Origin of the sequence: Fictibacillus nanhaiensis (assembly GCF_023715445.1) — a bacterium.
GTDB classification, from domain to species: domain Bacteria; phylum Bacillota; class Bacilli; order Bacillales; family Fictibacillaceae; genus Fictibacillus; species Fictibacillus nanhaiensis_D.
Genome location: NZ_JAMBOD010000009.1, coordinates 1 through 57,671, shown reverse-complemented (window position 1 = coordinate 57,671; position 57,671 = coordinate 1). Strand labels below are relative to the sequence as shown.

At 40.0% G+C, this 57,671-nt stretch carries 55 protein-coding genes and 2 pseudogenes (1 of these 57 running past the window's edge); 15 read left to right on the top strand and 42 right to left on the bottom strand.

The genetic code is table 11. The features are described 5' to 3' along the window. Positions 1–630: the 5' portion of a glycosyltransferase family 2 protein gene (locus M3196_RS18480; protein WP_251323817.1), read on the bottom strand. It extends 57 nt beyond the left edge of the window; 630 of the gene's 687 nt are visible here — the first part of the coding sequence; its start codon is at positions 628–630; the stop codon falls past the left edge of the window. A 13-nt stretch (positions 631–643) separates the two neighbouring features. Beyond that, complete coding sequence (locus tag M3196_RS18475) at positions 644–2,002, bottom strand: sugar phosphate nucleotidyltransferase (protein WP_251323816.1); 1,359 nt, start codon at positions 2,000–2,002, stop codon at positions 644–646. 299 nt (positions 2,003–2,301) lie between these two features. Between M3196_RS18475 and M3196_RS18470 the strand changes: the two genes are divergently transcribed. Beyond that, positions 2,302–3,282, top strand: a complete 981-nt coding sequence (locus tag M3196_RS18470; RefSeq protein WP_251323815.1) for an NAD(P)-dependent oxidoreductase — start codon at positions 2,302–2,304, stop codon at positions 3,280–3,282. Positions 3,283–3,300: 18 nt separating this feature from the next. Here the strand turns inward: M3196_RS18470 and M3196_RS18465 are convergent, their stop codons facing one another. From M3196_RS18465 to M3196_RS18450, 4 genes are all read right to left on the bottom strand, one after another. Further along, positions 3,301–4,602 carry an Nramp family divalent metal transporter gene (locus M3196_RS18465; RefSeq protein ID WP_251323814.1) on the bottom strand — a complete coding sequence of 434 codons (1,302 nt, stop codon included), beginning with the start codon at positions 4,600–4,602 and terminating at the stop codon, positions 3,301–3,303. Between the two features lie 161 nt (positions 4,603–4,763). Continuing rightward, positions 4,764–5,399, bottom strand: coding sequence for an FMN-dependent NADH-azoreductase (locus M3196_RS18460; RefSeq protein ID WP_251323813.1), 636 nt, complete (start codon positions 5,397–5,399; stop codon positions 4,764–4,766). Positions 5,400–5,428: 29 nt separating this feature from the next. Continuing rightward, complete coding sequence (locus tag M3196_RS18455; RefSeq protein ID WP_251323921.1) at positions 5,429–5,575, bottom strand: hypothetical protein; 147 nt, start codon at positions 5,573–5,575, stop codon at positions 5,429–5,431. 262 nt (positions 5,576–5,837) lie between these two features. Beyond that, positions 5,838–6,407: a nitroreductase family protein gene (locus tag M3196_RS18450; protein ID WP_251323812.1), complete on the bottom strand. Its 570-nt coding sequence runs from the start codon at positions 6,405–6,407 to the stop codon at positions 5,838–5,840. Positions 6,408–6,560: 153 nt separating this feature from the next. Between M3196_RS18450 and M3196_RS18445 the strand changes: the two genes are divergently transcribed. Next, entirely contained in the window at positions 6,561–6,875 is a 315-nt protein-coding gene (locus tag M3196_RS18445) for a MerR family transcriptional regulator (RefSeq protein WP_251323811.1), read from the top strand. 33 nt (positions 6,876–6,908) lie between these two features. On the opposite strand, the gene M3196_RS18440 is transcribed toward M3196_RS18445, so the two are convergent. Genes M3196_RS18440 through M3196_RS18430 form a run of 3 tightly spaced genes read right to left on the bottom strand, consistent with a single transcriptional unit; the run spans position 6,909 to position 9,941 of the window. Further along, on the bottom strand, positions 6,909–7,637 hold the full coding sequence (locus M3196_RS18440; RefSeq protein WP_251323810.1) for an exonuclease domain-containing protein: 729 nt from the start codon (positions 7,635–7,637) through the stop codon (positions 6,909–6,911). After that, a complete protein-coding gene (locus M3196_RS18435) occupies positions 7,634–8,608 on the bottom strand; it encodes a DUF294 nucleotidyltransferase-like domain-containing protein (RefSeq protein WP_251323809.1) in 975 nt (324 codons plus the stop codon). Before M3196_RS18435 ends, M3196_RS18440 begins: the two co-directional genes overlap by 4 nt. Positions 8,609–8,666: 58 nt before the next feature. Further along, positions 8,667–9,941: an ammonium transporter gene (locus tag M3196_RS18430; protein WP_251323808.1), complete on the bottom strand. Its 1,275-nt coding sequence runs from the start codon at positions 9,939–9,941 to the stop codon at positions 8,667–8,669. 212 nt (positions 9,942–10,153) lie between these two features. On the opposite strand from M3196_RS18430, the gene M3196_RS18425 reads away from it, so the two are divergent. Then, positions 10,154–10,351: a hypothetical protein gene (locus M3196_RS18425; RefSeq protein WP_251323807.1), complete on the top strand. Its 198-nt coding sequence runs from the start codon at positions 10,154–10,156 to the stop codon at positions 10,349–10,351. Positions 10,352–10,665: 314 nt separating this feature from the next. On the opposite strand, the gene M3196_RS18420 is transcribed toward M3196_RS18425, so the two are convergent. Together M3196_RS18420 and abc-f are read right to left on the bottom strand one after the other, a co-directional pair. Then, positions 10,666–11,640 (bottom strand): bile acid:sodium symporter family protein, encoded by a 975-nt coding sequence (locus tag M3196_RS18420; protein ID WP_251323806.1) that lies wholly within the window; start codon positions 11,638–11,640, stop codon positions 10,666–10,668. 374 nt (positions 11,641–12,014) lie between these two features. Beyond that, positions 12,015–13,745: a ribosomal protection-like ABC-F family protein gene (gene abc-f / locus M3196_RS18415; protein WP_251323805.1), complete on the bottom strand. Its 1,731-nt coding sequence runs from the start codon at positions 13,743–13,745 to the stop codon at positions 12,015–12,017. Between the two features lie 397 nt (positions 13,746–14,142). Here abc-f and M3196_RS18410 point away from each other — a divergent pair, with 397 nt between their 5' ends. Next, entirely contained in the window at positions 14,143–15,672 is a 1,530-nt protein-coding gene (locus M3196_RS18410; protein ID WP_251323804.1) for an ATP-binding protein, read from the top strand. Between the two features lie 289 nt (positions 15,673–15,961). Here the strand turns inward: M3196_RS18410 and M3196_RS18405 are convergent, their stop codons facing one another. Next, a complete protein-coding gene (locus M3196_RS18405; protein ID WP_251323803.1) occupies positions 15,962–16,696 on the bottom strand; it encodes a DUF4362 domain-containing protein in 735 nt (244 codons plus the stop codon). Positions 16,697–16,724: 28 nt separating this feature from the next. Beyond that, positions 16,725–17,279 carry a GNAT family protein gene (locus M3196_RS18400; protein ID WP_338082966.1) on the bottom strand — a complete coding sequence of 185 codons (555 nt, stop codon included), beginning with the start codon at positions 17,277–17,279 and terminating at the stop codon, positions 16,725–16,727. A 314-nt stretch (positions 17,280–17,593) separates the two neighbouring features. On the opposite strand from M3196_RS18400, the gene M3196_RS18395 reads away from it, so the two are divergent. Then, positions 17,594–17,965 carry a cupin gene (locus tag M3196_RS18395; RefSeq protein WP_251323801.1) on the top strand — a complete coding sequence of 124 codons (372 nt, stop codon included), beginning with the start codon at positions 17,594–17,596 and terminating at the stop codon, positions 17,963–17,965. A 35-nt stretch (positions 17,966–18,000) separates the two neighbouring features. On the opposite strand, the gene M3196_RS18390 is transcribed toward M3196_RS18395, so the two are convergent. Then, on the bottom strand, positions 18,001–18,912 hold the full coding sequence (locus M3196_RS18390; protein WP_251323800.1) for an SDR family oxidoreductase: 912 nt from the start codon (positions 18,910–18,912) through the stop codon (positions 18,001–18,003). Positions 18,913–18,998: 86 nt separating this feature from the next. Between M3196_RS18390 and M3196_RS18385 the strand changes: the two genes are divergently transcribed. After that, positions 18,999–19,955: a helix-turn-helix transcriptional regulator gene (locus M3196_RS18385; protein ID WP_251323799.1), complete on the top strand. Its 957-nt coding sequence runs from the start codon at positions 18,999–19,001 to the stop codon at positions 19,953–19,955. 32 nt (positions 19,956–19,987) lie between these two features. Here the strand turns inward: M3196_RS18385 and M3196_RS18380 are convergent, their stop codons facing one another. The 10 genes and pseudogenes from M3196_RS18380 to M3196_RS18335 all read right to left on the bottom strand — a co-directional run bounded on the left by M3196_RS18380 (position 19,988) and on the right by M3196_RS18335 (position 28,060). Beyond that, entirely contained in the window at positions 19,988–20,539 is a 552-nt protein-coding gene (locus M3196_RS18380; RefSeq protein WP_251323798.1) for a GNAT family N-acetyltransferase, read from the bottom strand. A gap of 12 nt (positions 20,540–20,551) precedes the next feature. Continuing rightward, positions 20,552–20,788, bottom strand: coding sequence for a GNAT family N-acetyltransferase (locus M3196_RS18375; protein WP_425311031.1), 237 nt, complete (start codon positions 20,786–20,788; stop codon positions 20,552–20,554). Positions 20,789–20,960: 172 nt separating this feature from the next. Next, a pseudogene (locus M3196_RS18370) lies at positions 20,961–21,434 on the bottom strand (GNAT family N-acetyltransferase); the annotation flags it as partial. Between the two features lie 10 nt (positions 21,435–21,444). Continuing rightward, positions 21,445–22,335 carry an alpha/beta fold hydrolase gene (locus tag M3196_RS18365; protein WP_251323797.1) on the bottom strand — a complete coding sequence of 297 codons (891 nt, stop codon included), beginning with the start codon at positions 22,333–22,335 and terminating at the stop codon, positions 21,445–21,447. A gap of 10 nt (positions 22,336–22,345) precedes the next feature. After that, the gene (dnaN, locus tag M3196_RS18360) at positions 22,346–23,461 is read right to left on the bottom strand and encodes a DNA polymerase III subunit beta (protein WP_251323796.1); all 1,116 of its coding nucleotides are present in this window, start codon (positions 23,459–23,461) and stop codon (positions 22,346–22,348) included. Between the two features lie 111 nt (positions 23,462–23,572). Beyond that, positions 23,573–24,463 (bottom strand): AraC family transcriptional regulator, encoded by an 891-nt coding sequence (locus M3196_RS18355; protein ID WP_251323795.1) that lies wholly within the window; start codon positions 24,461–24,463, stop codon positions 23,573–23,575. A gap of 167 nt (positions 24,464–24,630) precedes the next feature. Further along, the gene (locus M3196_RS18350) at positions 24,631–25,305 is read right to left on the bottom strand and encodes an HAD family hydrolase (protein ID WP_251323794.1); all 675 of its coding nucleotides are present in this window, start codon (positions 25,303–25,305) and stop codon (positions 24,631–24,633) included. 15 nt (positions 25,306–25,320) lie between these two features. Next, positions 25,321–25,884, bottom strand: a complete 564-nt coding sequence (locus tag M3196_RS18345) for a GNAT family N-acetyltransferase (RefSeq protein ID WP_251323793.1) — start codon at positions 25,882–25,884, stop codon at positions 25,321–25,323. A gap of 17 nt (positions 25,885–25,901) precedes the next feature. Further along, complete coding sequence (locus M3196_RS18340; RefSeq protein ID WP_251323792.1) at positions 25,902–26,771, bottom strand: RNA polymerase sigma-70 factor; 870 nt, start codon at positions 26,769–26,771, stop codon at positions 25,902–25,904. Then, positions 26,768–28,060 carry a phytoene desaturase family protein gene (locus tag M3196_RS18335; RefSeq protein ID WP_251323791.1) on the bottom strand — a complete coding sequence of 431 codons (1,293 nt, stop codon included), beginning with the start codon at positions 28,058–28,060 and terminating at the stop codon, positions 26,768–26,770. Before M3196_RS18335 ends, M3196_RS18340 begins: the two co-directional genes overlap by 4 nt. A gap of 160 nt (positions 28,061–28,220) precedes the next feature. Between M3196_RS18335 and M3196_RS18330 the strand changes: the two genes are divergently transcribed. After that, complete coding sequence (locus M3196_RS18330; protein ID WP_251323790.1) at positions 28,221–28,673, top strand: universal stress protein; 453 nt, start codon at positions 28,221–28,223, stop codon at positions 28,671–28,673. 50 nt (positions 28,674–28,723) lie between these two features. On the opposite strand, the gene M3196_RS18325 is transcribed toward M3196_RS18330, so the two are convergent. The 3 genes and pseudogenes from M3196_RS18325 to M3196_RS18315 all read right to left on the bottom strand — a co-directional run bounded on the left by M3196_RS18325 (position 28,724) and on the right by M3196_RS18315 (position 30,914). Further along, positions 28,724–29,428, bottom strand: coding sequence for a polysaccharide deacetylase family protein (locus tag M3196_RS18325; RefSeq protein WP_251323789.1), 705 nt, complete (start codon positions 29,426–29,428; stop codon positions 28,724–28,726). 18 nt (positions 29,429–29,446) lie between these two features. Next, positions 29,447–29,913, bottom strand: a pseudogene (locus tag M3196_RS18320) (DinB family protein). 413 nt (positions 29,914–30,326) lie between these two features. Next, positions 30,327–30,914, bottom strand: coding sequence for a SurA N-terminal domain-containing protein (locus M3196_RS18315; RefSeq protein WP_251323788.1), 588 nt, complete (start codon positions 30,912–30,914; stop codon positions 30,327–30,329). 229 nt (positions 30,915–31,143) lie between these two features. Here M3196_RS18315 and M3196_RS18310 point away from each other — a divergent pair, with 229 nt between their 5' ends. Together M3196_RS18310 and M3196_RS18305 are read left to right on the top strand one after the other, a co-directional pair. Further along, a complete protein-coding gene (locus M3196_RS18310) occupies positions 31,144–31,908 on the top strand; it encodes a class I SAM-dependent methyltransferase (protein ID WP_251323787.1) in 765 nt (254 codons plus the stop codon). 453 nt (positions 31,909–32,361) lie between these two features. Beyond that, positions 32,362–33,033, top strand: a complete 672-nt coding sequence (locus M3196_RS18305; RefSeq protein ID WP_251323786.1) for a permease — start codon at positions 32,362–32,364, stop codon at positions 33,031–33,033. 320 nt (positions 33,034–33,353) lie between these two features. Here M3196_RS18305 and M3196_RS18300 read toward each other — a convergent pair whose 3' ends face one another. The 10 genes from M3196_RS18300 to M3196_RS18255 form a co-directional block, all read right to left on the bottom strand. Continuing rightward, a complete protein-coding gene (locus tag M3196_RS18300) occupies positions 33,354–34,001 on the bottom strand; it encodes a YrrS family protein (protein WP_251323785.1) in 648 nt (215 codons plus the stop codon). A gap of 592 nt (positions 34,002–34,593) precedes the next feature. Beyond that, entirely contained in the window at positions 34,594–35,046 is a 453-nt protein-coding gene (locus M3196_RS18295) for a GNAT family N-acetyltransferase (RefSeq protein WP_251323784.1), read from the bottom strand. A gap of 413 nt (positions 35,047–35,459) precedes the next feature. Continuing rightward, positions 35,460–36,713, bottom strand: a complete 1,254-nt coding sequence (locus tag M3196_RS18290; protein WP_251323783.1) for an L-lactate MFS transporter — start codon at positions 36,711–36,713, stop codon at positions 35,460–35,462. A 344-nt stretch (positions 36,714–37,057) separates the two neighbouring features. Further along, positions 37,058–37,315 (bottom strand): phage holin family protein, encoded by a 258-nt coding sequence (locus M3196_RS18285; RefSeq protein ID WP_251323782.1) that lies wholly within the window; start codon positions 37,313–37,315, stop codon positions 37,058–37,060. A 123-nt stretch (positions 37,316–37,438) separates the two neighbouring features. Further along, positions 37,439–38,566 carry a beta-propeller fold lactonase family protein gene (locus M3196_RS18280; RefSeq protein ID WP_251323781.1) on the bottom strand — a complete coding sequence of 376 codons (1,128 nt, stop codon included), beginning with the start codon at positions 38,564–38,566 and terminating at the stop codon, positions 37,439–37,441. A 132-nt stretch (positions 38,567–38,698) separates the two neighbouring features. Next, a complete protein-coding gene (locus tag M3196_RS18275) occupies positions 38,699–39,757 on the bottom strand; it encodes an NAD(P)H-dependent flavin oxidoreductase (protein WP_251323780.1) in 1,059 nt (352 codons plus the stop codon). An 84-nt stretch (positions 39,758–39,841) separates the two neighbouring features. Further along, positions 39,842–41,113, bottom strand: a complete 1,272-nt coding sequence (dctP, locus tag M3196_RS18270) for a C4-dicarboxylate transporter DctP (RefSeq protein WP_251323779.1) — start codon at positions 41,111–41,113, stop codon at positions 39,842–39,844. Between the two features lie 183 nt (positions 41,114–41,296). After that, on the bottom strand, positions 41,297–41,830 hold the full coding sequence (locus M3196_RS18265; protein WP_251323778.1) for a GNAT family N-acetyltransferase: 534 nt from the start codon (positions 41,828–41,830) through the stop codon (positions 41,297–41,299). Positions 41,831–41,917: 87 nt separating this feature from the next. Continuing rightward, positions 41,918–42,604: a response regulator gene (locus M3196_RS18260; RefSeq protein ID WP_338082964.1), complete on the bottom strand. Its 687-nt coding sequence runs from the start codon at positions 42,602–42,604 to the stop codon at positions 41,918–41,920. Beyond that, positions 42,601–44,196 carry an ATP-binding protein gene (locus M3196_RS18255; RefSeq protein ID WP_251323777.1) on the bottom strand — a complete coding sequence of 532 codons (1,596 nt, stop codon included), beginning with the start codon at positions 44,194–44,196 and terminating at the stop codon, positions 42,601–42,603. The genes M3196_RS18260 and M3196_RS18255 overlap by 4 nt, the downstream gene beginning before the upstream one ends. A 96-nt stretch (positions 44,197–44,292) precedes the next feature. Between M3196_RS18255 and M3196_RS18250 the strand changes: the two genes are divergently transcribed. Beyond that, a complete protein-coding gene (locus M3196_RS18250) occupies positions 44,293–45,354 on the top strand; it encodes a DctP family TRAP transporter solute-binding subunit (RefSeq protein WP_251323776.1) in 1,062 nt (353 codons plus the stop codon). 241 nt (positions 45,355–45,595) lie between these two features. Here the strand turns inward: M3196_RS18250 and M3196_RS18245 are convergent, their stop codons facing one another. Then, positions 45,596–45,799, bottom strand: a complete 204-nt coding sequence (locus M3196_RS18245) for a cysteine-rich CWC family protein (RefSeq protein WP_251323775.1) — start codon at positions 45,797–45,799, stop codon at positions 45,596–45,598. 280 nt (positions 45,800–46,079) lie between these two features. On the opposite strand from M3196_RS18245, the gene M3196_RS18240 reads away from it, so the two are divergent. Further along, entirely contained in the window at positions 46,080–47,267 is a 1,188-nt protein-coding gene (locus M3196_RS18240) for an endonuclease (RefSeq protein WP_251323913.1), read from the top strand. A 53-nt stretch (positions 47,268–47,320) separates the two neighbouring features. Here M3196_RS18240 and mraY read toward each other — a convergent pair whose 3' ends face one another. Next, on the bottom strand, positions 47,321–48,271 hold the full coding sequence (gene mraY / locus M3196_RS18235) for a phospho-N-acetylmuramoyl-pentapeptide-transferase (RefSeq protein ID WP_251323774.1): 951 nt from the start codon (positions 48,269–48,271) through the stop codon (positions 47,321–47,323). A gap of 217 nt (positions 48,272–48,488) precedes the next feature. On the opposite strand from mraY, the gene M3196_RS18230 reads away from it, so the two are divergent. Together M3196_RS18230 and M3196_RS18225 are read left to right on the top strand one after the other, a co-directional pair. After that, the gene (locus M3196_RS18230) at positions 48,489–50,150 is read left to right on the top strand and encodes a serine hydrolase (RefSeq protein WP_251323773.1); all 1,662 of its coding nucleotides are present in this window, start codon (positions 48,489–48,491) and stop codon (positions 50,148–50,150) included. A gap of 108 nt (positions 50,151–50,258) precedes the next feature. Next, on the top strand, positions 50,259–50,627 hold the full coding sequence (locus M3196_RS18225; RefSeq protein ID WP_251323772.1) for a VOC family protein: 369 nt from the start codon (positions 50,259–50,261) through the stop codon (positions 50,625–50,627). A gap of 235 nt (positions 50,628–50,862) precedes the next feature. On the opposite strand, the gene fdhD is transcribed toward M3196_RS18225, so the two are convergent. Both fdhD and M3196_RS18215 read right to left on the bottom strand, forming a co-directional pair. Next, positions 50,863–51,654, bottom strand: a complete 792-nt coding sequence (gene fdhD / locus M3196_RS18220) for a formate dehydrogenase accessory sulfurtransferase FdhD (RefSeq protein WP_251323771.1) — start codon at positions 51,652–51,654, stop codon at positions 50,863–50,865. 17 nt (positions 51,655–51,671) lie between these two features. Continuing rightward, complete coding sequence (locus M3196_RS18215) at positions 51,672–52,016, bottom strand: DUF2294 domain-containing protein (protein WP_251323770.1); 345 nt, start codon at positions 52,014–52,016, stop codon at positions 51,672–51,674. A gap of 346 nt (positions 52,017–52,362) precedes the next feature. On the opposite strand from M3196_RS18215, the gene fdhF reads away from it, so the two are divergent. Together fdhF and M3196_RS18205 are read left to right on the top strand one after the other, a co-directional pair. Further along, a complete protein-coding gene (gene fdhF / locus M3196_RS18210; RefSeq protein WP_251323912.1) occupies positions 52,363–55,290 on the top strand; it encodes a formate dehydrogenase subunit alpha in 2,928 nt (975 codons plus the stop codon). Positions 55,291–55,304: 14 nt separating this feature from the next. Then, positions 55,305–55,784, top strand: coding sequence for a DUF1641 domain-containing protein (locus M3196_RS18205; protein WP_251323769.1), 480 nt, complete (start codon positions 55,305–55,307; stop codon positions 55,782–55,784). A gap of 75 nt (positions 55,785–55,859) precedes the next feature. Here the strand turns inward: M3196_RS18205 and lysS are convergent, their stop codons facing one another. Next, positions 55,860–57,410, bottom strand: a complete 1,551-nt coding sequence (gene lysS, locus M3196_RS18200; RefSeq protein ID WP_251323768.1) for a lysine--tRNA ligase — start codon at positions 57,408–57,410, stop codon at positions 55,860–55,862. Between the last annotated feature and the right edge of the window lie 261 nt (positions 57,411–57,671).

Below are 57,671 nucleotides of genomic sequence, written 5' to 3'. Positions count from 1 at the left end.
TTTGAGTGCGGCGTTATCGATATTCCAGGTGTGATGGCCGGATCGCAAAGAGCGTATACAAACGTAATTTCTTTTATCTGAGGAATACAATCTCAACTGATTCTTTACACACTGCCTCAGAAAAACAGTATCCTCCCCAAGGTTTAGTGCAGGAAAATGGATTCTTTCACAGATTTTTTTATTAAAAAATAGAGTAGCGCCCTTAAGGCCTTGTCTTACGAACATTTTCTCTCTACTAGGACTATTTACAGTCAATAACTTCTCATCTTCAAAATACATATAGACCGTTCTTTTCCCGACAACGTCTGCTTTCGTCTCTTGCAAAGTGTCCCATGAGTGCTGAAGATAGTGTGGCGCATAGTAATCGTCGTCATCAAATTTTGCAATATAAGGATAGCTAGCTTTTTGAATTGCAAAATTTAAACATTCACCTAGCGTATACTTACTAGGCATCTTATAAACAAATACATTTTTACACGATACTGATCTTGCTTTCCATTTAGCTAAATGTAAGCTGTCGTGGTTTAAAACAATAATTAGTTCTTTTTCTGCAAAAATTTGATTATCATAATTTCGAAAAACATTCTCCATAAATTGTTCTCTCATTGTGCAGCAGATAATTGAGACCATGAACATCTCCACCTTACATACCTTGTTGAATAGCCTCTTCCCATGAATAAGTAATACGTATAAGATCTTTCTCGGAAACGTTAACCCCAAGCTGTACTTCAATAAATGTAAGCGATGTTACAGCCTTTATGGCATGTTTGACACCTATTGGAATCTGAATAACATCCCCTGCTTTAATGTGGCGTAACTGGTTGTTTATGATCACTTGGCCTGAGCCTGAAATGACCGTCCAAATCTCTTGCCTATCTCGATGCAAATGGAAACTAATATTTCGGTTTGGGAGCACATTTACAATTTTCGTTATGGATTGCAACTCATCAACCGGTGCAGACTTTTCTATAATCTTATAACTGCCCCACCGTTTTTCGACATATCGAGGTTGTTCATCTGTTATCTGCAGCTTTACTCCTGAACATTTCTTTTTGTCAGCAACAAGAATTCCATCAGGTCCTGCGACAATCATGCTGTCTGAAATCCCTATTACATGCAAGGGCTGGGACAATTCGTTGACTACATGTGTATTAGACGAGTCCGCTGACACCTTACATGGACCAATAATACTAGAGTCCATTTGTTCACTGAAGGCCTTCCAGGTACCGATATCTTTCCATTGCCCCTCATAAGGAACGACGATAGAACGTCTGTTATGTTCGGCCACAGCAACATCAAAACTTAATTTTGGGAGTTTATGATAAACGGCTAGCAGCTGTTCGTATTCCTGAGGAAGCCCTTTTTTATCAAGGACTTGCCGCATGAATTTTATCGAGAAACCATAGACTCCGCAGTTCCAAAGTGCTTTTTTCGTTATTAATTCTTCTGCTTTTTTATACTCAGGCTTTTCAATAAAATGAGTGATCGGGTAATAGCCATCGTACTTTTCAGTGATTCTTGGAACGATATATCCAAGTTGATCGGAAGGAAATTTAGGTTCAACACCAATGTGTGCAAGGTCTGCATTGGATTTAGTGAGAATGTCTGGAATTTTTTTAATTAGATGGAAGAAGGAAATATTGGTGAAAGCGTCAACGGGCAGTACACAAACCTTTTCATTAAGCCCTGCATCTTGTTTTGAATGGAGATAAGAAACCGCTAAAGAAATAGCAGCGAATGTACCTTTTTGGCTTGGTTCACTGATAATTTGAACGGAGGTTTCTAGTTGGTTTCGAATCAAATCTTCTTGATCTTGACTAGTAAGGATATGAGTCATTGAAAGAATTCCCACTTCGTCTAATTGTCTGGACACACGCTGCAGCATGGATTCACGTTTATTATCCTCTGTGCTTAGCAGCTTAAGAAATTGCTTTGATCGGACCTTATTTGACAAAGGCCAAAGTCTTCTTCCAGCACCTCCAGATAACAGAAGAATTTTCATACGTTTCCCCCACAGACATATTAGAAAAAAAACTGCGTATTTCCACGCATATCTGAAGCTATATTCCCCAATGTATTTAGCACCATAAGTCCCCCCATCTTCTGCTAATAATCTTTTTCATTTTCTCCACCTTTTTATTGTGCTAATTTTGAGTTAAACCCAAAACAGACCATTTGCAGATATTCATAATCAAAGACCATAGATATTCTATGAAGGTCTGATTCGCGATATGCGATATCCAACAAAAGCTTCAGTATTTTAGAGATGAGTAATAATAAATAAATGAGGGGATGTTCACAGTGAAAGTAGTCATTTTGGATGATTGGGAAGGAAGCTTTGCAGCAAATTCAGACATTGAACGTCTGCGACAACACTTTCAAGTAGAAATCTATGACGATAAACCAGCAGAAGATGAGCTTCTAAAACGCATTGAATATGCAGATGTCATTATCCCAATAAGGGAACGTACCGCATTCTCAAAAGAAGTTTTACATAGTTTAAGAAATATTAAGCTCATTGCTCAAACCGGATCCGGACTTGCCCATATTGATATGGAAGAAGCGAATTGGCTAAAAATCCCTGTAGCTACGACTCCTGGTGGTTCTGCCGCTGTTGTAGAGCTAATTATCGGCGTGATGATTACTCATGCTCGCAGCCTGTTGTCTTTAAACGAACAAATGAAACAAGGAAACTGGATTGAATCGACCGGCTTTGGTTTAGAAAATAAAACAATCGGAATTATCGGTCTTGGTAAAATCGGTTCAGGCGTTGCGAAAGTCGCCAAAGCCTTCAACATGAATGTCATCGCTTGGGGACCACGTTTAACAGAAGAACGTGCACTGTCTTCAGGAGTTGGATACAGAGAACTGGATAACTTGCTGAAAGAATCACATTTTGTAGTCATCGCCGTAAGACTCGTCCCTGAAACTAGACATTTACTTTGTGAGAGGCATTTTGAAAAGATGAGAAACGATGCTTTTCTCATTAACACTTCCAGAGGAGAAGTAATCGATGAATCTGCACTTATCACTGCGTTAGTTAAAAAGCGGATTGCAGGGGCTGGTCTTGACGTTTTCTCTCAAGAACCGGTCGATCCAAACCATCCTTTACTTCGGCTTGACAATGTTATTCTTACTCCGCACATTGGGTGGAAGACAGATAACATGTTTCATCAATTCTTATCAACGAGCATTGATAACATCCTCTCTTATATCATTGAAGGTACTCCGAAGCGAATTGTGAACCTGGAAGAATTGGACAATAAAAAGCCCACCTTTTAGAAAGTGGGCTTTCTCTGGCTAAAACAGCTTTTGCAGTTCGTTAATTCCGAGGTACGCAAACATGAGGAGACATCCGATCAATACAGCGTTTGTTACCCATTTATTTCGATACTCGGCATCCACTTTTTTCGAATTCAATAAAATAATAAGGGAGATTGCCAGAAACGGCATGAACAATGCACCTAACACTCCGTAAATAATAATGAGCTGTACTGGTTTTCCTAAAAAGAAGATCAGCATTGGCGGAAATGTAAGCCAAGCAAGATACGCTCGGTATGATTTATCTTTTTCAGATACCGGCTTCACTTTATGCAGTTCTTCTTTTTTCGTTCGAATCGTTCTTAAGAAGTCAGCAAACAGATATGGCACCCCGTTCCATACCCCAAGAAGTGAAGTAAACGCTGCTGACCAAAAGGCAATTAGAAAGAGCCAGCGCAGAGGTGTTCCGAACTCCTGACCCAATAATCCGGCAAGATCCAACAAACCTTTATCCCCTTCTAGTTTCACATCGGTCCCGAACAAGAACTTAGCTCCGATCACTAATGCTGCCATTGTAAAGATTCCGGTAATGACATAAGCTGCTTTCGTGTCCAGCCTCATGATCGGGATGAAACCTTTGCCTTTCCAGTCCTTCTCTTTTAGCCAATACCCATAGGACGCCATCGTAATCGTTCCTCCGACACCGCCTATTAAACCTAACGCGAGCATGAGAGATCCTTCTGGCATACGTGGCACAAAGCCGCCAGCAAATTCACCGATTGAAGGCAAAAAGAGCAGGGATGTCCCAATAATCGTGATGAACATGACCCCGATTAAAACCGTCATGATTCTTTCAAATAGCAAGTAGCGGCCTGTCCAAACAAGTGCAAATCCAACTAAAGAATGAATGATTGCCCAAGCCCAGATTGGCATGATCGGGAGCATGGCGTGCATGCCTAATCCGCATGTCATCGCCGCAGTTGCTCCATAAATGTAACCCCAAATAACAGAGTAAACTCCGAAATATGTAGTTGCCCATCTGCCAAGTGAATGCCAGCCTTGAAGAATCGTTTGTCCTGTAGCTAGGTACCAGCGTCCAACACCTTCGTTTAAGTAATATTTTAAAATAGCCCCGACTAAAATAGCCCATACGAAGGTCATACCGAACGATGTTCCGATGACGATCGCTGTAATCATATCCGCTGTACCTACTCCAGTTGCAGCAACAACAAACCCAGGTCCTATCATTTTGAGCTTTTGTGATAAAGTTCGAGGTGAAGATGGGCTTGTGCCAGCTGTTGCGTGCTGCCTATCATAGTTCAAATTCGTTTCACTTTTCAAGGTTTTGCTCCTCCTTTTTCTTCGTTTTAGAAAACGTTTTCAAAATAGTATTTATCTATTATGACACAGTTCAGAAAATTTGTTCAACTACTAGTTTATAATTGTAATCAAAATAAAAAGCCCGTGTACCACGGACTTTTAAACATGAATCGAAAATTTTATTAAAAGGTATGTGCCAGATCTTTAGCTCTTGCAATAGCATTCTCTTTTATCTCTTGTGCTTTATCAGGCATTGCTGCATGTCCTTCTACAAAAAGTCCTTCAAAAGAAGGAACTCCGAAAAACTGCATAATGATGTTTAAATAACGGTGCCCCATTTCCATTTCAGCTGCAGGTCCTTCCGAATAAATACCGCCGCGAGCCTGAATATGCAGTGCTTTTTTATCGGTTAAAAGCCCTACTGGACCCTGCTCTGTATATTTAAAGGTCTTTCCAGCTACAGCTACAGAATCAATATAAGCTTTCATGACTGGCGGGAAGGAAAAGTTCCACATTGGGGTTACAAACACGTATTTGTCTGCAGAAATGAATTGATCACATAATTCTGTGAGCCTTCCTACTTTTGCTTTTTCTTCAGACGAAAGTTCCTCAAATCCCTTTCCAGATTGAAGCTTCCCCCAACCGTTAAAAACATCCACATCGATTTGAGGGATATTTTCCTTGTATAGGTCCACATTTATAACCTCATGGGATGAATTTATTTCTTTATAACTTTCGATAAATGCTTTTCCTGCAGCCATACTATAAGATTGAGTGTCATCATGAGGATGTGCTGTTATAAATAAAACTTTTGTCATATTAATACCTGACCTCTCTATATTTCTTATTATTCACCAGTTTCAATAAAGTAAGGGTTGCCGCTGATCTTTTCCCTGACTTCATCTGTTAATGTAAAAGGTTCAATAGTCATTTCGGCTTCCGAACCATCATTGCTATGTAAACTGCCGTCATAGTGATTTGGTTTATTTTCCAAAACATTCACCTCCACATTTTAGTGTGAGCCATTGGTTTACAAATGATTCACTGAAAGTTCAAGAAAATACCGGGTGAAAATTTAACAATAAAAGAGGCTATCTGTTTTACAGATAGCCATAGCCATGTTATTTCATTAATTAGCGAGATTGTCCGCCAAATTGAGATTAAGCTTGTGCAACAAGACGTTTAGTGATTTCATCACGTACAGAATCCGTTAGCACGAGAAGTAGTGTCCGCTCCAAGGTTTACAATAAAAAAATTCAGTTCATCCACACTGTAAAATTTTCAAATCCTGTTTTCTTTACTGGCTTTGGAGCTAAATCAGGATATCCCATATAGATAAAACCCGCCAATTCTCCTTTTTGGGTCAGTCCAAAGAAATCTTTAACCTTTGGGTGGTATGTTATCGCACCTGTTCTCCATATTGCTCCGAGCCCAAGTGCATGTGCTGCAAGCAGCATGTTTTGCACAGCACTGCATACGGCAGCATACTCTTCTTGATGAATGACATTTTTCTTTTCGCTCGGTTCCACTCCAACAGCAATAATGACCGGTGCCCTTAACGGATTGTTCTTTGCTTTCTCTGCTTTCCTGTTTAATTCATCAGCCTCTAAATCCACATTTTCCGTCCGTGTGATTTCTTCCAGGACAGCCCCTAGTTTTCCTCTGCTTTCTCCTCTCATAACAAAAAAGCGCCACGGCTCAGTCCGGTAATGGTTCGGTGCATATGTTCCAGCTTCAAGAATTTTATCAATAAGATCTTCAGGAACTGGCATGTCTTTCACTTTTCCTATGCTTCTCCTCGTTTTAATCGCTTCGAAGATATCCATATAACCCCTCCTCCCTTTAAAAAGTATTCCCTCACCGAGATTATTATCACCAAAGCTGTATCACCGCATAAATTAATGTAAGAAAACCTTACACAAATGTGATACAATAAATAACAATATTCTGAAAACAAATCACGTAGGAGGAAAAACTAAATGCCAAATGATAAAACATCCTACAAGGATAAAAAGGTTATATCCATCGGTATCATTAGTGAACTGACCGGTTTATCGGAACGGAAAATCCGTTATTACGAAGAGAGAAAGCTGATCTTTCCTGAAAGAACCGGACGAGGTACGAGAAAATACTCTTTCTCTGATGTGGAAACGTTGATGGAGATCGCTAATCAGATTGAAGATGGTGTACAAACCTACGAGATAAAAAAAGAGATGTCTAAAAAACAAAAACGAGATGAACGAAACAAAATGATCCGCGGACAGATCAATGCCCAATTCAATATTCGAAAATAAAAACAGCTGGCAACCTGATATCGGCGCCAGCTGTCATTTTGAAAGCTTTTCATATACGTCACTTAACGTTTTAAATCCCAGTTCATGAATTCTTCTTACATAGTTACTCCATAGTTCAGCAGTCATCTTTGCATCTCCCAAGGCGTGATGCCTGTCTTTTACAGGAATCCCACAATGATCACAGCAATCTTCCAGCCGAATTGCGTTTAGGTCTGGTTCTGCTATTTTTATAATAAATGAAGTGTCTACGATTCTGTGTTTAAACCGGCTCCGGAACAGCTTCCAATTGAAGTGCTGAAGAAAACTCTTCTCATGACTTGCATGATGGGCAACGAGAACATCACCTTTAACAAATTCATAAAAATCGATCAGCACTTTTGAAAGCTCTGGTGCTTCTACTAGATCATCTTGCCTTATACCGGTTAACTGTTTGATCTCTGGTGAGAGTTCACGGCTGCAATGTGCAAGTGAATAAAACGTCTCCTCATGCTTTACTTCCCCGCCTTTCACTCTTACCGCACCTATAGAGAGGATTTCGTTGCCTTGATCAGGGAAGAATCCAGTAGTTTCTAAGTCAAACACAACAACATTTAATTCGTCCAGCGGAACGGTTAAACTCTCCTCAATCTTCAGTTCTTTTTCGAGCTGCCGCAAAAAGGCAATATGCTGAGGACTTGATTGTCCTTGGAGTGAAGCATATACGCCAGAATTTATTCTTCCCTGTACTTGTTTCATGAATTGAATGAATGGATTTATTCTCACCTTCTCATCATTCCTTTGATGACTGACTGTGTATAATCCTGAAGTTTTTCCCCGTTCTTCAAGATGTGCTTAAGGTCTTTCTTTTCATACTTACTAAGCTCTTTTACATCCAGGTAGTGAATATCCTCATAATTCTCGGTCATTTTTTTATGATGCATAAGCCGATAGTGAAGCAGCTTGTCGAAATCTTCTTTGCAAGATTTAAGCTCTTGAACATAGGTGGAGTTCCTAGAAAGCTCATCGATTCTCGAAAGGGTCGAAGTCACCTCTACACTTTCTTTCATCGCTAACAAACGAACCGCATTTACATAAGGAAAAAATCCTGACTGTTTTAAATCGATACTCCCTGCATGTGATCCGTGTGTTTCTGGGAGCAGCTGATGGAAAAAGCCGACCGCCTTTTTTACATGCATCGTATTTTCTAAAAACCTTTCCAATAGGTCTGGCTTTTGATTGATAAAGTCATGTATGTGCTGCTTAAGATGGAGAACGTATTCTGCCTCACCAACCAGCGTGCGCGCATCGTAAAAGATCAGGAGAAAACGGATACTCTCAAAACTCTCTTCTTTAAGCCACCCTGCAAGCTGTTTCTTCCAGCTTTGTTTCGATCTGCACCAAACGGGATTAGAACTCATCACATTGCCGTCACAATAAGGGTAACCTGCCTCATGCAAGCCAAAAGCCAATTCTTTCCCGAGCTTTTTAAAGTATCTATTCGTTTCCTCGTTCTCTTCTTCATAAATAAGACCGTGGTCTTGATCACTTATGATTGCCTGTTCATATCTTCCTGCACTTCCCATGACGAACCAGGCATACTGACATGGAGGCAGACCAGATTGCTCGTTTACTTTTTTCAAAGCAGCTTCAAAAACCTTCTTCATTAATGAATCATGAAAGGCATTTAATTCATCCGAGGTTTCTTGTTTCTCGATCTCGTTGTTTCGCCATTTTTTAATTTCTGTATACGGCATAAAAACACATCCTTGTGTAAAAGCATTGAGGATATCCCCCAATGCTGTTTACCTCTTATTAATTTGCGATTCTATTTTTCTCTTCGTTCGCAATAAAAGCCTCCGGATAACCATAGTTTCCGTGTTCACTTACATCCAAGCCGATAATTTCTTCTTCCTCACTGACACGCAATCCTTTCATCACTTTTTTCATCGCATATAAAAGAACAAAAGAAACAACGAAAGCGTAAATTGCGGACACTGTGACTCCCATTGCCTGAACACCCAGCTGTGAGAATCCTCCGCCATAAAATAGACCTGGCTTACCGACAGCAGCGAGTTCCGGTGTTGCAAAAAGTCCTGTTGATAATGTTCCCCACACACCAGCTGCACCATGGACAGACAATGCATAGATCGGATCATCCACTTTTAATCTATCGAAAAATTTCACACTATAGAATACTAATATCCCTGCTACAAACCCGATCACAACCGCAGCCCATGTTTCAACGAAAGCACAAGATGCTGTTATAGCTACGAGTCCTGCCAAAGCACCATTCAAAATCGTGGGTATATCTGATTTCCCAAGAACGATCCATGAAATGATAAGTGCAGCAACCGCCCCAGCACCAGCAGCGATGTTCGTGTTCAACGCTACGAACCCGAAGAATCCATCATCTACTACAAAGGTACTGCCGCCATTGAATCCGAACCAGCCGACCCATAAAACGATAACCCCTAATGCTGTGTACACTTGGTTGTGGCCAAAAATATTGTTAGCTGTCCCATTTTTATTGAACTTCCCAATTCGTGGTTTGAGTAAAATTGTTGCCGCGAACGCAGCCATCGCGCCTGTTAAGTGAACAACTGTAGAACCTGCAAAGTCTTGTTTGCCGTGTTCAGCAAGCCATCCTCCTCCCCAGATCCAATGGGCAACTACTGGATAAACAAGAACGGAGAAAAGAATTGCGAACACGAGATACGCAGATAACTTTGCACGTTCAGCAAAACCGCCGAACGCAATGGTTAAAGAGATACCTGCAAACGCAAGCTGAAAAAGGAAAAAAGCTGCCGTGGAATAAGGCATTCCATCCGCTTGATCACCTGAATAGAAAAAGTTAGACAGACCGATAAAGAAATTTGAGTTTCCGCCAAATATAAAACCATACCCTACTGCCCAGAATACGATGGACGCTAATCCAAACGTAAAGACCGTTTTCCCGGCAATATGACCGGCGTTTTTCATTCTTGTCGAACCTGCTTCAAGTAAAATAAAGCCACCTTGCATTAAAATAACTAACAATGCACCAAGTACTAACCAGACACTGTTTAAAGAAAATAAGATTTCTTCCATTTTGAACGCCCCCTGTATGTGATATTTCTTTCATTCTATACAGTTCTGACGCAGATTCTACTTCCATGTCAGATAATCTAACATGGTTTTTAACATCGAATAACTCTGTTTTGGTTTCTTTACTTTTCTATTACAAATATTTGAAGAATAAAGGGACAACGAACTAGAAAGGAGAATTAATTATTATTCTGAAATATGAAGGGGGTTCCATTTTGAATAAAGATCATTTTGAATTGTTTCTAGTAGAAGCTGCCATTGAAAATAGACTGCATCGAGTGATATATACTGTACCTACTGTACCAGAAGCGTATGAAAAATTTATGGGAGAAATAAAGGGCAACCAAGATATCCAAAAAATTAAATCACTTTCCGTAAAAAAAGGTACAATCCCAATGGACATTTTTAAATAACATTCTATATGAAGGGAAGGGAACTTCCTTTTCGGAAGTTCCCTTTTTTTAGTATTTTTTTGCAAAGAAGATTTTTGTAAACATTGTTGCTTTTGAAAGTAGTTGATTTCCGTTCCAGGTTGCTCGCTTTCCGCGGGGCGTGCGGTGAGCCTCCTGCCGCTCTGCGCCATTAGGAGTCTCACCTGTCACACTCGTCCCGCAGGAGTCTCACACCTTGCACTCCAATCAACTTGTCAATGAAGTGAATGAAAAAGTAATCATTAGCAACAATCTTTTAGAAAAGAGCTCTTAGCCTTTCGCAAACACTATTCGTATTAGAATGTATTGACTTCCGCATCATGTAGCTCGTTTGCCGAGGAGCGTTCTTCAGCTCTTTTTCCCCACCATGTAGCAAGGAGCGGACCTGAAATGTTATGCCAAACACTGAAAATGGCACTTGGTACAGCAGCGAGCGGTGAAAAATGAGCAACCGCCAGTGCCGCACCCAAGCCGGAATTCTGCATACCAACCTCAATGGAAATCGCTTTTTGATCGGCAAAATTAAGCCTTAACGCTTTTGCTAAAAGAAAGCCCATTAAAAGCCCCAGCACATTATGGAGAACAACAATCGAAAAGATCAACAGGCCCGTTTCAGCGATCTTCTCGGCATTCACTGCTACAACAGCAGATGCTACGGCAACGATTCCAACAACTGAAATAAGCGGCAATACGGCAATGCTCTTTTCCACCTGTTTACGAAATAAAACTTTTACAACAATACCTAAAACGATAGGTACGAGAACAATTTGTACGATAGATAAAAGCAGGTCACCCGCTGAAACAGCAAGCCATTTACTCGCAAACACCAGAGTTAGTGCCGGAGTTAGGATGGGTGCTAACAATGTTGATACAGATGTTACCGCAACGGATAACGCTGTATTGCCTTTCGCTAAAAAAGTCATTACATTTGATGCTGTACCACCTGGACAGCACCCTACTAAAATGACACCTACTGCTACTTCTGGCTCCAGACGGAAAAGTACAGCCAGTCCGAAAGCTAATAAAGGCATGATCGTATATTGGGCGAGCACTCCGACAATAACACTTTTAGGCTGTTGAAAAACAGCTTTAAAATCATCAAGCGATAATGTCAGTCCCATTCCGAACATGATAATACCCAGTAACAGGGCAATGTGGGGAGCGATCCATGTGAATCCTCCCGGAATAAAAAATGCTAAAATGGCAAAAAGAATCACCCAAACCGCAAATGTCCTGCCCGCTGCTTTACTCACTTTCTCTAAAAAAACCATGGTTCTCACTCTCCTTTTTAGAGAGTATAAACTAGTTATCAGAAATTTCAATATATATTCAGTTAAAAGTTGAAATAATTATTTTTAAAGCAGCTTTATGAGATCACATTTTTTATTAGGAGTTAACACGAGTTTTGTCGAAAATCGTGTTTATTCAAAATAACGTGGGATTTTTGTGGTTTAACGTGGGATTATTTTGATTAACGTGGGATTATCATCTCGTGCCTTAAAATAGATTAAGAGATGTTCGATTGACGTGAACATTTACCATTAATGTCCCTTCCAAAAATACATCCTCTTTCTTAAATAAATGTTTTGAACAAAAAAAGACTAACACAAAAGGTTTTGTCCTATTGTGTTAGCTTTTTTCTTCTTTATAGCATTAATTTCAGCTGTTTTTTTCTTTCCATGCAGCTTTTCAGGTCCTGATCCACTTGTATATATTCATCCGACCCCGTTTTACAGTAACTGATCTTCCCAAGCAGCTCTGTAATTTTATTCTCAATCAAAGCTAGTTCCTCAGCCAGGTCTTGATCTGCTTTTGTACGTTTCTCTACTGTTCTTTCTTCATATTCTCTTAATCCCATCTCGTACCGCTTAATTTGACTGTTTTCAATGATTAGTAATTTATCGCAAAGCTTCTCAACGAAAAATCTGTCATGTGAGACGATGATGAGGGTACCATTAAATTCAGTAAGTGTTTCTTCAAGCTGCTCCCTGCTCGGCAGGTCCAGATGATTGGTTGGTTCATCAAGGATAAGAACGTCGTAGTCTTGAAGAATCATCTGAACAAGCTTCACACGCGTGCGTTGCCCTAGACTTAAGTGAGAGATTGGTTTGGATAGTTTAGCGTTATCTATCCCCATATTGGCGAAGATGGTTTCTGTCTTTATGATCTGATCCCGTTCAGCTAATTCTAAATATTGATAGACATTCTTTTCTTCAGGAAGATCACTGACGTCCTGCGACAAATAGGCGATTTTCATCGATTCACTTTTCCAGATGGACCCTTTCGTTAACGACTCCTCTCCAAGAAGCATCTTAATAAAGGTCGTCTTACCCGCTCCGTTCGAACCGAGCAGACCGATCCTTTCACCGTGCTTGATGTAAAAGTGGCTTTTCTCGAATAACAGATTGTCGCCAAACTGCTTTGTTAACCCGCGAGCTTCAATCAATCTCTTTCCTCTTTTTCCGGCAGCATCGAAATGAAAAAACACGTCTGTCTCTTCTTTTGGCTTATCAACACCCTTTTTGGCCAACTCCAAGTTCAACCGGTTCAACTTGGATTTCACTTGGTTATCCTTTTTCTTCGCTTTGGCACGTTCAAACTGTTTGAGGCCCATCTGCCTATTTTCAGATAGAGAACCGCCTTTTCCCGCTTGCCTGTGTGCTTTTTCAGCAAAGTTCTTTAGTGTGCTGACCTGTTGTTCGATCATTGCTACCTTTCGCTGCTGTTTTTCATAATCACGTTTCTGCTGTTCATAACGGCGGTGTTTCTCAGCACGATATGCGGAATAGTTTCCCTCATAAATCGTCAGCTTGCCGTCTTCGATCTCAAAAATTTTATCAACCGTTTGATCAAGAAAACGGCGGTCATGAGATATGATCACAGCTGCACCAGCATTGCGGTTAACCTCTTCGGTCAGCCATGTGATTCCCTGAAGGTCCAGATGATTGGTTGGTTCGTCTAAGATTAAAAACTCTGGATGGTTTGCCCAGATTTTCGCTATCGACAGTTTCAGTCTCTCTCCCCCGCTTAGGTAATGGAACTGTTCTCGCTCAATGATTTCTTTTTGAAGACCTAGCCGTTTACTTGTCTGAAACAATTCTTCAGCACAATCTAACAATTCACTCTCAACATCAAGCGAATAATCTGTTGATTGCGGCAGATACCCCATTTTCAGGTGTGCCGGCCACGTTGTTATAGATCCATTGTCAGGCTCGACACTGCCCATCAGCATTTTCACCAGCGTTGTTTTCCCGCTTCCGTTCCAGCCGACAAGCCCGATCTTCTCCCCTTGCCTGATTTCAAAGCTTATATCCTTTAAGATTTCTCGTTCTCCAAATTTCTTCTGCAGGTTCTTTACTTGTAATACGATAGACATGCAGCATCACCTCGTTTTTGTGTTTATATAATTGGAGGCAAAACAAAAAACCTCCCTGGAGATCCCAGAGAGGTTGGTTACCGCATGCGCGCTTATACACCTATCCAAATAAACACAAAAACAAAAATTTTGTGTGAAATCATATTCGGAATGATGGTACTTGTGTACGCAAAATGGGCAGACTGATCCTATTCTCCAGGTCTCACTATTTATGAGTTAGCCTAAGAAAATAAGATTTTTCCACATCAGCGCAGTACCGTTCCTTTCCCGTATGACTTCTTTCATTTAATAGTATATTTTGGAAAAAACAAAATGTCAATTGTAATTGAAATAAAGGGAATTGTTACTAAAATGTCTAATTAAATATTATTCAGATTTTGTCGAGAGGTGAAGGAACGTGAATACAGAGGTAAGTTTGTTCGGTTATATGCTGCAAATGCGCAGTCATCTATTAGCAAATAAAATAACCGAGATACATAAACTAAGAAATCATTCACCTGAACCTGAGAGGATAGAAATGATTGAGTGGCGCAGCAAGCTATTTCAGCATTTGGGTTATGCTTTATGTGAAGACTTCGAGAAGGCTCAAGAATATATTCAGCAGTGGGCAGACTTAAGAGAGCAAGCAGTTCCCCACGAATACTCATTAACTTATTATTTAAACTCAGTTTTTTATTCCCGTAGCATCATTCTAAATGTACTACATAATGAAATTAATGATAGTACACTACCATCCTCTGCACTGCTTGAAATCTTAAAAATTATTGATCCGTTATTAGATCACGCAACAAGTTCTTTAATTAACAACTATACAATAAACTCGTATAATACAGAAACAGATGAAGACTTAATTATTACATTAGAAGAGCTAAAAGATTTTAAATTCGCATTAAATGAGGCAACCATTTTCGCGGTAACTGATTCGAACAACACAATTTCCTATGTGAATGACCATTTCTGTAAAATCTCGAAATACTCGAGAGACGAATTAATAGGAAAAGATCATGGAGAAATCTTCAAGTCCGGCTATCATACTGAAGAGTACCTTGATAACATCTGGCACTTGATCCAGCAGGGAAAAGTGTGGAAGGGTGAAATCTGCAACAAAGCGAAAGACGGGACCTTGTATTGGGTTGATACCACCATTATTCCTTTCTTGAATTTTGATGGGAAGACCTATAAGCATATCTCGATCCAATATGATATTACAGAACAAAAGAAAACAGAAGAGATGCTTCTTAAGTCAGAAAAGCTTTCATTAGTTGGTGAACTTGCAGCAGGACTTGCCCATGAGATTCGAAATCCGCTTACGACCATTAAAGGGTTAGTTCAAGTTCTGCAAGAAACAACTGCGGATAAAAAAGCTCTATATTCAGATATCATTCTTACTGAAATAGATCGGATCAACTACATTGTCAGCGAATTTATGGTATTGGCAAAGCCACATGCGGTTTATTTTAATGAATGCAATTTAACAGATATCCTCAAGAAAGTGATCTACCTGCTTGAAGCAGAAGCAAACCTAAAAAATGTCGTGATCATCAATGATATTGCAAATGAAGATGTGACTTTGCATGGAGAAAAGAATCAACTCACACAGGTTTTTGTGAACTTATTTAAAAATGCGATGGAAGCATTGCCGAACGGCGGGGTTATCCGGGTTTCAACCGCTGTAGTCAACGATAATATCAAAATATCGATTGAAGATAACGGTGTCGGCATGTCTGAAGAACAAGTGAAAAGAATCGGTGAACCGTTCTATACGACAAAAGCGATGGGAACAGGTTTGGGATTAATGGTCAGCTACAAGATAATTCAAAACCATAAAGGCAGTATTTCCGTTAAGAGTGAATTGAACAAAGGAACAACATTTGATATCATGCTCCCTTTAGTAGGGAATAAAGCAAATATACAGCAATTCAAATAAAGCATAAGGAAAAGATGTCCTTTCGATAAGACATCTTTTTGTTTTTTGAGAATTTGTTACCGATATCCTTTGGCTATAGTGCTTTTTCTTTTATTTATTACACGTTCGCCCGGTAGAGGCGAGTTACACCCCAATTCTTTGTCGTTTCACCCCGTAACATTTTAATTTCCAACCCCTAGTAGTCTTTTTTAGCGTGGAAAAAAGAAAAATTAATAAAATAAAAAAACTAACACCAATAGAACAATTAAATCCTCTATTTGTGCCAGCTTTTCATTTAATAACTCTACTATTATTTATGTTCTAGTACTTTTATAATCGTGTCTGCAACCCCTGTTAAGTCTTTCGCGTCTTTGCCTGAATCACATTCAAACCATTTGTAATGTCTTTTGCCTCCATTAATCCAGACAGTCAGCTCATATTGAATGTTTGAATCAGGACAGGATTTCTTCAGCTTTTTATCCTTTAAAAAATCAATGTAAACTAGGTTTTTAAACACGATGTTTTTTTCTTTGTTAGGGAGTTCCGTTTTGTTCGTATCAATCATCTTTTCAAGATTCTCACCATATTTAAGCGCAAAATCGAAACGATCTTCTTTTAAGGTATCGTATCTCAAATAAAAAAGTTCAATACTGCCTCTCTTCTGACATTTCTCTAAAAGTACTGTTGTTTCCGTGTTTGTTTCTATAACCCGAAAATCTTTACATTTATCTTTTGTTACTTCTTTAGTTCCATACGCGTCCTCCCTACTATCGTGTGTATATTGATAGTCTTGACCGTCAAACTGGACATTTTGATAGATTGGATCACCTTCAATAGTTCGCTGCATCATACGTATTTCATCTTTTTCATATTTGGCAATACGCTTCGTAAATTCATGAAAGCGATCTGCATTCTCAATTCCACTATACGAGATTATGATTTCACCAGAGTTAACTTTATCTGCTTTTTTGGTTTGCTGTGGTTCCTCTTGTGAACAAGCAGCTAAACATAATACAGCTGACAAAGCTATTATTAATTTTCTCAACATTTCACCTCTTTCAATTAAATCTTTTCTATACTAACCTCGTAAACTCTTCTTTTAAAATCGAGTACAATTTCAAATCCTGATGTTTCCCTTTTGCAAACATACCTTTCCTAACGATACCTTCAAAAGTCATCCCGAGTTTCTCCATCACGCGTTCTGAACCTGTGTTCTTTATAAAACACCGTGACTGAATCCTCACGAGTTCCATATGATCAAAACCAAACCGGATGAGTTCATTAGCTGCTTCCGTAGTAATACCCATGCCCCAATATGCCCTCGAAAGAACATAGCCGATCTCAGCATTGTTATGATGAGGCGACCAAGAAACAAAATCAACTGTTCCGATTAACTTGCCGGTTTCTTTTAGTTCAATTCCCCAAGGCGCAACCTCGCATTTTTCGTAATTGCTCAATACAAATTCAATAAAATCTTTTGTATCGTTTGTCGTTTTATGCGTATCCCAAGTTACATATCTTGAAACATCTTCATCTGATCCATATTCGAACATGTCCTCCAGATCGTTCAACGTTATTTTTCTAAGAATAAGCCGTTCGGTTTCTATGACCGGAACATCTTTATAGATTTCTTACCCTTCATCAAGTTGGCCTCCACTACTTTTTTCCATTATATATTGCAGCGGTTATACAAAAAAGGAAAATTATGGACTTATGTCGAAATCTGAACCAAGGGATATGTTCTATGAGAAAAATCGGCGAAAAGCTAAGACCTTTTATTATAGTTTTTTTCTGTTTTAACCTATCAAACTTAGTAAAAGAACTTGAGTTGCCAGCAGGAAGTGTTGGAGAGGTCAAACCTGTTTTTTTATGAAGAGTAAGGTCTGCAACATGTTTATGTTCCACTGTTGGTCCCTATATGTTTTAATAATGGAGGTTTACTATGAAAATTTTTAACTTCAACAAAGAGGTCGGTAAACATATAACAAAGTTCGATTCAGATTTTGTAATATCCCGAATCATACAAACGGATAAGCCAGCTCATATTGGATGCATGCATCTTGAGAAAGATGGATTCATCGGGTATCATCAGGCAGTAGTTCCTCAGCTTCTCCTTGTCGTTGGCGGTGAAGGGTTTGTACGCGGTGAAGATGATGCATTCCATCCAATCAAAGCGGGGGAAGCCGCATTTTGGATCAAAGATGAATACCACGAAACCTCAACGAAAACAGGTTTAACTGCTATTGTCATTGAAAGTGAAGAGTTAAATCCTGCGTCATTTATGCAAGAAAAGACAGATGTTATATCAATTTAGATAAAAAAGGCGTATACAAAATACGCCTTTTCTCTTTATCTGTACCCTTCTGTATTTGCTGGTTTCCCTGCCTCCAACACTTCAACCAAATACCGAAAACAATCAGGCTGTGTACCATCTAAATCATTGAAGTTGTATTTCATTGCAAGTTCTCCGCTTGAAAAAGACTGCCCGTTCAGTTCATGTCGGATCTTATCCCCTGCTATTGCTGCAACTGCCCGACCAATAAATCTGGGTGTTTCGGATATAGCAAAATGTGGATCTTTCTTAATACCTTCACGCCAATTTTCTTCCGTTACACCAAAAACCTCAAGCATAATCTCTGAACGCATCCAGCCTGGTGTTAAGGAAACAGCAGTACAATTATAAGGAGATAATTCGTGTGATAAAGCCTTCGCCATTCGGTTTACAGAACTTTTGGCAAGATCATAAAACATTGAAACTCTATAATTGTTATCATTGTATTCTTTTGTACCGTCTGTTATCTCAATCACCAGTCCACCTTCGTTTTTTATTAGCAAGGGAAGCGCGTAATGGCTGGTTATAAGATGCGTATCAACAGCGAGACGGAGCATACGTAAACCTTTTTCAAGTGAATGTTTCCAAACAGGTGTATCCCACTCAATCAAATTTTCTCCACCCCAGATATCGTTAACCAAAATATCTAACCTGCCTTGTTCTCTTTCAATTTTTTCGATCAATACTTTTACTTGCTCTGGCACAAGGTGATCCACCTGAACTGGAATCCCAATACCACCTAGATCGTTTACGAGATCCGCTGTTTCTTCGATTGTTTCAGGTCTTCTGTATTCAGAAACTTCGTTGCGTGTTGTTCTTCCCGTAATATAAACGGTTGCTCCTGCTGCACCTAACTCCATCGCGATACCGCGTCCAGCCCCTCGTGTACCGCCAGCTACAAGTGCTATTTTTCCTTCTAAAGGTTTCATTTGCATCCGCTCCTTTTTTGAATTATCTTTAGTATAATCTTTAAAGTTGACACCTAATGTCATATTAAAAAATCAGGAGTTTTATTATGCGAGCAGATCGATTAATCAGCATCTTATTATTGCTGCAAAATCATGAAAAAATGACAACGAAAGTATTAGCCAAAGAATTAGAAGTAACAGAACGTACCATACATCGTGACATGGAATCATTAAGTGCAGCGGGTATTCCTGTACTAGCTGAACGCGGTAAACATGGCGGGTGGAGACTTGTCGATCAATATAGAACCAGACTAACAGGATTAAAAGAAAGCGAGTTGAAAACGTTGTTTCTTTCACCTTCTTTTCAATTGCTTAGTGATCTCGGTTTTACAAAAGACTGGAAAGAAGCCCGGCAAAAGCTTTTGGCATCCCTTCCGAATGCTCTTCAAACACACGCTGACGATATGTGGAACCGCGTCCATATTGATACCGATACATGGAGGCAATCAAGCCAAGAACTTTCGGCACTAAGCATCTTGCAGCAAGCCATCTGGGAAGAAAGAAAAATAAAGATGAAATACGAAAAAGCAAACAAAGAAACATCCAAACGAATTGTTGAGCCTTTGGGATTGGTTGCAAAAGGACGAACGTGGTATCTGATCGCGATATCAAGCGGCGACATCAGAAACTTTAGAGTATCTCGAATTAAATCTGCGGAATTAACGAGTGATTCATTCAGTAGACCGGCTGAATTTCAGCTTGCAGAATATTGGAATCAATCGAAACAAACTTTTGTTGAAAACTTGCCTGTATTTGAAGTAGACGTGGAGGTATCCCCTTCTATTATGCAACGGTTAACATTTACAGGACGTTTTGTTCAATTGCTGAATACCGGGACCCCAAAAGAAAATGGATGGATTCCTGTAAAGCTCTCCTTTGATACAGAGCAAGAAGCGAAGGCATATATCCTAGGATTTGGTGATCAAATCAGAATCCTTAAACCAATATCCCTAATTGATTCTGTTAAACAAATGGCGGATTCCGTACTATCCTTATACGAGTAAGGACTGACCTCATTAGAAGAGTCAGTCCCCTTTCATCTTATTATTTTTTCCACTAAAAATTCTTCTTTCAAAATGCTCATCCTTAATCTGTCCACATACGTTCCTTTTCTTAATCGATCTTGCCTCAAGATTCCTTCTTCCACGTATCCTGGTCTTTTATAAGAACTAATCGCTTTTTCATTATCCACTTCTACTCTAAGCCAAATCTTGTTAAGACCAACTTCCTGAAATCCAAACTTCAACATTTCATTCATTGCAGCAATGCCGTACCCTTTGCCCCAATAATTTTTATCACCAATCGTGATTCCTAATTCTGCATGTTTATTTAATGAGTCGATATTCTTCAGATCGATCCAGCCAATATGCTTTCCATCCTCTGTAAGAATGGCTTTTTGTTCATATCCATTTGTTTTATTGATACACATCTCAATCCAGATTCTCGTCTCTTCAATTGTAAATGGCGGATATTTATCAGGCATGTTGAGATGTTTAGTTACCTCTTCATCCATACACCACTTAAAACGATCATCTGTGTCTTCTATGATTAAATTTCTCAAACGTACTATCGGTAGTTGTTTTTGCATGATAGTCTCCATTTATTTTTTGCGTTCCTTCTTCTTTTGGAATGATTGAATTCCTTTTGTATATCCCAGCTTTTCAAAGAAAGATTCTTTCCCAGGCTGCGCCCCCAAGAACAATGAAGTCGGACTGGCTTCCCAGGCGAGTTCCATGAGCCGTTTCCCAATCCCCCTTTGTTGAAATTCAGGAAGGACGAGTATCTCTGAAATCGTTCCAAAAAAATAACCATCTGTTAGAATACGAACACAGCCAATTAATCTATCATTTTGTCAGGCTGTTACGTTAATCGTTCTTTGCAATGCTTCATATGTAAATTGTTCATGAAAGTTCCCTGGCCAAACGCTGTTTACTAGCGATAAAAACACTTCTGCTGATTTTATCATCAGTGATGTACTTTATATCACTCCTTATACCGCGGTCTTCACTTAAGCACTTTTGTAAAACAATTTCATCACGTATTGGAATTCCATTATCAGCAGTAAAAGGAATTTCGGGCTTAACTTTTCTAGCTTGATCCACTGCATTAGGGAGTACTTCAATTATTTGATAACCTCTTTTTTGATAGAAGTTTACAGCGTTCAAATTATCGTTAGTTGTGATTACTTTTACACGTGAAGCATCCTTTTCCTGAGCGATTTTCTCCACCTTATTTATCAATAAGGACCCTATTCCTCTTTTCTCTACTAAACTATCTAATGAGATAATCTCACAAATACCACCGTGAATTTTGTATGTAACTAGTCCGATGATTTCTTCTAATTCATTTAAAACGGCAAAGCCCTCTAATTCATTGCATTGAAACGTTCCGCTTGAAATAACCATTTCCGGACTACCCCAATGTTCTATGAAAAAATGATTGATTTTTGTTTTATCTATTTTTGAATTTGGAACGATGTTCATAAAAGACTCCTTAACCATTCGTTTTTAGAAAATCTACTACTTTTTTTACAAACTTCTCTGTCTCCTCCATATCAGGAAAGTGTGCACTATTATTAAAAAGCTCCATCTTACTGTTACTTAACTTATTCTGTATTATTTTTGAAACGCTTAGTCCTGTATTTCTATCATGCACCCCTGTGATTAATAATGTTTCATGTTTTATCTTTTCTAGCTTATTTAAAAGCGGCTCCTTAGGCGGATGTTTATATAAAGCTTTCATCAATAGTCCTGTGTTTCTTAAGCCGCTTTCTTCCCAAAGTTTTCGATTCATCTCTGCAATTCGTTGATCTTCAAACAAAAATCGATCTATAGTTTTTGTATCTACGATTGACCATACTTGATTATATTTTTCTTCTAACGAATTATTTTCTTTTAATATTGTCTCAATTCTTTCCAGCATTGGACTTTCAGCTACAGTCATGAAACCCTGTAGCTGAATTAGCTGCTGAATATTAGAGTACATGAGACTTGGTCCTGAAAGTACCAATCTTCCTATTTCATCTGGATAAGCATAAGCTATTTCAAGTGCTAACTCTCCTCCAAAAGAATACCCTAATAAGTCTGCTTTTTTTATTCCTAGTAAATCTTTCAATAATTTAAAATCACTGATTAACAAATTCATCGAAAATTCTTCTTCAGATTGAGGGGTGTCACTTCTTCCTGAACCTCTTTGTTCGTAATATACAACTGTTCTTCCCTCTGCCAGCATTTGTCCCGCTGTTCGTTCAAAATTGTAGTGGTTGCCACCTGGGCCACCATGAATGAGAATCAAAGGTGTTGTTTTTTTCTCAGCACCGTCAACTTTCACCCAGTGATAAATACCATTTACATTGAGTTTATATTCTCCGTTCACAATGTTCATTGAGCACCCCTTAGTAAGATCGTACAGGTGAAATAAGATGAAGATAAGATGATTCTTCTTCTGCTGATTCAATAACGATCGGTTTCATCGAACCGCTGAATTTTATCTTGATCTCTGAATCCTTAATTGTTTTTAAGGCATCAAGCAAGAAGTAACCGTCGACTGAAATCTTTAACTCTTCTTCCCCATCAATAGACGAAATCTCTTGAAGCTCCTGAATGTTCCCCATTTCGGAAGAACCAGAGGAAATGGACAGTTTTTGCTCATGAATGCTTAAAGAGACGTTATTGTTTTTCCATTCCCCGGCAAACAAGCAGGCACGGTCAATCCCTTTGATTAGCGTCTCTTTGCTTAACACAAGCGTAGTTTTTACTTCTGTTGGAATAAGAGCCGATGTGTTTGGATAATGACCTGCGATCAATCTGGAGTACAGTGCGAATTCATCTGTTTTGAAATGAATGTATCCTTCTGCTGACTGAATCTCTACCATGCCGGAATAATGGTTTACGAGTTTTGCCAGTTCGTCTATGCTCGAGCTAGGAACGACAAAACTTCCTTCACCTGTGCTGTCTATTTCGCTTTTCTTTAAAGCTAACCTTTGAGAATCTGTGGCAACAGAAGTGAGTGAGTTGTCTGTAAAAGTAAGATTAACTCCTGTTAGAACAGGCCTTGTTTCATTTTTAGCTGTGGCAAAAGCTGTTGTTTTGACAGCGTCCTTCAATTCTTCTGCTGGTATGTGTATGGAATCGCCATTAATTATAGGAAGTGAAGGATATTCTTCCGCCTGGAAACCGTTAAACTGTGTGCTTACTGTCCCCGCTTTTATATGTATTTGATTATTAGTAGATTTAATATGGATCTGTTCAGGTAACTTTTTAATAAGTTCCACTAAATATTTGGCAGACACCACCACACTCCCGGTTTTAATCACCTCTACTTTGTCATCATTTACTGAGATTGTTCGTTCAATAATGATATCTGAATTACTGCCAATTAAGGTGATCCCATCTTTGTCTGCTACAATCTTAATACCAGCTAATATGGGTAAAAGCGTTCTTAATGATACAGCTTTTCCAACATCAGAAAGGGCTTTACTGAAAACATTTTGCTTAATGATAAATTCCATGTGCTACTTCCTTCCAATTCTTTCTGTATCTTTAGTCATTCGACAAAACATGGGAAATTCTTTTTTTGAAAAACGAAAAAAGGCAGCCTCGATTTCTGGCTGCCTTCTTTCTTATACTTTCACTTTCTGTTTTTTAACAGGAATATAAATATCAATCTGCTTTTCATTGCCGTAACATCTTTCGTCGTATAACTCAAATTCTACTGAACCATGGTGTTCGTAGCCTGAATCGGGGAACCATTTTGAGAAAATCTCAACCCATGTTGCTTGAATGGTTGAAGGGAAGTTTTCTTCTGTCGCTTTTGGAGTGGTAAACACTGCATACTCCATTTCAGGGAAACTTCTGTAAGACATGCCTTCCGGAACTGGTGTACCTTCCGCGACCTCCATTCCGATCATGTACACGAACTCACCCGTTGTCGTGTTGTAATCTGTACAAAGGCCAAGCTCTTGGTTTTTATGAAGGGGACCTGGAATTTTCGCTCCGAGATTGTTCGTCATATAGTGCTGCCAAAACTTTGGTATTTCACGATTGTTTTCTCCGTCTGTGTTGCTTGTTTTTAAGTCATAACCAATGATGTGGAACGCAGGTTTTGTAATGAGTTTCATTTCCATCTCAATTCCTCCTGTATAACGGTTCATATTCAGGTAAGCTTTTTGATGTAGGGAATCCAGACTGAAATTTGCACGCCGATATTGTCTAGGAGAGATGCCATAAAACTTTTTGAAGGCGCGATTAAATGACTCGTGATATTGAAACCCAAGATCCATTGCGATATTAATCACTTTTTCATCAGAGTTTAGCAATCTTAGAGCTGCGTGTGCGAGCCTTCTCTTCCGGACATAGTCCATGACGGATTCCCCTACGAGAAAATGAAACACCCGATGATAATGAAAAGGTGAGAAGCAAGCGAGCTCTGCAAGCTCCTCTAGTGTGATCCGCTCGTGCAAGTTCTCTTCAATATAATCCAGTGTCCGCTGAATACAAACTTCATAATCCATCCCTATCACCTACCCTGCTTCTATCATATCCACGAACATCCATTCGTTCTTAACCTTTTTTGCTAAATTATTGATAATATTTATTCTACATGAATCAATCCAAAAGTTTTTACAATTATTCCTCGAGTTTAAAATTTGACCACAAAACAAAAAGAACTAGCACGTAATTAGCGTGCTAGTTTATTGGTTAACAGATCTAAAGGCTTTTTTAGTTTTGGAAACTCTCTAATCCTATCACTAATTGTATCCGGTAAAAACCAGGTGGCATGAAAAGCTGTCATACCTGCCTTTGCTGCTCCCACGAGTTCATTCGCCCCTCCATCTCCTATAAAAATGGAATCTTGTGGGATAACCTCAAGTAATTCAACAGCTATTTTATAAATTTGAGGAGTTGGTTTTGCGTATTTTACTTCATAAGAAAATACGACTTCATCAAAGTAGTTTGCCAGTTCACAAGAGCTCCATGCCATAACTTCTTCAGGTGCACAATTAGAGATAAGACCTACTTTTAATCCTCTTTCTTTTAGTTGTTGTAAAAGCTCCTGTATTTCAGGGTTTATCTCTTCAAAAGGAACTTTCTTTGCTCTTACCCTCTCTTGGTGAACACTTTCGATCAAGTCAGAATCAACCGTTCTTCCCTGTGCACTTAATATATCTCTAAGGACACTCTGATGATCAGGAAAAGTACCGTTCATCCGCAGTTCTCTGCGTCTATTCCACTCAGCTTTATAGATTTTCCTATCAAGTCCTAATGGTTCTGTGGAATACACTGATTTTCTCTGATCACCGTCCCACTCCGTTATTAGCGTTTCATAAAGATCAAAAAAAACTGCTCTTATCAAAGAATGCTCCTCCTATTAAAACACCTTCGCATAAATACTCGTATTTCTTAGTCTAGTAGTCGAGCCGATTTCTAACGAGTCGTTCCGAAGTATGCCTTCCAAAGTAAAACCTAATCGTTCAGGAATAGCAGCACTCTTAATATTGCTAGTGTCACAGCGAATTTCCAAACGACGCGCTTTTAACTCGTTCACGGCAAAGTCGGTAATTCCTTGTACCGCTTCTGTCATATAGCCTTTGCCACTGTGTCTGGAGTCAATCCAATAACCAATCTCAAACTTTGGTATGTCCCAGTCAATACGGTGCAAACCAGACGATGCCACTAGCTCACCGGAATCTTTAAGGAATACGAGTAGCCGCAGGTCTTCTCGTTTCAAAAATTTCAAATGTGCCTCGCGTATGTTAACTTCCACATCTTCTTCTGTTTGTTCCATTTGAGCAAAGGGCAGCCATGGCTTTAACTCTTCGATAGAAGCGTTTATTGCCTCATACATAACCTTACCATCACCAGGCATTGGCATGCGGATTAATAGGCGGTCTGTTGTGAATTCTGTTGGGAAATCTAGCAAGATTGGCTTCATGTGTACCTCCGATTAAGTTAATAAATATGTGTAAGTTTGTCGGGATTGACTACCCAGTAAATATTTTGAATGAAGTTATCTTGTATTTGAAGGGAAAGGACTCCAAATACTTTGTTATCCAAATACAAGATGATTCCCGGCTCGTCGTTAACACGAGTATATTTGAAAGAGAAATCTCCCGTTGTTTTTGCAAGGATACCCATATAAAAACGTGAGATGCGTTCTGCCCCCATAATTGGGAATAGGGCTGCTTTCGTTTTTCCTCCACCGTCCGATAGTAGTGTTGCATCAACAGCTAATAAGCTTAATAGTTTGCTAACGTTTCCTGTAATTACTGCAGAAACGAACTGTTCTGTAAGTGCGTTTGCTTTGGCAGGTGTCATGTCCGTTTTATGTGAACGGTTTCCGATCGCTCTTTTTGCTCGATGAAAGATTTGCCTGCAGTTGCTGCTGCTTTTACCCACTATATCTGCGATCGTTTCATAGTCATATTGAAGAACTTCACGAAGCAGGAACACGGCACGTTCTGTTTCTGATAATTGTTCTAATAAAAGAAGGTATGCTGTTGATAAAGACTCTTTCATTACATAGTTTTGTACTGGATCATTTTCATTGTCCGTTATAAGGGGTTCTGGGAGCCATGGACCGACATACGTTTCTCTTTGTTTTCTAGCTGATTTTAATAAGTCAATACAACGGTTAGTAACGATTTTACAAAGATATGCTTTTGGACTTTCAATATGCTCTGTTGAGGTCCCATTAAGTGTGATAAAAGCATCTTGGACAATATCCTCTGCATCTTGCACACTGCCTAACATACGGTAAGCGAGCGAAAATAACAAAGGGCGATGGAACAAGAAAAGTTGTTCTGTTTTGTTCACACTCATGCCTCCCTTTGATACCATTCTTCTGACTCGAACTCTTGAATGATTGCCTGTGCTGCTCTTTTGCTGCTGGCAAATGCTGCGTCCACCAACATTTCTCCATGACCTGATCCATCTCCTGCTATATAGAGTCCTGGAACTTCAGGAATAGAAGGACCAAAATAATGTTTGTCTTCCACTGTGATGGTATCTTGGACAACGGTCATTTGCGGGAGAAATTGTTGAGCAATTACTTTCTCTCTCCACCCTGGCTGCATGAGATCCATGATTTCTTCAAGCTCTTGTTTGTGAAGCTTAGCATTGCTTTCTTTTTCAGTTCCAAGATACTTAATAAGCTGGAGTACCACCGATCCATCATTACTTAACTTTGAAGCTCTGGAGTGGTTCGAAAATAATATGTGCTGATCCACAGCTATTGCAAAGTTATGGTTCGGATTGGGAAGCTTATTTAAAGCTACATCCAGACATGCTGCATAAACGGGTTGAGCCTGTTGCTTCCAATCCTGAAGCAGCGTTTGTTCGGCTCCTTTTACAAGTTTACAAGTTTGTTCTGGCCCAGCTGTCACCATAACGTATGGTACTTCGATCTTTTCTCCATCTGTAAAATGGATATGGTGCATTTCTTTACAGTCTATAGAAGCAGCGGTTTTGTTTGTATGGATATCCACACCTGCTGTTTCAGCTTTCATTCTTAATTTATCTACTATCGTTTGCCAGCCGCCGTCTATATACAGTACACCGTTCATACCGAGCTGTACCTGTTTAATTACTGCACTTGCTACTTGCTGATCTGGGTCGATACAATAGGTGGATGTCCTGCATAATGCATAAAACACATGACGAACCATTGGATCTTTAATTTCTTTTTCTGCCCATGTTCGTAAAGTCATTGGTTTAATGGATGAGGCATCTATTTTCCGAAGTTTCAGCATTAATTTGCCAAGCTCTATTTTTCCAGACCACGATAATAATTTAGTCTTTAACATACTGCCTAACGAATCTGGCAGTTCTAAGAGTTCATTGTTCCATATGGCATATCCTTTAGTATCGGGAACTTTTCCAGAAACGTTTATCTCAAGTTCCTGTAAGATCTTTTCTGCTGCTCCCCCTCTATACAATGCATGACCGCCAAGGTTAAATAGAGCTCCGTTTTTATTAACGGTTTGAGCACGCCCTCCAAGTTCTTTTCCTTTTTCAAAAACAACCACAGAGAGACCAGCTTTGGCCAGGTATACGGCAGCTGTCAATCCTGCAATTCCTCCACCTACGATTGCAACATCATATTTCTTCATGGAATCACCACTTTCTGATTTTACAAACAAGACGAGAAAGGGTTTTGTTTTGTGACAGAAAACCGGAATTTGTTTACATAAAATTTCAAGGGGTAATATTTTTTATAAGGTAACTTTTTTTGAAATTAGTTGCCAAATCTGCATGAAAGGAGATCGCCTGATGTTATATAAAAAAATCCTCGCAGCAGTTGATGGTTCTGAAGGAAGCTTTGTCGCACTGCATAACGGTATTGAAATTGCCAGGAATACGGGTGCTGAGTTAACAATGCTCTATGTGACGAACGAAGTACCTCTTCCACTTTACGGCGGCGTTTATCCAGTAGGCATGGCTAACACGACAGTGGAAGTCAAGGAAGCTGCAATCACGGAACAACGTCATGGAGAAGAAATTCTTAACAGAGCACAAAGAAGAGTAGAGCCTGGGATAAAGACAACAACAGCATTACTGCATGGAGACCCGCATGCTACAATTTGTTCGTATGCGGATAGTCATAACATCGATCTCATCGTCATCGGAAACCGAGGCCATAGCGGATTTAAAAAATTATTTCTAGGCAGCGTCAGTCAAAAAGTTGTATCAGACGCACACCAGCCAGTACTTGTCGCAAAATAATTCCAGCCATATAGGAAAGGAGCCCACTCTGCAAGAGTGCGCTCCCCTTTTTATTCCAGCATTTCAGAGACTGTCTGAAACTTATACCCTTTCGCTTTCAATTCAGTAATGATACCCTTCACAGATTTCATCGATTCCTCTCGGCTGTCATACATAACATGCAGAAGTATAATGGAACCGGGTTCAATATTTTCGTTTACATGCATAACAATTTTTTCTGAATCAGACGCAATCTCTGGATAAGAATCTGGCTCCATATTCCATAGAATCGTCTTTCGATCGTGCTTATCTAAATAACGAGGCAGAAGAATGAGTTTCTTACCATTTGGAGGTCTAAACTGGATCGTTCCCTCGTAACCCGCTTTCCTGACGAGTTCATCCGTTTTTTCAATTTCATTTTTGATAAAAGATGGTGTTTTTAAGACCATCCGTTTGTGGGAATATGAATGGTTGCCGAGTTCGTGTCCTGCTTCTGCTAGCTTTTTAGCTTCCTCAAAGTTCTCTTCGATTTCACGTCCAGTAACAAAAAATGTAGCTTTTACATTTTCCTCTTTTAAGATTGATAAAATTTCATCCGTGTTATCAGTTGGGCCATCATCGAATGTGAGTGCAACTACCTTTTCCGTAGTTTCAGCTTTCGTTACAATTCCCCCGTAAAACTGAAAATCTCTGGAACCGCTTATTTTCAGAAGACCATAGGCGATTGCAAACAGTATTACGATAGAAATCAAAGCAATGATTAACATCTTTTTCATGTGTTTCTCCTTTTATGCTCAACCCGAATACCAATAGCTAGTTAGATCTGTTGTAACCGAAGCGTGGCCCATTTGACGGAGCATTGCCGTAATATTACCTCGATGATAAGAACCGTGTGTAACAATGTGCATGACCATCTCAGAGTATCTCTCCGTCCAGCCCATGGAGTATCCAACACTGTCACTTTATCCAAGTCTACTTGATTGTTTAATAAAACTCTATACCGATCGTATAACTCTTGAAACATAAGAACTATTTCTTCAATACTTTTCGTATTCGTTTCTACTTTTTCAATTTCAAGGGCCTCACTCATACTTACTCCAGAGATGATGTGAAACCAGAGTTGATCCACAATGTACATATGTGAAACTACTTTTGAAATAGTAGAAAATACACTTTGAATTTCTTGATAATAAACATCATCTTGCAGCTCTACTAATCGTTTAAACAATGTTTTATTTGCCCAAATGTGATAATCCAACATTTCAATGGCATGATGGGTCCGAGTTCCTCCTTCATTTCTTTAGGCTGTATTCGTAAACTTTTGGAAAGGGTTGATTTCCGCTCCAGGATGCTCGCTTTCCGCGCCGCTGAGGTACTTTGAGCGAAAAAGGAAGATTTTGAGCGAAACGAAAGGTAGTTTGAGCGTAGCGAGAGAATCTTGAGCGTAACTATGCTTTTTTGAGCGAAACTCGATGAGTTTGAGCGAATGTGTAATAAATATAAGAACACGTACCGTAAAACTGCATCAACAAGTAACAGGAGATCGGGGCTAAAACGAGGCTCCCGCTCTTCAATAGCCCCGCTACACTAGTCGTATTCTCCCACCTTGCGCTCCAATCAACATGTCAGCGAAGGGTCTTCAAAAAAACGATTCAAAAAAGAACAATTTTCCAGTTACAGATACTTCTTTTTTAATTGCTCGATTTCTACATGATTCATGGCCATATACTTTTTAATTAGTTTTTGTTTCTCCTTATTCCATACCTTGCCTTTTTCTTCAGGATCTTGAATATCTTTTGTAACCTCTTGAAATAATTTATTCTCTAGTAACTTTCCACGGATCTTTTCATAAGCATAATCTTGATAATAGTCCTCAATCGTTAAATCTAAAGCGTTTAGAAATGATGTAAATTCTGGGGAATCTGTCATTTTTGCATGTTCCATTTGGAAGTTGATTGTCTTTTGAACTTCTTCATCTAAAACACTCAGCTTCTGCTTTTCGGCTTCTTGTTGAACTGCCTTGTCTTTTAATAAAGTATCAATGGCAGTTAGTGTTGCTTCTTTCTCTGATTTCTTCATCACATGCTCGTAAAAATAAGCGAGCTCCATGATTTCTTGTTCCGAAAGAACTTCTTTATTAGAGATTTTTGTGTCCGCAAATGATCGTATGTATTGGGCAAAACTTTGATCACCTCGACTAGCAACCAAAATGAGCAGAATAAGTGCAGCTGCTCCAAATAGAACCATCCTTCTATCCTTCATCCACTCGCTCCTTAATAAATCGCGTCTGCTAAATTTCGACAAGAAGATTCAGAACCCTGCTTTTTTAAAGGAAAATGGATCGTTAAGAAGAATAATTAATCAATAGAATCTATGTAAAAGGAGTAAATAATGAATACATTTGAACATGATATATAAAAACGCTATTTATGCAGAGGACCTCCGGTTGCTTATATGTAAAGATCATTTAAAAAATCGCGGAGGTGCAAGTATGTTAAAAGATAAGTCATTTGAAAGTTATTTAAAAGATATTGAAAAGCCTTTTTCGGGCTGGGATTTTTCATATATTACAGATACTGGTCGAATGAGCAATGGAATGCTTTCATGGTCATATGGCAGCATGATGTTGCCTCTAATTCAAGAATCAACATCAATGCTTGATATGGGGACTGGCGGTGGTGAGCTCTTATCGAGGCTCCAGCCCTTTCCGGAAAAAGTGTGTGCAACTGAAGGCTATCTGCCGAATGTTCCTGTAGCTAGAGAACGGCTTGAACCTTTAGGCATAGAGGTACACCAGATCGGTGAGGATGACTTACTGCCTTTTGATGATAATCAGTTTGATCTGATTATTAATAAGCATGAATCCTATTCTCCAAGTGAAGTTCGCAGAATTATGACTGATGATGGAATCTTTGTAACTCAGCAGGTTGGCGGTAGCGATTGTACGGATATCAATAAAGCATTGGGCGCACCTGTTAATCATGAGTTCTTACACTGGAAGTTATCCTATGCGGTAAAAGAATTACAAGAAAACGGATTTGAAGTTATAGAGGCAAAAGAAGAATTTCCGGTGCAGCGCTTTTATGATATTGGCGCTCTCCTTTACTACTTAAAAGCAATACCATGGCAGATTCCTGATTATAAGCACGACAACTATATTCATCAACTTTATAAGATTCATCAGTGCATTCAATCAAACGGGTATTTTGATGTAAAGCAAGATCGGTTTATAGTGAAGGCAATAGTTTCACGATAATCACTCGTTAAAAAGCAAAAAAAGCTGGCTCTTCTAATTATAAGTAGTTCCGTTTCCGTGGAGAAACACTGCAAGTGGTATATGAATTAGCATACCTTTTAGCACGGTAAATCGCATGGTTGTTTTTGTTGATTTATCATCCTTTTATAAGATAATAACAATAAAATAGCATAGCAAATAGCACCCCGAATAACGACTTGACAGTGAATATTGTCATCGTGCGAGTTAGGGTGCTATTTTACTTGTTATTTGAGATGTGATTTTATACTATTCCAAGAAAACTCAAGGATTTATAACATTATGAGGTAAAATATACTTAAAGATTATGAAAATTCAGTTCTTCAATTAACGGGGCAGGTTAGCTTAAAAAATCTATATAATTATGGATTTGCAAGAAGTCGGTGTTAATGGATAATAAAGAGTTCTTTATATAAAAAAAGTAGGGTGAAGTCAATGATAGGAATAAGTATAGCGACGAAGTGGGAATATGAAGCGACATTGGAATACTTTAGCATAAAAGATAACGAACGTTTCGGTTATCCTTATGGCGAGTATTTCATGAGAACAATTAATGATACTGAGCTTGTTTTTTATAGTACCGGTGTAAGAAAAGTAAATGGTGTTGGTGGTAATCAGTATATGATTTCTAAATTTAATTTAACTAAAGTAATCGTTGCTGGAACATGTGCAGGAATAGATGATAAGTTCAGTAATTTGGATATTTTTGTACCCGATAAAGCCGTTCAATATGATTGCACAGTAAAAGAAATTGAGCCTTTTATTAAACAATCCTTCATAGTCGATATTGAACTATCAAAATATGGAAATGATATTTATACCGGAACAATTGGCACCGCTGATAAAGCAGTAGTTCTGTGGAAGGACTATTTAGAACTTAAAGAAAATAAAATAATAATAGCCGATACAGAAGCGGGTGCAATTGCTTATATCTGTAAGAAGAATGATGTTGAGTGCATTATTATAAAAGGAATATCTGATTTTCCAACAGAAGAAAGTAACTCTGATAAATTCGAATCGAACATTGAACAAATTAATATTTATTTAGAAAACACCCCCAAAGTTATGAACAAAATATTTGGCGAATATTTAAAGAGATTTATTTAAATAAATTTGAAGTAAATAGAAAGATTGTGATTGTTGATGAAACTTTTCTTTTAATGGAGTCTCCTTTGTTCTACTTTCAATAGCAAGATTGTGAAAAAATGTACTTATACTAACAGGGCTTTAATTGAATAAGAACTACACATTTAATAACAAAAAGCTTGGGATATCCCAAGCTTTTTTGGTGTGTTAATTGTATTGTTAGTTCGCTTGCTATTTATGTTGCGAAAACGACTGTTATTTGGACTGCGATTTTAAGTTTTCTCCACGTTATCGGAACTACTTATTCTACTTAGAGCCAGCTTAAAAATAAATATTGAACCTTACTTGTCCACACTCGTTACTTTCCAGCCTTTTTGATCAACCCACTCAAGGTTTACGGTATATCTTTCACCAGGCTTGCCGTCCGGACTAACTTCTGCGATTGATTTTTGTGGTCCTCCGCCGTTTGCGATCTTCCAAACGGTCATGTTTTCATCAAGTCCAGTAGCAAGACGGATGGCTTTAAGCTTTTCGTTCCAATCTACGCTGCCTTCTTCGTAGCTAGATGTATGTGTTCCCGTTTGTGATGTTCCGATTGGCTCATTAATTTTGGGCTTATCGGCAGCTGCTTGCTGTTTCTTTTTCTCTTCTTCAGCTTTTTTTGCTTTCTCTTTTTTGTCAGCCTCTTTTTCAGGATCTATGCCAATCTCTTCTGATGGCTCTTGTTCCTCTGTAGCTGCTTGAGAAGATTTATCATCATCAGAACTCTTTTCATCATCTTTATAGGCATTCTCGTTGTCTGGCTGAAGCTTTACAACTTTATGTTTTGGTTCCTTGGTTTCTTTTTTCACTGGTTCTTCTTCTTCGTTGCCCATTAATAATGCGTCTTTCGGCAAAAACAATAAGGCTAAGAGTACTGCACCTAATGCACTGAACAGGACAACATTTCTTTTCTTTGTGCTTTTTTCTCTTTGTTTATATCTTCCCATCTATCCATCACTCCTTAAAATACCGTTCCCTTAATCAATGAAACAAAACAAAAGAACTCCAACATGAGGAGTTCTATCAAATAAGAATCTCTTTTGATCACTCAACAAATATTCGTAAAAAAGGAGTAAAAAGATGAGGGTATTAGAAGCTTTGTAAGAAATTGCTATAGAATGTCTTCTTTCTTTATAAATAAAATCTCTTCAATCATGGTTGCTATGTTGATCTCCACTCCAGGATGCTCGCTTTCCGCGGGGCGTGCGGCGAGCCCCCTAGGCGCTTTGCATCCTTAGTCTCACCTTCAAGGAAGTATTTGTGCTCCTGCGTCTACAAGCAAATCCTGAAGTGGCGTGTTCCTCGTTGCATGCCTTGCAAGAAGCATACTCAGGTGGATGGCACGCAGGAGTCTCGCACCTTCCGCTCCTATCAAAAAGTCAAAGAAGAGTATTCAACAAAAAATACCAAAAATGTTTACGAATACAGCGTTTTTAAAAGGATTGTATCATGAATAACGCTAATTATACAATTTCTGATACATATATTTTGTCACTTGTTCAACAAAAAAGACTGCCCTAAACAGGCAGCCAAAAAGCATTATTTAACCTCTAAAACAACGGCCATTTCTTTGCCGAATCTATCGCCGTTATCAACAAATCCCATACTAGCATATAGCTGATGTGCACCTAAGTTTTCTGGATGATAACCCACAACAATTCTTTTAACGTTAGGCAGCGTACTCATCTTATCAATCATAAGCTGTGCTGCGATTTTCCCTATCCCTTTTTGCTGGTAGTTCTTATCGATCATGATTCGATAAATCCAATACCCGCCAAGCTCTTCTTCAACCGTATTAAACATGAGAAATCCAACTGTTTTTCCTTCGAACTGAATAGCGTAAGGTTTTAACGTCGTCTCAAATTTAGATTGTGCTATTGAAACCGCATTGGGCTCAATATGACCTGTTTGATCTTTTGCTACTTCTAACGTGCAGCATTCATACCAGTTTTCTGCATTTAATTCTACGATCTCGACAAGTTTGTTATTCATAAGTACCCCTTAACTGTAAGCTCTTTAATCTTTGGCTATTAGAAGACGTTGATTTCCACTCCAGGATGCTCGCTTTCCGCGGGGCGTGCGGTGAGCCTCCTCGGCGCTATGTAGTAGCATTAAGAGTCTCACCTTCAAGGAAGTATTTGTGCTCCTGCGTCTACAAGCAAATCCTGAAGTGGCGTGTTCCTCGTCACATGCCTTGCAAGAAGCATATTCAGGTGGATGGCACGCAGGAGTCTCGCACCTTGCGTTCCAATCAACTATTCAACAATGTACATTTTAAAAAAACAGCCTAATTGTAATTATGTATCGTCTTAACAATACCATATATTCTGAAAAAAGAAGCGTATCACACAAAGAAAAAAAGTGCTTTCCCATCAATGAAAGCACTGCATTTCTACTATTTTTGGTTATGCGACTGACTTCTCTTGTTTTGCAGCTAATCGTTTCATGTCAAAACGTACTAGGATGGATACGATAAGCGCCACAACAAACAGACCTGAGAAGAATGACAAGCTGTTTGCGTATGATCCTGTTGTGTCTTTGATCCATGCTGCGAACAATGGACCAGCAAGGCCTGCTGCTGCCCATGCTGTTAAGATGTACCCGTGAATCGCACCTACCTGTTTCGTCCCAAAAAGATCACCGATGTATGCAGGGATTGAAGCAAATCCGCCTCCATAACATGTGTAAACGACAGCGAGCATCACTTGAAAAAGAATAGATGATGTTGTCTGCGGAAGCATGAAAAAGAGCGCAATCTGTAAAACAAAGAATGTCGTGTACGTGTTTGGACGCCCGATGTAATCCGAAATAGAAGCCCAGCCGATACGTCCGAATCCATTAAACAACCCGAGCACACCAACAAGGGCCGCAGCTTCTGCAGTCGAAAGACCAATACTTTCTTGTGCTAAAGGTTTTGCCGCTGAAAGAATGGCGATTCCGCACGTTACGTTTATAAAGAGCATGATCCACAAATAGTAGAAACGGCGTGTTTTTACAGCCTCGTTCGCTGTTAATTGCGAAAGGTCTTTCTTAATCTTCACCTTCCCGCTTTCTACGTTTTCTTTAAACCCTTCCGGCAGCCAGCCTTCTTCTGGTTTTTCTAAATAAAGCGAAGACAATGTCATGATGGCAAAATAAGCGATTCCTAAAATAAAAAACGTGTTAGCTACTCCAACGGACTTGATTAGTGCGTCCATAATTGGCGAGCTGATTGCAGCTGCAAATCCAAAGCCCATGATAGCCAATCCAGTCGCAAGTCCGCGACGGTCAGGGAACCATTTGATTAGTGTTGAGACCGGTGCTATGTATCCTACTCCAAGTCCGATTCCGCCAAGCACTCCATAAAAAATGTAGAGAAGCGGCAAAGAGCCAATATTAACGGCAAGCCCAGATCCCGCAATACCGATCCCAAAGAAAATCGCAGCCAGCATACCTGCTTTTTTCGGACCATGCTTCTCAACAAAATGCCCTAGAAATGCAGCTGACAATCCTAAGAAAAGAATAGCGATACTGAACGTCATCTGTACTTGTGATGCCGACCATCCAAATTTGTCGATCAATGGATTCGTGAAGTTGCTCCACGCATATACAGATCCAATTGAAATATGAATACCTACAGCTGACAATGCAATAAGCCAACGGTTTTTTGTCTTTCTCATTGTTAAAAATCCCCCCTATAAAAGTTAATTTAGTTAAGCATTATTTTCGGTTACACCTATTGCAGCAAAATAAAAAGGCAACATCCAAAAGAACTTATACGAAGATAAGTCTTTTAAGAATGTTGCCTAACATCTCTACATACTCGTGCAGAGAGATCATTCATCATTATTTTATAAAATAGAAAACGAGCAGATCATGCAAATTTTCCATTTCAAGTTTGCAATAGTTGTAAGCGCTTTTAATGTTATCAGATAGAACGACTAGTCGCAATATAATTTTTTGATTTTTTTGACAAAAGAGAAATAAAAAAACAGTACTGCTTTTTCACAGTACTGCTTCATTCTTATTTTTTGCCCTTGCTTTCAATTGAATACTTAACACCAGCAACCGTACCAATTCCGAGCAACGCATACTTCAATCCTTCTAATGTGGCACCTGGACTTGCTCCTCCTGATTCCCAAAAGGAATACAGAACACCTAACACGATAGCTACTATGGGGATATACTTATTTGAAACTCGTTCTGTTTGACGAATCGCATATAAAATCACAGCCAAACCAACATACGGTGAAAAATCTGCTGCTAAACTCGTAAAATCCATGGTCTTCACCCCGTTCAGCGTATTGTACTGCTTATTCACAATATATTTTTATGGTTTAAATAAAAGAACAGCAGCACAATAAAAAACAGCAGCACGATTATGTGATGCCTAGATTGATTAATGTTAGCTACATACTCTGCCCACCGTTAGATCGAACGGCCGATTTCCAACAGTTATTGTTTCAACCACTATGCCCATTGCAGCATCAATAACTGAGACAGTATTGGTATTACCATTTGATACGTATAACCTTGTACCTTCTGGAGTAAATGCTATACCTTCTTGAGGTCCATCACCAACCATAATAGTGTTAACCACCATATTATTGTAAGTGTCAATTACTGAAACGGTATCATCGGTATTATTTGTAACATATACAAGTGCTCCATCAGGAGATATGGTTATTCCGATTGGATTATTTAATGCAATAGAATCAATAACCATATTATTAGTTGTATCTATTTCAAATACTGTGTCACTTTGTAAATTTGTAACGTACGCTCGCAATCCGTCTGGGGTAAAAACTATAAATTGAGGGCCGTTGCCAGCGCCAAGGGTTATGGTGTTATCCACCATATTTGTTGAAGTATTAATTACTGATATGGTACTTTCGTTCGCATTTGCAACATAGGCTCTTGATCCATCTGGTGTAAAAGTTATGCCTTGGGGTCCGTCCCCGACAGTGATGGTAGCTATAACCTGATTATTAGCTGTATTAATGACTGAAACAGAATCCACATTGTTGTTTGAAACAAAAACCCTTGTACCACTTGGATTAACAGCCACCTCTACCGGTCCATCACCTACTGGAATTGTAGCTACAACCTGATTATTAGCTGTATTTATTACAGAAACCGAATCATTGCCTGCTGTAGACACATATACGCGTGTCCCATTTGGTGTAATATCGATTCCAGTTGGACGATCGCCCACTGGAATAGTTTCAATTACTGTGTTAGTGGCCGTATCAATTACTGACACGGTATCATCTTGATTATTTGCGACATACGAAAGTACACTGCATGTGAGTGCTGGACTACAGCCAACACCCATAACATCGCGACAGCTGAATACAATAATCCGACCATCAACGGATGCCTTTACACAATTTGTAGTTGAATCAAATGACATAAAAGAGACCGAAACAGGTGTTGAAGAACCCTTAAATAAAATCGTTAATGTTTGTAACGGTTGTATTTTTTTAAAAATACTACAAATACATGATTGATTTCCTTTGGAGGAGAAATTCATATTTAACCTCCTTTCTCACAATGAATATATAATCTAGTGTATGGTGGAGATTCTAATTTCGCTTGGACAATCACTCCCAAAAGCTACTTGTAATAACAAAAAGCATCACGATGTGATGCTTTGCTTTTAGTTCTAATCAGTTGAAGTGTGTGAGATGGTATTCTTGCAATCTCTAACAAGGTTTTCCACCAAATCCTTAGCAGATTGTTTTTTGCTTAATGCGGATGCTTGCCCTGCCCAAATAGAAACCATCTCTTTGTTTCCTTGCCGTGCTGCTTCTTTTCTAATGTCTGACGTTAATACGTGGTGGATCGGATAAGGAGGCAAGCCGGTTATGCTCTCTAAATTCATCATCATTTCATTCTTAAACCCTCGTGCGCTTTTTCCAGAGAATGCTTGGGTTATTTTTGTATCTGTATCCTTGCTTGTTAAAATGGCTGACTGATGAATTTCGCTTGCCCCACTTTCATAAACGGTTAAAAATGCCGTTCCGAGCTGTACCGCTGATGCTCCGAGCGAAAAAGCCGCAGCCAATCCTCTGCCGTCCATAATCCCTCCGGCTGCGATTACAGGACATTGAACAGCATCAACAATTTGTGGAACCAATGCCATCGTGCCGATCAACGCCTCGTCTTCAACATCCAGGAAAGTTCCTCTATGACCTCCCGCCTCACTTCCTTGTGCGACGATCATATCAACACCGTTTAATTCTAGTTCTTTCGCTTCTTTCACAGTTGTTGCTGTGGCGATCACCGTAATTCCGCTATCATGCAATTTTTCTATTAAACTTACAGAAGGTTTGTTGAAAGTAAAGCTTACAATCTTTACTCCCGCTTCTTTCACCACATTAAGCTGCTGTTCAAAGACATCCCTCATATCCGGTACAGAACTGACTTCCGGTATGCCAAGCTGTTTCCGGTACGAGTTCAAATATTTCTGCATGTTCAATATCTGTTGTTCGTTTTTTTCATAGACTTGTGGAAGAAAAAGATTCACCGCAAAGGGAGCAGTTGTTTGTTTCGTAATTTGTGAGAGTACGTTTCGTATATCTTTTGGTGACATATAGCCTGCTCCTAGCGTTCCAAGAGCACCGGCATTACTGACTGCTGCTACCAGCTCTGGGGTTGTCGGACCGCCCGCCATACCTGCCTGGATAATGGGGTATTTTATGTTTAGCATTTTACAGATCATATCTAGCTCTCCCTCCAAACGCTTTTTTTACATCATATCAAAAAGAAAGAGCTTTAGTCCGATTTGACCAAAGCTCCTTCCAAATTACACGGCAATCTTTCTGTTTTCAACCATTTCCTGGATCGCTTCCTCACTCTTGCCTTCATCAAATTCATTCTCGCTCTTTGAAACTACGATTGTTGCAATTCCGTTTCCGATCAGGTTAACGATGGCACGCGCTTCACTCATAAAACGGTCAACACCTAAGAGAAGTGCTAACCCCTCAACCGGAATAACCTGCATCGCAGTCAGCGTTGAAGCGAGTACGATGAATCCGCCCCCTGTAACAGCAGCAGCACCTTTAGAAGTGAGCATCAGCACTGCGATGATCGTAATCTGCTGAGTCAAACTAAGATCAATGCCGAACACCTGTGCCAAGAAGACAACAGCCATTGAGAGATAGATGGATGTTCCATCAAGGTTAAACGAATATCCAGTTGGAATGACAAGACCAACCACTGACTTTGAGCAGCCGAACTTTTCCATCTTGTTCATCATTCTTGGCAGAACGGATTCTGAAGAGCTTGTCCCCAAAACGATCAGAAGCTCGTCTTTTATAAACTTCAAATACTTCCACAGACTAAAGCCATACATCTTACAGATCAGATTCAATACGATAAAAACAAAACAGAACATCGTGGTGTAGACTGCTATCATAAGTTTTCCGAGTGGAACGAGCGACTCAAGACCGTAATTCCCGATTGTAAAAGCCATCGCACCGAAGGCACCAAGTGGCGCGGCTTTCATGATGTAGCCGACGATTTTGAAAAAGACGTTGAGTAGCTTATCAAAGAACTCAATAATGATTTTTCCTTTGTCTCCGAGTGCCGTAAGCCCTACACCGAACAGGATAGAGAAAAACAGTACTTGAAGGATATCACCTTTTGCAAAAGCGTCAACCATGTTGCTTGGAACGATATGTGTGACGAACTCGATCCAGTCGATTTTTCCTCCGCCCTCAGAGGTATATTGTGATACATCTCCTTTTTCAAGCTTATCAAAATCCAGTCCAGCACCTGGCTTTAACACGTTAACAACGATCAAACCAATGACTAGGGCAAGTGTTGTTACAACTTCAAAATAGATAAAAGCTTTTCCTCCGACCTTTCCTACTTTCTTCATGTCTCCCATCTTAGCGATTCCGAGTACGATCGTTAAAAAGATAATCGGGGCAATGACCATTTTAACAGCGTTGATGAATGTATCACCAACAGGCTTCATCTGCTTTCCGACTTCGGGCCAAATCAATCCAACAAGCACACCAACTGCAATGGCAGTTAATACTTGAAACGTTAAGTGCTTAAATAACTTCTTCATGTTTGTTCTTCTCCTTTCATGGTAATTGACTGGGGTCTGTCCCCGGGACAGACCCCAGTCAATTCATACACAATTTCATACAAAAAAAGCGCTATCAACATTTGTAATGTAATGATAACGCTTTCAATCTTTTGTTAGAATATTATGAACTTATTGGACGTTTTGGTCTTTTTGGTCTCTGATTTATCCCTTAACGATCTTGTACATCAAAACATCATCGACGTATTCATTATCACTGAATTTAAATTCCTTTACTTTACGTCCTTCCTCAACAAAACCAAGCTTCTTATATAGTTCAATTGCTCTTGTGTTTGTCGAGAATGTACCTAACGTAACTTTTTCGATAAGGGGATGCTGTTCTGCCCACCGCAGCAACTCGTGGATCAACAGCTTGCCAATTCCTTTATTTCTGTATTCTTTTTGGATCATAATCGCGAATGAACCCGTGTGGTGCATTCTCTTTCGCTCTTGTGATTTGAAGACGATCCAACCTGCTACTTCACCTTCAACTTCTGCTACAAACATGGTCTCTCTTTCGTGCTCCATAATCTTTTGAATCCATTCTTGATGCTCTTCAGTTGTTTTATTAAACTCTTCTGAAACTGCAATAAAGTAATCTCTTTCTTCAACGACTTCACGTTGAATCGATAAAACAGCTTCGGCATCTTCAATACGAACCTCTCGAAGTTCAGCTTTCTGTACTTTTATTACAGACACTCATCTAACCCCCTATCATGGATTCCACACAATAGTAAATAATATCCTTTTTGAATCTAATTAACGAGTAAAAGGATAGTTATTTTATTACTTTTTTTTTAATAAATACCGATTTACCGGTCTGCCGATGGTTCCGTACTGAATGTCCATCTGGATGCTGCCGTTTTTCACGAGATAATCAAGGTATCTGCGTGCCGTTACCCTGGCGATCCCCACACCTTCTGCCACTTCCTCAGCAGATTTCGCTTTCGTTTGAATCTTTAGAAAAGCTTCGATCTGTTTTAGTGTAAGTTCATTTAATCCCTTCGGAAGCTCAGGAGTATTAATTACTTCCCTTTTTTCCGAGTAGAATAGGTTATCGAGATCTTTTTGGGTAACTGATCCTGAGGGTGAAATGGTTGCATGAAAGTCTTTGTATTTATCAAGCGCTTTTTTTATCCGCTCAAAATTAAACGGTTTGATGATATAGTCAAAAGCACCGTTTTGCAGCATAGACCGTATGGTGTCTAGATCGTTTGCAGCTGTAATGACAATCACATCGACTTGAATTTCTTCCGTTCTGATACGCTGAAGAGTTTTCACACCATCTTGCCCAGGCATATAAATATCGAGAACAACAAGATCAGGTTTTAGTTTCCTTATTTGTTCCATTCCCTCTGTCCCGTTGGAAGCACACGAAATTACTTTGAATCCTTTTACTTTTTCGATAAATGCCTTGTTGATCTCCTGGACCATGGGATCATCCTCTATTAGTAATACCTTTAATTCACTCACACGTCTTCACCCCTGTCTTCCATCGGAAACGTAATGACGAAACTTGTACCTTGATTTTCATGAGAAGTAACCTCAATTTCTCCTTTTCCTTTTTCAACGATCTGATGTATTAAATAAAGGCCAATACCTGAACCGTTCTCGCCTTTAGTCGTGTATCCTCTTTCGAATATATGCTTTTTAATGTCTTCAGTCATACCAGAGCCGTTATCCTCCACCAACATCGCACATACTTCAGAATCCTGCTCAATGCTAACGTCTATCCTTGCGTCTGGAAATCCTTCTAATGAATCAAACGCATTTTCAATTAAGTTGCCTAAAATCATTACAAAATCGTGCTGATCGAGATGAACCGGAAAATCTTCAAGGCGGCTTTCACTGTCGATAACAACCTTTATCCCCAGTTCTTTTCCACGGCCCACTTTGCTTAATAAAAGCCCTGCTAAACTTTCATTTTTAATTCTTTGATTCAGGAAACGAGTAAGTGTTCCTGTTTCTTCTGACACTTGAAAAACGTATTGCATCGCTTTTTTTATTTTTCCGAGCTGAAGAAGCCCGGCGATCGTATGGAGTTTGTTCATATGTTCATGATTTTGAACCCTTAGTGCTTCAACAAAAGCTTTTACGCCTGTTAGTTCTTCTGCCATTTTAGCAACTTCCGTACGATCCTGGAAAATGGCTACGGCACCGACAATCTGGTCGTTGACTTTAATCGGAACGCGGTTACTCATGATGACTTTCCCGCTCACTCTAATCTCCTGGTTATAGACAGGTCTGCTCAGCTCGATGATTTCCGGTAATCGTGTATCCGGAATCACTTCTCGGATCGGTTTACCAATTACATCCCCAGAGACATTAAAAATACGTTTTGCTTTTTCATTAAAGATAGAGATATGCTCCTGATTATCGATTGCAATAACCCCTTCATGCATCGAATGGAAGGTAGCTGTCCGTTCTTCCAACATACGGACGATTTCATGCGGTTCCAGATAAAACATCTGCTGCTTCAGATGCCGTGCAAGCAGCCACGAACCAATGATTCCAAAAGATAGCACAAGTAAAAGAATTAAAGTCATCTCGTCTGTCAGATCATGGAATACTTCATTAAACCCGGGTATGACATGACCAACCGCTACAACTCCGATCTGCTCCAGGTTTTCATTTTTGATTGGAACAAAAGCTCTTACGGCTGTCCCCATTTCCCCTTTTGCTTTGGAGATAAATGTATGGTCTGCAAATGCGGCACTCTCGTCTTTTCCTTCCGATTTAGTGCCTAGCATTTCTTTCACTGGATGAGAATAACGTACACCATCCATATTCATGACAACAATGTAATCCGCTTCATTAATCACTCGTATTTTCTCAACGACTGGTTCTATTGTTTTCCAGCCTTCATTTTCTTGGATGTGGGCTTTCACCTCTGGAAGCTGTGCAACAGTTCTAGATGTTATCATCGCTCGTTTGCCGAGTTCTTCTTCCTGTATATCTAGAATCTTACCGATGATTACGACACCTCCAATAAGGATGGCATAAAGTACGATGCCAAATGTGAGTATCATGATTTTTGTCCGAATAGGCAGTCGTTTCATCGTCATAGCCAAGCTTCCTCCCTTAATCTTGTCCCTATTGTATCATTACAGTCCGCATATGTTAGACTATTTAAAAAATGACGGATTCGGGGTTTTATTAGGATGAAAGCATTCTTAAGTATTGCGTTCTTATTATTTGCTGGCCTGGCTGTATCGATCTGGATTGGTTTTCATACGAAGTTCTCTGAGAACTCCCTTCCATTTGACGATGACCAAAAAGGGATTAAAGAGCAAATCGTGATAAAGTTCAGCCATGTTGTTGCCGAGAATACACCTAAAGGACTGGCCGCTCAGCGTTTTGCAAAACTAGTAGATCAAAAATCGGATGGACGGATAAAAGTCGAGGTGATTCCGAACGGCGGCCTGTATTCAGATCAGGAAGAACTAGAAGCCTTGGAGTACGGTGATATACAGATGATCGCCCCTGCCACTACGAAACTGAGTACGTTCTCTCCTAAATTTCAGGTGCTGGACCTCCCGTATGCGATGCCAACCCGAGAAAGCATCATACAGGTATTGAACGGTGATATTGGAAAAACGCTGCTTCAGTCTATAGAAAAAGGAAACATGAAAGGGCTCACTTTTTGGACAAACGGCTTTAAACAGATTACAACGAATGATGGACCTGTTAAACAGCCTTCCGATTTAAAAGGACAAACCCTTCGCATCATGCCAAGTCCCGTTTTAGAGAAACAGTTTCAAGGCGTGAATGCCAAAGCTGTTGGATTAGACTTTAACGAGACTTACAGACTGCTAGAATCCGGTGAATTGAATGGCGAAGAGAACACGATTTCCAACATTTATTCAAAGAAGTTCTTTGACGTTCAAAGCCACTTAACGATCAGCAACCATGGATTTTTAGGGTATACAGTCATCATGAACAAGGATTTTTGGAAGAAGCTTTCAGAAGAGCAGCAGAAGATCATCAATGAGTCTTTGAAAGAAACAACGCAGTGGAACCAGACTCAATCGTTTGATATGAATGAAGAACAGCTACGCTCGATCCAAAAGCAATCAGGCATTGAAATCTATCACCTGACTGATGAAGAAAAAAGGAAATGGGCGGAACATTGGGAGCCGGTTTGGAAAGAGTTTGAAGAAGAAATTGGAACAGAACTCATGAGAAAGATGAAGAATGCGCGAAAAGAACATAGTGATTTTTGAGCTGAAAATCAAATTGGAGTTGGCTTATCAGTTTTGGTCAGCTCCTCTTTCTTTTTTACGGTACGTGTTCTTTTATTTATTACACGTTCGCTCAAAAACGGTTAGTTTTCGCTCAGGATCGTTGAGTTTCGCTCAAAATCGGTCCCGTTTCGCTCAAGATAACCGAGTTTCGCCTAGAAATCATCTTTTCAAAAGAAAAAGCTAGCCAAAAAGTCTTTTATTTTCGTTCAGCACACTTATTTCACCTAGTCATATTGCTCATAACACATTTTTGACAAATACAGCGGTTTTTTTCTGTAGTTTTTTCCAGCAAATTTGATGAAATAGATACTGTCATACACCAGCAGGATTCAGGTTTTTCCCCGTTTGAAATTGCGCATTTATTATCCCCGTTACATAAAGGACATCGTTTATTGTCTGTTAATTCATCTTCTCCGATTTCCATCTATTCTACCTCCTAATCATTCCACCTTTTGAATGTAACTCAAATTTTATCATGATGCTATTTCCACTTTGTAAAGGTACTGTCTGACCGTACTAACTTTCTTTCTTACTGTATTTTGTTTCGATAGGCCATTCTAACTGCATTCCACTTCTAAATAGTTCGTTCCTTAGTAACTAGGTTGATAATTTACAAGTCTGTAAAATGAAGTTAATAGATTGATTGTAAAATAAAAGCAGATTTACCAGCGTGAGTAGAAAATAAAATGATGGAGGCGTTGATGATGAGAAGAAATGGAAACAAGAAGTTCCTTTCACTTTTCTCAGTGGTCATTGCTTTAGTAATCAGTACACTAGCATTCATTCCAACACTTCAAGCTGCCGGTGACGGTTCCTGGACAAGTCCATATTCTGTTTCTCAAGCGATAGCCAATCAAAACAACAGCCTAAAAACGGTACAGGGCTATGTTGTCGGGCAGCCTACAGCTACTAATACTGTTGTAACAAGCAACTATCCAAACGACTACGCACTCGCGTTAGCAGACAGTGTATTGGAAACAAACACTGCCAACATGATATATGTACAAATTCCTTCTTCTTTCCGTTCGGAATTCGGCTTACAATCCAATTCTGATTTAAAAGGACAATCTATTAAAGTTACCGGGAATTTAACGGCTTATTTTTCACACGCTGGTTTAAAGAACGCAACCGCGATGGAAAAATCATCAGGCACTGATCCTGGTGATCCCGGAGATCCTGGAGACCCGACAGATCCGCCAGCTTATGACGATTCTTATTATGATTCAGCTAGAGGAAAAACAGGTGCAGCATTAAAAACAGCTCTTCACAACATCATCGACGACCACACTGAACTTTCTTATTCTGAGGTTTGGGAAGCATTAAAAGAGACCGATGAAGACCCAAACAACAGCAGCAACGTGATCTTGTTATACACAGGCCGTTCTCAAAGCAAAACAACGAACGGAGGCAATGTGAACGACTGGAACCGCGAACACGTTTGGGCAAAATCTCATGGCGATTTCGGAACGACCATGGGACCAGGAACAGACATTCACCACCTGCGTCCGACCGATGTAACGGTTAACAGTTCAAGAAGCAACCTTGATTTTGACAATGGAGGCACACAGCATTCTGAAGCATTAGGAAACTATTATGACAGTGATTCGTGGGAACCTAGAGATGCAGTAAAAGGTGATGTTGCACGAATGCTGTTCTACATGGCAGTACGTTATGAAGGTGACGTTAGTGATGAGCCACAGCTGGAACTTAACAACAACGTAAACAACGGATCTGCTCCTTATCATGGGAAAATGTCTGTGCTGCTGCAATGGCACCTGGAAGATCCAGTAGACAATTCGGAGCGCAACCGAAATAACATTATCTATAATGACTATCAGCACAATCGAAATCCGTTCATTGACCATCCGGAATGGGTTGAGGAGATCTGGTAAATGAAAAAGGCAGCGAGAAATCGCTGTCTTTTTTATCCTATCAATCCAACAATCTACATAAACATCTCAAAATAAATAAGACAGATTCCACAAGCGGCCCATGACACCATCGCAAATACGGTAACAATCATGTTTTCAGACCAACCATACTTTATCCCGTAATGATAATGAATAGGCGTAAAGCGGAACAGTTTCTTTTTCGTCCGTTTAAAATAAGCTACTTGGATGATAACCGATAGCTGTTCGGCAAGATAGATGATAAATAGGATCGGAATCAAGATTTCTACGTTTTCAATGATTGCGAGAAATGACAACGTCCCTCCTATCGCTAAAGAGCCTGTATCCCCCATAAACGCTTTTGCCGGATATAAGTTATAGATCAAGAAACCAAGAATAGTTGCAATCATCACCAGACAAAACACTTTCACTTCTGTATTCTCACTAATGACAAAGAAAAAGAAGTATGTAGGAATCGCTACCATGCCCAGAAGCCCGTCCATTCCATCGGTAAAATTGATCGCGTTTGCGGTACCCACGATAAACAAGGTGATAATCACAAGGTAAGGAATGTACGGCAACAAGATGTGATATGACTCAGTCACGCGGATGCTTGTATCAATGTTGAACAAATCGATCCCAATATATAAAAGCAGAATCGTAAATCCAAATTGAAAGATTAGCTTTGTTTTCCCTGACACCCCGCCTGGATCTTGTTTAGACGCTTTCCAAAAATCATCTAGAAAACCGATAAAACTAAAAAGGACAAAAGTTCCTACAAGGAAAATCATGATAGGACTTGTGTAATAAAACAAAGCGACTATGATGCCAACAAAGAATACACTTCCTGCCATAAGGGGGGTACCCTTCTTTTCTTGGTGATCAGCAGGAAGTTCCACCCGAATAGGCTGGGTCAGCTTTAATCTTTTAAGAGTAAAAATCAATACAGGAGCTAAAAGAACCGTTAATAAAAACGTGATGAATGCAGGGGTTAACTGTACAAGCACGTGTAATCTCCTTTCAAGTCCGTCACGTATATAAAATTCGATAAAAGGCAAAATGTTCCTTCATTTTTAAAAATAAGGGGTCTGTCCCGGGACAGACCCCAAACAATTCTGACAATTCTAGGACCATGTACTGTGGGTCTTATGAGTGATGGACAGCGCTTTTCTGGATTGATACTGTAATAAAGTGTAAGAATTTTCAGAATAAGGAGATGTGCATATGAAAGGAAAACGCGTTTTAGTTTGTACGATGCTAAGTACAGCCATGCTGCTATCAAGTGTAACCCCTGCCATTTTTGCCGAAGATTCTTCAATAAATCAACAAGTTCTTCCTGGTGACTGGAACCTCCCAGTTCAGTCTTCTGCTGTTCTTCACCCGGGAACTCCTGAGAGTGCTTCACTCAAAAGAGAGCCGCTTCAAAAGATCGATTCTTTCATAGAAAGTGAGATGGAGAAACGAACGATGCCCGGTGCTGTTGTTCTCGTCGCGCGCAGCGGAAGCATTGCAAAACATGATGCCTACGGCTATTCCGCTCGCTATACAGATGATCATTTCACAGAGATGGACAACCCGGTTGAGATGAAAAAGGAGACGATTTTTGATATCGCCTCAATCTCCAAGTTATTCACCACAACTGCAGCCATGCAGCTGTATGAACAAGGAAAGTTTGATTTGGACGATCCTGTTGGAAAATACATTCCTGAATTCAATGAGAACGGCAAAGAAAACGTGACGATCAGGCAGATCATGACGCATACCTCTGGTTTCACGGCATGGATCCCCCTTTATAACATGGGAACGAACCGTGAAGACAGACTGCAGATTGCTTTAAAGTACCAGTTGAAAAATCAGCCTGGCACTACCTATACATACAGTGACCTGAACTTAATCACACTTGGTGTTTTAGTAGAAAGACTGTCCGGTCAAAGACTTGATGAGTTTGTAAAAGGAAACATCACCGAGCCGCTCGGAATGAAGGATACGATGTATAATCCTCCAGCTTCCCTTCGTGATCGTGTCGCAGCTACCGAATATCAGCCAAACATAGGACGCGGCATGGTTTGGGGCAGTGTTCATGATGAAAACGCATGGAGTCTTGACGGTGTAGCCGGTCATGCTGGTGTTTTCTCAACCGCAAAAGACCTTGCAATTTTTGGTCACATGATTTTACAAAAAGGAAAATATGGTTCGACTCAAATACTCCAACCGGAGACAGTGCGACTATTAACTGAAAACCAGCTTCCTCAGTTCCCTAGCAACTCACACGGGCTCGGATGGGAGTTGAATCAAGGCTGGTACATGGACTCACTATCTAACGAAGAAACACTTGGTCATACCGGATATACTGGTACATCCATGGTCGTTTCACCAAAAAATCAGATGATCGTTTTAACATTAACGAACCGTGTGCACCCTTCCCGTGCAACAGTTTCAATGAATCCGATCAGACGGCAAGTTGCTCAATACGCTGGTGACTCCATTTCCGTCCCAATGAAGCAAAAAGATAATGCTTGGTTTGCAGGGTATGGCGATAAACTTGCAAAGAATTTAACTTTTAAACTTGAAGATAGCCAAAATACACTTCACTTCCAAAATTGGTTCAGTATCGAGACCGGAAGTGACAAAGGACTGGTCCAAGTTTCAGAAGATGGCGAAACATGGACAGACTTGCCTGAAGTATACACCGGTAAGGATGAAAAATGGTCTCACGAAAAAGCAGAACTTCCTGATGGAACGCAATTCGTCCGTTTCCTCTATCAGACGGATGGTTCAGTAAACGGCAGAGGCTGGTATGTGGATGATGTGTACTCTACTGACTCAGATGGCAAGAAAGAAAGAGTGGAAGTATTTGATAACCAGTGGGAAAAGCGCAATTGGTAAAAAGCATGAAGCAGTCCTGCTCTCTGTAAGCAGGACTGCTTTATTTTTTTGAAGGATTAAGTCATTTATTACCGAAATATGTTGTTAGAAAATTAAGGAGGAATAACGATGAGCGAATCATTAATCCATGAGATGCATTACTTTAGGATACCTGTCATTGACCTTCAAGAGTCAATAACATGGTACACGGAATGTTTAGGATTTCAATTAAGGCACAGCGATGAAAAACTTGCTGTTATAGAACTGAAGTCTGGACCTCTGCTTATTTTAGTAAAGGGTGATCACGATTCCAGAGGGCATTTTACCATAAATGGACAGGCTGAATTTTCAATAGGATTTACAACTTCAAATATCAATAAGCTGCATACCTATTTAACAAATCAAAATGTAAAAGTAGATGATATTCAAGAAGACAACGGGCACAGTTATTTCCATTTCACTGATCCTAGCGGAAATAAATTGCAGGTGCATAACTAAATCTTAAAAAGCAGTTATGCCAATAGCAGGACTGCTTTATTAGTGACTTTCTTTATACTCCTTTTGCAAACTGTATACATGCTGGATCATTTTATATGCCATAGCAAACTGATCCTGTAGTTCTGCAGGCAAACTTTCAATCTCAACTGGTCCGTTACTTGTGTTGATCTCGGCATTTTTATAAAAACTCTCTGAAAAATTTTAAAAAGCTGAGGATTCATCCTCAGCTCACCACTTAATGTATAATCCTCTCCGGTCTCGTATACACGTTCATCGAGTCACCCCTGATAAACCCAACCGTCGTAATTCCAAGCTCTTCTGCCGACTGCAGGGCGAATTCGGTAGGTGCGGATTTAGACAGCACGATTTCACAGCCGATCTTTGCTACCTTCAACAAAATTTCTGACGAAATCCTTCCGCTGAATACGAGGATCTTGTCCCCTATGAAAATATTATTCTTCAAGCAATACCCGTAGATTTTATCAAGAGCATTGTGGCGTCCAATATCCATCCGGCTCAGGACAATTCCGTTCACATCACATAGCGCTGCATTATGAACACCGCCTGTTTCTTTAAAAACACCAGCTGTCCCCTGCATCTCTTTCATCAACCTGAAACAATCTTCCGGCGTTACTCTCACCCGGACTTCGTTCATACTCTTTGCCGTAAGCGCATCGTTCGCGAACACAAAACCTTGCCGGCTCATCCCGCAGCACGAAGTTATATACCTTTTATTCTGCAGATTTTGATAGAGAGGGTTCAATTTATCCGTCTTTACATGAACGTAGCTTCCGTCCTCTTGCACCCAGATGTCTTTAATATCTTCATAGTTTCGTATGATTCCTTCTGAAGCGAGGTAACCGACAACCATGTCTTCTATGTACTCAGGGCTGCAAACCATCGTTACGAATTCTTCTCCATTGATCTTGATCGTCACAGGGAGTTCGGTTACTATGGTATCTTCAACTTGTAACGCCTCGCCATTATTAAATTGAAGAATTTCCCGCTTTGTCACAACAGGTTTCATGAAGTGCCCTCCCTTCATCAAGCGATTGGTTTATCAAAAACGAACACGGAGACCGCCATGTCCTCATCTACTTTAAAATCGGAGAACAAATAGACAAACTTGGCACCCGTCACATCTTCTAACCCTTCTGGCGGTGCTTTTGCATACACGTCTTGGATAAGACGGGTTCTAGCCGCATGCACCATTTCTTTGCCTTCAGCCGTGCGAGCAATAAATTTTTCCGTTGGCGTTAAGTTGCCATACATGGTTGAGATCGCCATGTTTTCAACAAAGACCGTATGAATTTTCTCAGGTCCCTTTCCTAACAGATTCTTGCGCAGCTTTCGGATAATATCGTTAAAGTCATGTACCTTTTTAGACATTTAAACCATCACCACTGTTTCTCCATTTTTTACTAATCATACATGATGTACTTACTTTTCGCACGTGAAAAATTCTAAGCTACTCTCTTCACTAGTTTCGAAGATTTATTGTTCTTTTTCATTGTAAACGCTATAATAAGAGAAGAAAGTTGGAAGAAGAAATAGTAGCCACTGTTTTTCTTCCCTCTTACCTAATTACATAAGATGTTGGATTGGCTCAATAGTAAGAGTCTGCTATTAAACTATTCCACCATGATACACATTTTCTGATTTCTTATAGAATCTGTGCTTTCGTGGTGGATTTTTTTGTACTTTATAAAGGAAAGGAAGGTTTCACATGGACAAAATGATTCAAATCAAGATCGATGGGAAAATGTATGGAGCCCCATCTGGTACGTCTATTCTTGATATCATCAACAAAAATGAAATGTCTCATCCTCAAATATGCTACACGCCTCAAGTGGATCCGATCGAGACGTGTGATACTTGTATCGTTGAGGTGGATGGCAAACTGATGCGCTCATGTTCTACGATGGCACTTGACGGTATGAACATCGAACGTTCATCCTCCCGTGCGAAGGATGCACAAAATCAAGCGATGGACAGACTTCTTGAAAACCACCTTCTTTATTGTACGGTATGTGATAACAACAACGGAAACTGCAAGCTGCATAATACTGCTGAACTGATGGAGATCGAGCATCAGTCTATTCCTTATTCTCCAAAAGAGGAGCCGGTGGATATCGATATGTCTCACCCGTTTTACCGGTATGATGCGAACCAATGTATCACATGCGGACAGTGCGTTGAAGTGTGTCAGAACCTTCAGGTGAACGAAACGCTTTCAATCGATTGGGAGCGTGAACGCCCGCGCGTTATTTGGGATGCAGGATCAAGTATCGATGAATCCTCATGTGTAGGCTGCGGACAGTGTGTAACAGTTTGTCCGTGCAACGCCCTCATGGAAAAATCCATGCTTGGAGAAGCTGGTTTCATGACTGGATTAAAGGAAGATCTTCTTGAGCCGATGGTCGAGCTTGTAAAGGAAGTTGAGCCTGGCTACAGCGGTATTTTTGCCGTATCTGAAGTGGAAGCCGCAATGCGTGAAACACGTACGAAAAAGACGAAAACCGTTTGTACCTTCTGCGGTGTCGGCTGTTCGTTCGAAGTATGGACGAAAGGCAGAAAAATTTTAAAAGTGGAACCGAGTGAAGGTCCAGTGAACGCTATTTCCACTTGTGTAAAAGGAAAGTTCGGCTGGGACTTCGTGAACAGTGAAGAACGTCTTACTACCCCACTGATCCGTAAAGACGGTGTATTCGTGGAATCTACGTGGGATGAAGCGCTAAGTCTCATTGCAAACAAGATGAGTTCCATAAAAGAACAATATGGCAGCAACGCACTTGGGTTCGTGTCGTCATCTAAAATTACGAACGAAGAGAACTACTTGATGCAGAAGCTTGCCCGCCAAGTATTTGGAACAAACAACGTGGATAACTGCTCCCGTTATTGTCAGTCCCCTGCAACTGACGGCTTGTTCCGTACGGTTGGTATGGGTGGTGACGCAGGAACAATTCAAGATATCGCACAAGCTGGCCTTGTTATCGTAGTCGGTGCCAACCCGACAGAAGGACATCCCGTACTCGCGACTCGCGTGAAACGTGCGCACAAGCTTCACGGTCAAAAACTGATTGTCGCTGACCTTCGCAAACACGAACTGGCTGAGCGTTCTGATATCTTCATGAGTCCGAAGCAAGGAACAGACCAAGTGTGGCTAATGGCGGTTACGAAATATATAATCGATCAAGGCTGGCACGATCAGACGTTTATCGATGAGAATGTTCATTACCTCGATGAGTTTAAAGAAGTCTTGGAAACGTACACGCTCGAGTACGCTGAAGAGATTACGGGGCTATCTCAAGAGATGATGATCGATGTGGCGAAAATGATCCGTGACGCGGATGGCACATGCGTCCTCTGGGGCATGGGTGTTACGCAAAACACAGGAGGAAGCGATACGTCTGCTGCGATTTCGAATCTCCTTTTAGCAACAGGAAACTATCGTCGTCCTGGTGCCGGCGCTTATCCGCTTCGTGGACATAACAACGTTCAAGGTGCTTGTGACATGGGAACTCTTCCGGCATGGCTGCCTGGTTACCAGCATATTACCGATGATTTTGCCCGTGCAAAGTTTGAAAAAGCGTATGGTGTCACGATCGACAGCAAGCCTGGTAAAGATAACATCCAAATGGTCGAAGGAATTGGCAAGGGTGAGATCAAAGCGATGTACTTGATCGGTGAAGACATGGCATTAGTTGATTCCAACTCAAACCATGTCCATGATATGCTTTCACAGCTTGATTTCTTTGTCGTTCAAGATATTTTCTTATCGAAGACGGCTCAATACGCCGATGTGATTTTACCAGCTGCTCCTTCACTAGAAAAAGAAGGAACGTTCACGAATACTGAACGCCGTGTTCAGCGTTTGTATCAAGCACTTCCTACAACTGGCGGTTCTCGTCCGGACTGGGAGATCATCCAGGCGATCGCCATCCGTATGGGGGCAGACTGGAACTATAGTCATCCTGGCGAAATTTTTGAGGAAATGGCATCACTTGCTCCGTTGTTCGGTGAAGCAAATTATAAGGTTCTTGAAGGCTGGGGCAGCTTCCTTTGGGGAGATCTTAGCGGAAGAAGTACACCCCTTCTTTACACGGAAGGCTTTAACTTCCCTGATAAAAAAGCCCGCTTTGCTCTGTCTGATTGGATGCATCCAGCAGAGTTTCCTGAGGAATTTGACCTGCACATCAACAACGGACGCATGCTTGAACACTTCCATGAAGGAAACCTGACGAACAAATCGAAAGGGATTCAGCATAAAGTGCCCGATGTATTTGTTGAAGTGTCACCAGCCCTTGCTGAAGAACGCGGTGTAATCGACGGATCTGTTGTTCGCTTGATTTCTCCGTTTGGAGCCGTTAAGCTGAATGCACTTGTAACAGATCGGGTTAAGAATAACGAGCTGTTTCTACCGATGAACTCTATTGATAACGAGACAGCAATCAACTTTTTAACAGGTCCAGCGGTTGATCACCGAACACATACACCTGCTTATAAACAAACAAAAGTAAGGATGGAAATCATCAGCCGTGAAGGTGAAGTGAAGCTTCCTGGCAATAACCCTAGAAACAAGAAACGCTATCCTCAAAAAGGCGTAGAGGTGCAGCGTAAATGGAACCGTCCAGGCTATGTCCATCTGACGGATAAAGTGTAGGGGGCTTAATTATAATGGCACAACCGATTACAGTCATTAAGAAGAATGTAAAAACCGAAGAACAGATTCAGCAGGAAAAATTGGCTGAACTGCAAAAAGCATTAGTTGAAAAAGATGCTGCATTAACAAAGGCTCTCGATTTTATAGGTGAACTTGATAAAATCGGTGCATTGGAAGCAGCCAATGCTATGCTCGAAGCCAAAGACAAGATTGCAAGTATCGCACTCGGCCAGGCATCCCGTGAGCCGGTCACCAACATGATCAACAACTTGATGGGTGCGGCTGGCGTCTTAACAAAAATGGATCCTGAGGTAACGGCAAAGCTCCTAGACAGCGTCGTGTCTGGTTTGAAACAAGGCGAAACATTTGTGGAAAGTGAACAAAAAATTGGTGCCTTTGATTTGGTTAAGTCTCTGAAAGACCCTGACATTAACCGGGCAATCGGCTTTGGCCTTCACTTTTTGAAAGGCATGGGACAGGAATTGAAGAAGTAACAAAAAGGAAAGGTGACGCTTTGATTTTGCGTCACCTTTTTGTTGAACATTTATGATATAGACAGATTAATAATTTTAAAAGGATAAAAGTCTTATCAACCGCTCTCTCCCTATGGAATGAACCAACAATGGAATGCGCGGTCCGCTGCTGTTATTTAAAACAAGTTGATAAATGATGCTAAACAATCTTTTTTGGTTGTTTCTTTTCACTTTTGGATCATCTACATGACATATATCATACACGTTCTGCATCAACTCAACGTCAGTCCGTTCTGAACCATCCTTTAGCAATTCAACAAATCCTTTCAACCACTTCTTCTCCACATTACTCAGTTTCTCATAATACTCAAAGTTTCTTCGTTCATTCATTTGCAGGATTTTTTCAGGGCACCAGTTACGCAGCCAATATTCAGCTCTTTCACAAACCGGCTGAACTTCTTCTAACGAATAAACCTCACCCGTTCGATTAAGCACTTCCCTTACTAAAGTTTTATCAAAGTTGACCATTGGCAGGATACTCACTACTTGCCCGAATTTTGCTGTTTGTCCAATTTTATTTGTAAATGATGATGAAAAGTCCAGAGCAGCTTTTATCTCTTCTTTTAACTGTACTGAATCAGTATTCCTAAACCGCTCATATTCTGTATAATTTCTTATTACATCCTCATCTAGGCCGATATGAAAAGCAGCATCTGGCTGATATTTTGCGAACATGAAGAGGATGACTTCCGGCGAATAGACTTCAAACAACTCTCCAGGCGTAATATTGTTTCCTGAAGAACTCGACATCTTTTCACCTGTTCCTTTTATACGAATAAAATCATATGGCTCATATTGTGGCGCTTGGTGGTTGAAGATTTTCATAGCTACTTCTTTTGATACTCGATAACTCCCGGTTTCGGACGAATGATCCCTGCCTCCTGGTTCGAACACAACACCTTCAACCATCCACCGCATCGGCCAGTCGATTTTCCAGTTTAATTTCATATTTGTTGCTTCAAGAACATCCACTGAGTTTGAATGACCGCATGAACACGTATAATTTAATGTCCTATCATGGAAACCTGTAACTTTCACCGTATCTTTTTGACATACTTCACAATACACATTTACCGGGTAAAAGTTTTCCCGCTCTTTTTCACTTGACTCCCCTGTTTTATAGGTCATCAAAATATCGTAAATTTGCTTTCTTTCTTCTAATGCAAGGAGAATATGGGTGTTGTATCTTTTAGATCTGTATTCCTTGCTTTGATAAATAAACTCTGGCACAATTCCAAAAGTTTCTAAGGACTGCTCAAATTCTTTTTCGAAGTGTTGAGCATAGGAATCGTGGCACCCGAACGGACACGGGATTTTAGAATATGGCATTCCAATGTATTGTTCAAAAGACGGATCTACATTCTTAGGTACTTTCCGGAAACGATCGAAATCATCCCACGAAAAGATAAAGCGTGTTTTCTTACCTAATTGCTGTAGTGCTTTCACAACAAAAAAGGTTGTAACGACTTCACGAAAATTCCCAATATGAACGGAACCTGATGGACTGATCCCTGAAGCACAAACAAAGGTTTCACGATCAGGATGTTGCCTGATCAATTCTTCTGCAATACGATATGCCCAATGCATCTTTCATCACCTCTCATTTTTTTACTCAAGTTAGCGGTAGCTTTGGTGTAAAAACGGTCCTATTCTCAATACCTCATCAGGTATTATCGCGAGAAATCCAACGGTAATTCGTATTAATCCCACGGTAATTGATTTGTAAGCGTAAAATGATCCACACCTGCTTTTCAAGGTGTGGATCATTTAAACTTTTGTTATTCCTTATGATTAGCTAAATAACATGATTCGGGTAGATCTGTTGACCATGGAACGAGTTTTTGAAGC

Bases quoted from the DNA above. Each gene is read 5' to 3' on its own strand.
- M3196_RS18395 (WP_251323801.1), top strand. From the start codon at position 17,594: ATGAAAATTTTTAACTTCAACAAAGAGGTCGGTAAACATATAACAAAG.
- M3196_RS18315 (WP_251323788.1), bottom strand. From the start codon at position 30,914: ATGAAGGATAGAAGGATGGTTCTATTTGGAGCAGCTGCACTTATTCTG.
- M3196_RS18345 (WP_251323793.1), bottom strand. From the start codon at position 25,884: ATGAAGCCAATCTTGCTAGATTTCCCAACAGAATTCACAACAGACCGC.
- M3196_RS18300 (WP_251323785.1), bottom strand. From the start codon at position 34,001: ATGGGAAGATATAAACAAAGAGAAAAAAGCACAAAGAAAAGAAATGTT.
- M3196_RS18460 (WP_251323813.1), bottom strand. From the start codon at position 5,399: ATGACAAAAGTTTTATTTATAACAGCACATCCTCATGATGACACTCAA.
- M3196_RS18245 (WP_251323775.1), bottom strand. From the start codon at position 45,799: ATGGAAATCGGAGAAGATGAATTAACAGACAATAAACGATGTCCTTTA.
- M3196_RS18205 (WP_251323769.1), top strand. From the start codon at position 55,305: ATGGCACAACCGATTACAGTCATTAAGAAGAATGTAAAAACCGAAGAA.
- abc-f (WP_251323805.1), bottom strand. From the start codon at position 13,745: ATGTCTATCGTATTACAAGTAAAGAACCTGCAGAAGAAATTTGGAGAA.
- M3196_RS18475 (WP_251323816.1), bottom strand. From the start codon at position 2,002: ATGAAAATTCTTCTGTTATCTGGAGGTGCTGGAAGAAGACTTTGGCCT.
- M3196_RS18225 (WP_251323772.1), top strand. From the start codon at position 50,259: ATGAGCGAATCATTAATCCATGAGATGCATTACTTTAGGATACCTGTC.
- M3196_RS18230 (WP_251323773.1), top strand. From the start codon at position 48,489: ATGAAAGGAAAACGCGTTTTAGTTTGTACGATGCTAAGTACAGCCATG.
- M3196_RS18390 (WP_251323800.1), bottom strand. From the start codon at position 18,912: ATGAAACCTTTAGAAGGAAAAATAGCACTTGTAGCTGGCGGTACACGA.
- M3196_RS18280 (WP_251323781.1), bottom strand. From the start codon at position 38,566: ATGAATTTCTCCTCCAAAGGAAATCAATCATGTATTTGTAGTATTTTT.
- M3196_RS18355 (WP_251323795.1), bottom strand. From the start codon at position 24,463: ATGGATTATGAAGTTTGTATTCAGCGGACACTGGATTATATTGAAGAG.
- M3196_RS18275 (WP_251323780.1), bottom strand. From the start codon at position 39,757: ATGATCTGTAAAATGCTAAACATAAAATACCCCATTATCCAGGCAGGT.
- M3196_RS18445 (WP_251323811.1), top strand. From the start codon at position 6,561: ATGCCAAATGATAAAACATCCTACAAGGATAAAAAGGTTATATCCATC.
- M3196_RS18285 (WP_251323782.1), bottom strand. From the start codon at position 37,315: ATGGATTTTACGAGTTTAGCAGCAGATTTTTCACCGTATGTTGGTTTG.
- M3196_RS18435 (WP_251323809.1), bottom strand. From the start codon at position 8,608: ATGCCGTATACAGAAATTAAAAAATGGCGAAACAACGAGATCGAGAAA.
- M3196_RS18240 (WP_251323913.1), top strand. From the start codon at position 46,080: ATGAGAAGAAATGGAAACAAGAAGTTCCTTTCACTTTTCTCAGTGGTC.
- M3196_RS18255 (WP_251323777.1), bottom strand. From the start codon at position 44,196: ATGACGATGAAACGACTGCCTATTCGGACAAAAATCATGATACTCACA.
- M3196_RS18380 (WP_251323798.1), bottom strand. From the start codon at position 20,539: ATGCAAAAACAACTACCGATAGTACGTTTGAGAAATTTAATCATAGAA.
- fdhD (WP_251323771.1), bottom strand. From the start codon at position 51,654: ATGAAACCTGTTGTGACAAAGCGGGAAATTCTTCAATTTAATAATGGC.
- M3196_RS18310 (WP_251323787.1), top strand. From the start codon at position 31,144: ATGTTAAAAGATAAGTCATTTGAAAGTTATTTAAAAGATATTGAAAAG.
- M3196_RS18365 (WP_251323797.1), bottom strand. From the start codon at position 22,335: ATGAACATTGTGAACGGAGAATATAAACTCAATGTAAATGGTATTTAT.
- dctP (WP_251323779.1), bottom strand. From the start codon at position 41,113: ATGAAGAAGTTATTTAAGCACTTAACGTTTCAAGTATTAACTGCCATT.
- M3196_RS18385 (WP_251323799.1), top strand. From the start codon at position 18,999: ATGCGAGCAGATCGATTAATCAGCATCTTATTATTGCTGCAAAATCAT.
- fdhF (WP_251323912.1), top strand. From the start codon at position 52,363: ATGATTCAAATCAAGATCGATGGGAAAATGTATGGAGCCCCATCTGGT.
- M3196_RS18290 (WP_251323783.1), bottom strand. From the start codon at position 36,713: ATGAGAAAGACAAAAAACCGTTGGCTTATTGCATTGTCAGCTGTAGGT.
- M3196_RS18420 (WP_251323806.1), bottom strand. From the start codon at position 11,640: ATGGTTTTTTTAGAGAAAGTGAGTAAAGCAGCGGGCAGGACATTTGCG.
- M3196_RS18215 (WP_251323770.1), bottom strand. From the start codon at position 52,016: ATGTCTAAAAAGGTACATGACTTTAACGATATTATCCGAAAGCTGCGC.
- M3196_RS18250 (WP_251323776.1), top strand. From the start codon at position 44,293: ATGAAAGCATTCTTAAGTATTGCGTTCTTATTATTTGCTGGCCTGGCT.
- M3196_RS18305 (WP_251323786.1), top strand. From the start codon at position 32,362: ATGATAGGAATAAGTATAGCGACGAAGTGGGAATATGAAGCGACATTG.
- M3196_RS18295 (WP_251323784.1), bottom strand. From the start codon at position 35,046: ATGAATAACAAACTTGTCGAGATCGTAGAATTAAATGCAGAAAACTGG.
- dnaN (WP_251323796.1), bottom strand. From the start codon at position 23,461: ATGGAATTTATCATTAAGCAAAATGTTTTCAGTAAAGCCCTTTCTGAT.
- M3196_RS18330 (WP_251323790.1), top strand. From the start codon at position 28,221: ATGTTATATAAAAAAATCCTCGCAGCAGTTGATGGTTCTGAAGGAAGC.
- M3196_RS18325 (WP_251323789.1), bottom strand. From the start codon at position 29,428: ATGAAAAAGATGTTAATCATTGCTTTGATTTCTATCGTAATACTGTTT.
- M3196_RS18335 (WP_251323791.1), bottom strand. From the start codon at position 28,060: ATGAAGAAATATGATGTTGCAATCGTAGGTGGAGGAATTGCAGGATTG.
- M3196_RS18450 (WP_251323812.1), bottom strand. From the start codon at position 6,407: ATGGATATCTTCGAAGCGATTAAAACGAGGAGAAGCATAGGAAAAGTG.
- M3196_RS18340 (WP_251323792.1), bottom strand. From the start codon at position 26,771: ATGAGTGTGAACAAAACAGAACAACTTTTCTTGTTCCATCGCCCTTTG.
- lysS (WP_251323768.1), bottom strand. From the start codon at position 57,410: ATGCATTGGGCATATCGTATTGCAGAAGAATTGATCAGGCAACATCCT.
- M3196_RS18430 (WP_251323808.1), bottom strand. From the start codon at position 9,941: ATGGAAGAAATCTTATTTTCTTTAAACAGTGTCTGGTTAGTACTTGGT.